At 70.7% G+C, this 57,671-nt stretch carries 48 protein-coding genes and 1 tRNA gene (1 of these 49 running past the window's edge); 29 read left to right on the forward strand and 20 right to left on the reverse strand.

What is annotated here, in order from left to right:
• Positions 1–113: 113 nt before the first annotated feature.
• Positions 114–983 (reverse strand): esterase/lipase family protein, encoded by an 870-nt coding sequence (locus tag ACWD3C_RS21890; protein ID WP_451146312.1) that lies wholly within the window; start codon positions 981–983, stop codon positions 114–116.
• Positions 984–1,129: 146 nt separating this feature from the next.
• On the opposite strand from ACWD3C_RS21890, the gene ACWD3C_RS21895 reads away from it, so the two are divergent.
• The 6 genes from ACWD3C_RS21895 to ACWD3C_RS21920 all read left to right on the forward strand — a co-directional run bounded on the left by ACWD3C_RS21895 (position 1,130) and on the right by ACWD3C_RS21920 (position 10,226).
• Positions 1,130–3,547 (forward strand): sensor histidine kinase, encoded by a 2,418-nt coding sequence (locus ACWD3C_RS21895; RefSeq protein WP_451146314.1) that lies wholly within the window; start codon positions 1,130–1,132, stop codon positions 3,545–3,547.
• A complete protein-coding gene (locus tag ACWD3C_RS21900; protein ID WP_451146316.1) occupies positions 3,544–4,200 on the forward strand; it encodes a response regulator in 657 nt (218 codons plus the stop codon). Before ACWD3C_RS21895 ends, ACWD3C_RS21900 begins: the two co-directional genes overlap by 4 nt.
• 261 nt (positions 4,201–4,461) lie before the next feature.
• Positions 4,462–4,746 carry a hypothetical protein gene (locus ACWD3C_RS21905; protein ID WP_451146318.1) on the forward strand — a complete coding sequence of 95 codons (285 nt, stop codon included), beginning with the start codon at positions 4,462–4,464 and terminating at the stop codon, positions 4,744–4,746.
• A gap of 563 nt (positions 4,747–5,309) precedes the next feature.
• Positions 5,310–8,822, forward strand: a complete 3,513-nt coding sequence (locus ACWD3C_RS21910; RefSeq protein ID WP_451146320.1) for a CHAT domain-containing protein — start codon at positions 5,310–5,312, stop codon at positions 8,820–8,822.
• The gene (locus tag ACWD3C_RS21915; RefSeq protein WP_451146322.1) at positions 8,809–9,573 is read left to right on the forward strand and encodes a hypothetical protein; all 765 of its coding nucleotides are present in this window, start codon (positions 8,809–8,811) and stop codon (positions 9,571–9,573) included. Before ACWD3C_RS21910 ends, ACWD3C_RS21915 begins: the two co-directional genes overlap by 14 nt.
• Positions 9,570–10,226, forward strand: a complete 657-nt coding sequence (locus ACWD3C_RS21920) for an RES family NAD+ phosphorylase (protein WP_451146324.1) — start codon at positions 9,570–9,572, stop codon at positions 10,224–10,226. Before ACWD3C_RS21915 ends, ACWD3C_RS21920 begins: the two co-directional genes overlap by 4 nt.
• Positions 10,227–10,233: 7 nt before the next feature.
• Here ACWD3C_RS21920 and ACWD3C_RS21925 read toward each other — a convergent pair whose 3' ends face one another.
• Genes ACWD3C_RS21925 through ACWD3C_RS21940 form a run of 4 tightly spaced genes read right to left on the reverse strand, consistent with a single transcriptional unit; the run spans position 10,234 to position 16,973 of the window.
• Complete coding sequence (locus tag ACWD3C_RS21925; RefSeq protein WP_451146326.1) at positions 10,234–10,788, reverse strand: FHA domain-containing protein; 555 nt, start codon at positions 10,786–10,788, stop codon at positions 10,234–10,236.
• Positions 10,785–12,842, reverse strand: coding sequence for an AAA family ATPase (locus ACWD3C_RS21930; protein ID WP_451146328.1), 2,058 nt, complete (start codon positions 12,840–12,842; stop codon positions 10,785–10,787). The genes ACWD3C_RS21925 and ACWD3C_RS21930 overlap by 4 nt, the downstream gene beginning before the upstream one ends.
• A 40-nt stretch (positions 12,843–12,882) precedes the next feature.
• On the reverse strand, positions 12,883–14,559 hold the full coding sequence (locus tag ACWD3C_RS21935) for a hypothetical protein (RefSeq protein WP_451146330.1): 1,677 nt from the start codon (positions 14,557–14,559) through the stop codon (positions 12,883–12,885).
• Entirely contained in the window at positions 14,556–16,973 is a 2,418-nt protein-coding gene (locus ACWD3C_RS21940) for a serine/threonine-protein kinase (RefSeq protein ID WP_451146332.1), read from the reverse strand. Before ACWD3C_RS21940 ends, ACWD3C_RS21935 begins: the two co-directional genes overlap by 4 nt.
• A gap of 383 nt (positions 16,974–17,356) precedes the next feature.
• Here ACWD3C_RS21940 and ACWD3C_RS21945 point away from each other — a divergent pair, with 383 nt between their 5' ends.
• A complete protein-coding gene (locus ACWD3C_RS21945) occupies positions 17,357–18,466 on the forward strand; it encodes a macro domain-containing protein (protein ID WP_451146334.1) in 1,110 nt (369 codons plus the stop codon).
• 29 nt (positions 18,467–18,495) lie between these two features.
• Here ACWD3C_RS21945 and ACWD3C_RS21950 read toward each other — a convergent pair whose 3' ends face one another.
• Positions 18,496–19,194 (reverse strand): 4Fe-4S single cluster domain-containing protein, encoded by a 699-nt coding sequence (locus ACWD3C_RS21950; protein WP_451146336.1) that lies wholly within the window; start codon positions 19,192–19,194, stop codon positions 18,496–18,498.
• A 444-nt stretch (positions 19,195–19,638) separates the two neighbouring features.
• Here ACWD3C_RS21950 and ACWD3C_RS21955 point away from each other — a divergent pair, with 444 nt between their 5' ends.
• The 3 genes from ACWD3C_RS21955 to ACWD3C_RS21965 are packed head-to-tail and all read left to right on the forward strand — an operon-like array spanning position 19,639 to position 22,431.
• On the forward strand, positions 19,639–20,244 hold the full coding sequence (locus ACWD3C_RS21955) for a hypothetical protein (RefSeq protein WP_451146338.1): 606 nt from the start codon (positions 19,639–19,641) through the stop codon (positions 20,242–20,244).
• A gap of 14 nt (positions 20,245–20,258) precedes the next feature.
• Positions 20,259–20,996 carry a hypothetical protein gene (locus tag ACWD3C_RS21960; protein ID WP_451146340.1) on the forward strand — a complete coding sequence of 246 codons (738 nt, stop codon included), beginning with the start codon at positions 20,259–20,261 and terminating at the stop codon, positions 20,994–20,996.
• A complete protein-coding gene (locus ACWD3C_RS21965; protein WP_451146342.1) occupies positions 20,971–22,431 on the forward strand; it encodes a hypothetical protein in 1,461 nt (486 codons plus the stop codon). Before ACWD3C_RS21960 ends, ACWD3C_RS21965 begins: the two co-directional genes overlap by 26 nt.
• Before the next feature lie 205 nt (positions 22,432–22,636).
• On the opposite strand, the gene ACWD3C_RS21970 is transcribed toward ACWD3C_RS21965, so the two are convergent.
• Together ACWD3C_RS21970 and ACWD3C_RS21975 are read right to left on the reverse strand one after the other, a co-directional pair.
• Positions 22,637–23,353, reverse strand: a complete 717-nt coding sequence (locus tag ACWD3C_RS21970) for an NAD(P)-dependent oxidoreductase (RefSeq protein WP_451146344.1) — start codon at positions 23,351–23,353, stop codon at positions 22,637–22,639.
• Positions 23,354–23,577: 224 nt separating this feature from the next.
• Positions 23,578–24,279 carry a DUF5324 family protein gene (locus ACWD3C_RS21975; protein ID WP_451146346.1) on the reverse strand — a complete coding sequence of 234 codons (702 nt, stop codon included), beginning with the start codon at positions 24,277–24,279 and terminating at the stop codon, positions 23,578–23,580.
• 384 nt (positions 24,280–24,663) lie between these two features.
• Between ACWD3C_RS21975 and ACWD3C_RS21980 the strand changes: the two genes are divergently transcribed.
• Together ACWD3C_RS21980 and ACWD3C_RS21985 are read left to right on the forward strand one after the other, a co-directional pair.
• On the forward strand, positions 24,664–25,191 hold the full coding sequence (locus ACWD3C_RS21980; RefSeq protein WP_451146348.1) for a peptidylprolyl isomerase: 528 nt from the start codon (positions 24,664–24,666) through the stop codon (positions 25,189–25,191).
• Between the two features lie 152 nt (positions 25,192–25,343).
• Positions 25,344–26,264 carry a rhomboid family intramembrane serine protease gene (locus ACWD3C_RS21985; protein WP_451146350.1) on the forward strand — a complete coding sequence of 307 codons (921 nt, stop codon included), beginning with the start codon at positions 25,344–25,346 and terminating at the stop codon, positions 26,262–26,264.
• A gap of 290 nt (positions 26,265–26,554) precedes the next feature.
• On the opposite strand, the gene crgA is transcribed toward ACWD3C_RS21985, so the two are convergent.
• Positions 26,555–26,809, reverse strand: a complete 255-nt coding sequence (gene crgA, locus ACWD3C_RS21990; RefSeq protein ID WP_451146352.1) for a cell division protein CrgA — start codon at positions 26,807–26,809, stop codon at positions 26,555–26,557.
• 146 nt (positions 26,810–26,955) lie between these two features.
• Here crgA and ACWD3C_RS21995 point away from each other — a divergent pair, with 146 nt between their 5' ends.
• From ACWD3C_RS21995 to ACWD3C_RS22020, 6 genes are all read left to right on the forward strand, one after another.
• The gene (locus ACWD3C_RS21995; RefSeq protein ID WP_451146354.1) at positions 26,956–27,723 is read left to right on the forward strand and encodes a DUF881 domain-containing protein; all 768 of its coding nucleotides are present in this window, start codon (positions 26,956–26,958) and stop codon (positions 27,721–27,723) included.
• Between the two features lie 24 nt (positions 27,724–27,747).
• A complete protein-coding gene (locus ACWD3C_RS22000) occupies positions 27,748–28,461 on the forward strand; it encodes a class E sortase (RefSeq protein ID WP_451146513.1) in 714 nt (237 codons plus the stop codon).
• A 41-nt stretch (positions 28,462–28,502) separates the two neighbouring features.
• Positions 28,503–28,664: a hypothetical protein gene (locus tag ACWD3C_RS22005; RefSeq protein ID WP_391357551.1), complete on the forward strand. Its 162-nt coding sequence runs from the start codon at positions 28,503–28,505 to the stop codon at positions 28,662–28,664.
• Positions 28,661–29,299 carry an aminodeoxychorismate/anthranilate synthase component II gene (locus tag ACWD3C_RS22010; protein WP_451146356.1) on the forward strand — a complete coding sequence of 213 codons (639 nt, stop codon included), beginning with the start codon at positions 28,661–28,663 and terminating at the stop codon, positions 29,297–29,299. The genes ACWD3C_RS22005 and ACWD3C_RS22010 overlap by 4 nt, the downstream gene beginning before the upstream one ends.
• On the forward strand, positions 29,296–30,744 hold the full coding sequence (locus ACWD3C_RS22015) for a class E sortase (protein WP_451146358.1): 1,449 nt from the start codon (positions 29,296–29,298) through the stop codon (positions 30,742–30,744). The genes ACWD3C_RS22010 and ACWD3C_RS22015 overlap by 4 nt, the downstream gene beginning before the upstream one ends.
• Positions 30,745–30,806: 62 nt before the next feature.
• Positions 30,807–31,610, forward strand: a complete 804-nt coding sequence (locus tag ACWD3C_RS22020; RefSeq protein ID WP_451146360.1) for a class E sortase — start codon at positions 30,807–30,809, stop codon at positions 31,608–31,610.
• Between the two features lie 97 nt (positions 31,611–31,707).
• Here ACWD3C_RS22020 and ACWD3C_RS22025 read toward each other — a convergent pair whose 3' ends face one another.
• The 7 genes from ACWD3C_RS22025 to ACWD3C_RS22055 form a co-directional block, all read right to left on the reverse strand.
• Positions 31,708–32,778, reverse strand: a complete 1,071-nt coding sequence (locus tag ACWD3C_RS22025; RefSeq protein ID WP_451146362.1) for a restriction endonuclease — start codon at positions 32,776–32,778, stop codon at positions 31,708–31,710.
• Positions 32,779–33,152: 374 nt separating this feature from the next.
• Positions 33,153–35,168 carry a Stk1 family PASTA domain-containing Ser/Thr kinase gene (pknB, locus tag ACWD3C_RS22030; protein WP_451146364.1) on the reverse strand — a complete coding sequence of 672 codons (2,016 nt, stop codon included), beginning with the start codon at positions 35,166–35,168 and terminating at the stop codon, positions 33,153–33,155.
• Positions 35,169–35,340: 172 nt separating this feature from the next.
• Positions 35,341–36,807 (reverse strand): peptidoglycan D,D-transpeptidase FtsI family protein, encoded by a 1,467-nt coding sequence (locus ACWD3C_RS22035; protein WP_451146366.1) that lies wholly within the window; start codon positions 36,805–36,807, stop codon positions 35,341–35,343.
• A complete protein-coding gene (locus ACWD3C_RS22040) occupies positions 36,804–38,252 on the reverse strand; it encodes an FtsW/RodA/SpoVE family cell cycle protein (RefSeq protein ID WP_451146368.1) in 1,449 nt (482 codons plus the stop codon). Before ACWD3C_RS22040 ends, ACWD3C_RS22035 begins: the two co-directional genes overlap by 4 nt.
• Positions 38,253–38,279: 27 nt before the next feature.
• Complete coding sequence (locus ACWD3C_RS22045; RefSeq protein WP_451146370.1) at positions 38,280–39,815, reverse strand: Stp1/IreP family PP2C-type Ser/Thr phosphatase; 1,536 nt, start codon at positions 39,813–39,815, stop codon at positions 38,280–38,282.
• 120 nt (positions 39,816–39,935) lie between these two features.
• On the reverse strand, positions 39,936–40,448 hold the full coding sequence (locus ACWD3C_RS22050; RefSeq protein WP_451146372.1) for an FHA domain-containing protein FhaB/FipA: 513 nt from the start codon (positions 40,446–40,448) through the stop codon (positions 39,936–39,938).
• Between the two features lie 10 nt (positions 40,449–40,458).
• On the reverse strand, positions 40,459–41,358 hold the full coding sequence (locus tag ACWD3C_RS22055) for an FhaA domain-containing protein (RefSeq protein WP_451146373.1): 900 nt from the start codon (positions 41,356–41,358) through the stop codon (positions 40,459–40,461).
• A gap of 606 nt (positions 41,359–41,964) precedes the next feature.
• On the opposite strand from ACWD3C_RS22055, the gene ACWD3C_RS22060 reads away from it, so the two are divergent.
• Positions 41,965–42,051: transfer RNA gene (locus ACWD3C_RS22060), tRNA-Leu, on the forward strand.
• Between the two features lie 419 nt (positions 42,052–42,470).
• Here ACWD3C_RS22060 and ACWD3C_RS22065 read toward each other — a convergent pair.
• On the reverse strand, positions 42,471–43,889 hold the full coding sequence (locus tag ACWD3C_RS22065) for a pyridoxal phosphate-dependent decarboxylase family protein (RefSeq protein WP_451146375.1): 1,419 nt from the start codon (positions 43,887–43,889) through the stop codon (positions 42,471–42,473).
• A 155-nt stretch (positions 43,890–44,044) separates the two neighbouring features.
• On the opposite strand from ACWD3C_RS22065, the gene ACWD3C_RS22070 reads away from it, so the two are divergent.
• From ACWD3C_RS22070 to ACWD3C_RS22110, 9 genes are all read left to right on the forward strand, one after another.
• Complete coding sequence (locus ACWD3C_RS22070; RefSeq protein WP_451146377.1) at positions 44,045–44,533, forward strand: MarR family winged helix-turn-helix transcriptional regulator; 489 nt, start codon at positions 44,045–44,047, stop codon at positions 44,531–44,533.
• 142 nt (positions 44,534–44,675) lie between these two features.
• Entirely contained in the window at positions 44,676–45,719 is a 1,044-nt protein-coding gene (locus ACWD3C_RS22075; RefSeq protein ID WP_451146379.1) for an ornithine cyclodeaminase family protein, read from the forward strand.
• A gap of 49 nt (positions 45,720–45,768) precedes the next feature.
• Positions 45,769–46,281 carry a hypothetical protein gene (locus ACWD3C_RS22080; protein ID WP_451146381.1) on the forward strand — a complete coding sequence of 171 codons (513 nt, stop codon included), beginning with the start codon at positions 45,769–45,771 and terminating at the stop codon, positions 46,279–46,281.
• A 523-nt stretch (positions 46,282–46,804) separates the two neighbouring features.
• The gene (locus ACWD3C_RS22085; RefSeq protein WP_451146383.1) at positions 46,805–47,446 is read left to right on the forward strand and encodes a (2Fe-2S)-binding protein; all 642 of its coding nucleotides are present in this window, start codon (positions 46,805–46,807) and stop codon (positions 47,444–47,446) included.
• A 12-nt stretch (positions 47,447–47,458) separates the two neighbouring features.
• Positions 47,459–48,439 carry an FAD binding domain-containing protein gene (locus ACWD3C_RS22090; RefSeq protein WP_451146385.1) on the forward strand — a complete coding sequence of 327 codons (981 nt, stop codon included), beginning with the start codon at positions 47,459–47,461 and terminating at the stop codon, positions 48,437–48,439.
• Positions 48,436–50,640, forward strand: a complete 2,205-nt coding sequence (locus ACWD3C_RS22095) for a xanthine dehydrogenase family protein molybdopterin-binding subunit (protein WP_451146387.1) — start codon at positions 48,436–48,438, stop codon at positions 50,638–50,640. The genes ACWD3C_RS22090 and ACWD3C_RS22095 overlap by 4 nt, the downstream gene beginning before the upstream one ends.
• Before the next feature lie 139 nt (positions 50,641–50,779).
• Complete coding sequence (locus ACWD3C_RS22100) at positions 50,780–51,910, forward strand: XdhC family protein (RefSeq protein ID WP_451146389.1); 1,131 nt, start codon at positions 50,780–50,782, stop codon at positions 51,908–51,910.
• A gap of 97 nt (positions 51,911–52,007) precedes the next feature.
• Entirely contained in the window at positions 52,008–52,997 is a 990-nt protein-coding gene (moaA, locus tag ACWD3C_RS22105; RefSeq protein ID WP_451146391.1) for a GTP 3',8-cyclase MoaA, read from the forward strand.
• 40 nt (positions 52,998–53,037) lie between these two features.
• Complete coding sequence (locus ACWD3C_RS22110; RefSeq protein ID WP_451146393.1) at positions 53,038–53,502, forward strand: molybdenum cofactor biosynthesis protein MoaE; 465 nt, start codon at positions 53,038–53,040, stop codon at positions 53,500–53,502.
• 6 nt (positions 53,503–53,508) lie between these two features.
• On the opposite strand, the gene ACWD3C_RS22115 is transcribed toward ACWD3C_RS22110, so the two are convergent.
• Positions 53,509–54,417: a helix-turn-helix domain-containing protein gene (locus ACWD3C_RS22115; RefSeq protein ID WP_451146395.1), complete on the reverse strand. Its 909-nt coding sequence runs from the start codon at positions 54,415–54,417 to the stop codon at positions 53,509–53,511.
• 138 nt (positions 54,418–54,555) lie between these two features.
• Between ACWD3C_RS22115 and ACWD3C_RS22120 the strand changes: the two genes are divergently transcribed.
• Entirely contained in the window at positions 54,556–55,380 is an 825-nt protein-coding gene (locus ACWD3C_RS22120) for an SDR family oxidoreductase (RefSeq protein WP_451146397.1), read from the forward strand.
• 377 nt (positions 55,381–55,757) lie between these two features.
• Here ACWD3C_RS22120 and ACWD3C_RS22125 read toward each other — a convergent pair whose 3' ends face one another.
• Together ACWD3C_RS22125 and ACWD3C_RS22130 are read right to left on the reverse strand one after the other, a co-directional pair.
• Complete coding sequence (locus tag ACWD3C_RS22125; RefSeq protein WP_451146399.1) at positions 55,758–56,600, reverse strand: AMP-binding protein; 843 nt, start codon at positions 56,598–56,600, stop codon at positions 55,758–55,760.
• Positions 56,601–57,089: 489 nt separating this feature from the next.
• A protein-coding gene (locus ACWD3C_RS22130; RefSeq protein ID WP_451146401.1) for a TetR/AcrR family transcriptional regulator crosses the window boundary here: on the reverse strand, positions 57,090–57,671 show its 3' portion. 54 nt of this gene lie beyond the right edge of the window; 582 of the gene's 636 nt are visible here — the last part of the coding sequence; the start codon falls outside the window, past its right edge; the stop codon is at positions 57,090–57,092.

Genomic DNA, 57,671 nt, shown 5'->3' on the forward strand with positions numbered 1-57,671 from the left:
CCGGGCAGAGCTGATCGACGGCTGCCTCACCGAGACCGGATTACTCATGGGCGCCGGATGATCTACCGGCCCGCCACTGCGAGTTCAACCTCAGCGCGCGGGAAAAGTGGGGATCAGGTCTTGGAGTGGTAGTACACCGCCTTGCGCGCCCTCTCCAGCGGTGAACCTCGCTTGGCATAGCCGCTCCACGTGGTGTGCTTGATGCGGGCCGTGTGCGTACCCTTGTAGACCTCCTTCAGCGGGTTGTGGTCACGGGTGGCGGGACGGTCGACACCAGTACCGTTGGGCAGATTCTTGTACTGGATCTTGTGCTGCGATTTTGCGCCAACACCGGAACCTGCGCCGACGACCCCATCGTCAAACGACGAAACCAGGGTCCAGTCGGTGCCCATCTTTGACCGGTAGAGCTTCTCCTCAAGGCTCTTGATGAAAGAGCTCCCCTTTTCCATCTGGCGGCACTGGCGGTACTTGTCGCAGCCCTCGGCCCAACTTGTTCCGTCGTGGGGGGTGCCAAGTGTCACGACATCCTCGATGTAGAGGTACTTCGGCCAGCCGTCCTTCCCGTCCTTCTTCGCGACGTGGCGGAGCATGGTGCGAACAATCAGGCCGCCCATGGAGTGGGCGACGATGTCGACCTTCTTTTTGTCCTTCGAGAACTTGTTGTGAATTCTCCACGCGAACCGCTTCGCAACTGTGTTGAGCGAGGTGTCGCGGTCGCCGCCGTAGTTGTAAGTGCAGTTCGAGTTGCCCTTGTAATACCCGTACGTGTACAGGTCCCCGTCCCAGTGCCTGTTCTTGAAATGGGTTTGGGCGTCCTTGAAGTACTTGGCGCAGTCGTGATCTCCGAATGGGGCGTAGCCGTGGATGAAGATGACGGTTGACTCGCTGTTGCTTCGCTTCGGGGCGCCGGCGGCGTTGGCCGGAGCGGACGCGGTCAACGTAATCGCCACGGCCACCAGGATGCTGATGAACAGCGTGGCCAATCTTCGGGCTCGTTGCATGAAAATCCCCCGTGTTCGAGTGTTGATTTCTGGTACCGCACCGTAGCCCGGCCCGATCACTGGGTGTGTCGGTCGTTCGCCCCGCAGGTGGTGCTCTGCTCGATCGCCGGTCAACTACCCTCGGCTCCATGTGGCTCGGGGGAGACGAGGGGAACGGGCGGGGAGCCGCTGAGCTGTTGGACGGCCCCAGGTCCAGCGAGCGACTTCTGGTGTCGACTCTCGAACGGTACGGAGTGTGGCTCAGGTCCACCGTGGTCTGCCTGTGCGGGGCGCTGGGCGTCGCCTCGGCGGACGGGGCGGAGATTCCCCTGGCGCTGTCGCTGCTGGGGCCCGCTCTCCTCGCCTGCGGTGTGCACCTCTACGCGCTGCGCCGCCCGCTCCCGTTTGCCCCGCTGTGGATGCTGGACGCGGCCGTGGTGGTGCTGACGGGGCTGTCTCAGCCGGTGCTCGGCGGCGACGGCGCGGATGTGATGGTGGAGGCGATCGTCAGCATCTGCGTCATCACCTTCCAGCACGAGTGGGCGACGCGCCCGGTGGCCGGGGCCGCCCTGGCCGCGTCGGGGACTGTCGCCTGTGCGCTGGGCGACATCCTCTCCTCGCCCGGGCACAGCCCGGAGTTGGCGGACCTGGTGCGCATAGTTGTCCTGGCGGGCCTGTCGAGGGCCGCCTACCTCATCGTCCGAGCACGGGCCAGGGCCGCCGACCGGTCGGCCGCCCTCAGGGCGGTGGCGCGCCGGGAGGCCGAGGTCGCCGCCGCACGGAGGGCGACCGAGCGCGAGTACCTGGCGACCCTGCACGATACGGCGAGCGCGACGCTGCTGATGGTCTCCCAGGGCGACGCCCGGGACTGGTCGTGGCTGCCTCAGCGTGCCAGACAGGATCTGGAGGCACTGTCCGCCGTGCCCGGATTCGAGACGGGGAGCGTCGACCTCGCGGTACTTCTCGGCTGCGTGCCCGGGGGCCCCGGGGGTGAGGGACAGGCCATGGTGCAGCTCAAGACGCGCGTCGACGGCCCGCTCGCCGTCCCGTCCGGCCCTGGGCTCGCGATATTCAACGGGGTCCGGGAGGCCGTCACCAACGTGGCACGTCATGCCGGGGTGCGGGAAGCGGAGCTCAGGGCGTGGGCGGAGGGGGACGGTGCCGTCGTCGTCGAACTGTCCGACGCGGGACGGGGCTTCGACCCGGAGTCCGTTCCGGCGAGGCGCCGGGGCATCTCCGGTTCCGTCATCGGCAGGATGCACGCGGTCGGAGGCTCCGCCACGGTCACCTCACATCCGGGCACCGGGACCCGCGTGCAGTGGCGCTGGCACGACCGGGCCCGGGCGCCACAGGCAGGGCACGAAGCGCAGGCGGCGGACATACCGCGCCCGACCCGCGCCCGGGCACACACGGCCGTCGTCCGCCTCATCCGCAGGCAGCTGCTGCACGGCGCCCAACTGGCCGCGCTGCTGATCAGTCTGCTGTCGCAGTTCACCCTTTCACTGCAGCGGGTCACGGCCTACCAGAGCGTGTACCAGCCCGCGTGGGCACAGACGGCGGCCTTCGTCTGCCTCGCCGTCGTCGCGGTGACCGGGGCTGCCTATCTCCTGCGTGGCAGGCAGATCCCGCCGAGGGTGCGGGCATGGAGCCTGGGCTCGGTGCTGACCGTTTCGGCGGTATGCGCGTTCACGCTCCCGCCGGAGCGGTTGGCCGGTGCGGAGGACTGGGCGTTCGGACTGGTCGGCTGGCATGCGCTGTTCCTGCTGGCCGACCTGCCGGTCAGGGTGTTCGCGACGTTCCTCGGGGCGCACATGGGGCTCAACGCGATCGCTGTGTTCCTGTCGGGGGCGCCAACCGCCGCGGAGTCGGCCGTCATAGGGATCGCCGCGATATCCAACTGCGGCTTGCAGCTCTCCGTCGGTGTACTCCTGACGCGCCTGCTCCACGGTACGGCGCCGGCCGCGGGGACCGAGGCCGCGCTGGAGGAGGAACTGCGTACCCGGGAACGCATCCACGAGGACATGCAGCGTGATCACAAGGAGCGCTACCGCGCGCTGACGGCGACGACAGTGCCGCTGCTCATGGGCCTTGGGCACGGTGTGCTGAGTCCGCACGACGAAGAGGTCAGGCTGCGGTGCGGGGTGGAGGCCGCCCGTATGCGCCGCCTGTTCGCGGAGAGCGACGCCGTCTCCGACCCGCTGCTGAACGAGTTGCGGGCATGTGTCGAGGTGGCCGAACACCAGGGTGTGACGGTGAGCCTGGCTGTACGAGGCCGGCCGCGTGAGGTGCCTGTGGAGGTACGCAGGGAACTGATCGACCCGGTGGCGGTGACTCTGGGCCACACCCGCTCGACCGCGCGGGTGACGGTCGTGTGGACCCCCCGCGCGGTACGCGTGAGCGTGGTCGGCGTGGACTGCGCCGACGACCGCACCATGGGAGAGGCTGCCCCGCCGCACGGCCCTGCCACGGACGCGAACGTGTCCGTGGCGAGAACTATGCGCGGCGGAAGTGTGTGGGTGGAGGCCGGCTGGAGCAAATCGGCGGCCTCGGAAGTTGACCGGACATGAGCAACAGCGCACCCGTCAGCGTGGTCATCATCGACGATCATCCCGCCATCCTCTCGGGCGTGGAGATGTGGTACGCCGCATCGCGGCGGCCCATCACCGTGGTCGCGTCCGGCTGCTCTGTACGGGAAGCCTGGACCGAGCCGGGCAGCACGGCCGATGTCGTCCTCCTGGATCTGCAGCTGGGCGAGGGCGGTCCCGCCTTCGGCAGCCTCCGAAGACTTGTCGACGCCGGGCGGCAGGTGGTCGTCTACTCGATGCGGGATGACGAGAAGACTGTGCTCAGCTGCCTGGACCTGGGAGCCGCGACCTTTCTGACCAAGAGCGAGGGCCAGGACCACTTGGTCGAGGCGACGCTGGCAGCAGCCGATGAGCGGCCCTACATGCCGCCCGCGCTGGCCGGCGCGCTGGGAACAAACGCCCGCGCCGACCGCCCCCAGCTCTCCGCGCGCGAGGAGAACGTGCTGATCGAGTGGTTCCAGTCGGAGTCGAAGGAGCTGGTCGCGCAGCGTCTCGGTATCTCCGTACGGACGGTCAACTCGTACCTGGACCGGGTGCGGATCAAGTACGCGAACGTCGGCCGCCCCGCGCGGACCAAGGCGAGCCTGGTGGCCCGCGCTGTCCAGGACGGGCTGGTCGACGTGGACGACCTCTGAGCGCGGGCAAGGACACACGGATGCCTCGCCTCTCGCAGTTCAATGAGCGGTGTGCATCGTGAACACCCGCCGACGACCAGCGTGAGTTATCCCGTCCCTCCCACCAGACTCGCGACCTGCAAACTTCACGATGCACAGTGCTCATGGAGTGACCCGGTCCGACGATGCCCGTCTTTTGGACGAAGGTGTGGACGCGGGCGACGCTGAGGGGCGCGAAGCCGGCGGTCTCCTGCGGCTTTCGGTCAGAACAAGCCGGGCTCGATGATTCCCTCGTCCTCTGCCGCGGAAGTCGTCGTCCACACTCAGCCCACCGGGACCGGCTGCACTGCGGCGCACACGCACAAGTACGGCACAGGCAAGCTCCCGATCGAGCTGGCCGACGGGCGCGCCTTCGCCCTCGACCTGGACGAGCTGCCCCACCCCGGAACCGGAGACCGGCGCTCGCTGATCGAACCGGTCATCGGCGCGATGCGGACTGCGGCTTGCTGCAAACCACCTCTCGCGCTGGTCCTTGGGTGGCTTGAGCAGAGAACCTCCTGTTGTTGATTTGCATTCTGAAAACTTTGGCGCCTTGTGCTGACATGTCGGCACGGGAGCCGGATCGAGGGGGATCGAGCCGGACGCAGGCGGATGAAAGCGGGGGTTCTGTCCCGGTTCTCCAGTGTTTTCGCAGGTCAAGAAGGTAACGATTTCGGGTTCGACTCCCCTGGGCTCCACGCGATAAGGCCCCTCTGACCTGCGGAAACGCAGTCGGAGGGGGTCCCTTTGCCCCGATTTTCCGTGCTGACGTATCGGCGCGGTTTGCTGGTGAGTGGCGCGGGAGGCCCGAAATTCCGGGCGTCGGCAGGGTTTGCTCTCCCCTGCGGGTCCCGACCGTGGCCCTCGGCCCGGACGGGGGCGACCGCGGGCCCTGGGACTCCCCCGATCCGTAGCCCGGGCGGCCGCGGGCGCCCCCTCTCCGATGGTGACCGCTTCCCGTACTCCTGACCTCCCCGCAGCCCGGTTGTTTCCCGGCCGGGTCGGCCGAAATACGGCCGAACGTGCCTCGCGGCCACCCCGCCGACGCCAGTATGTGGGGGGAGACGGGATCCCGGGAGGGGCGTGTGGCGGTGAGCGGGACGCAGCGGAGTGCCGGAGACGGAGCGGGGGCACGGCGGGAAGTCTGGGACCTCTTCGACAGGGCGGTCGCGCTCGGCCGGGAGTGGGCCGCCGTGGACGACGCAGCCGAAGGGAAGGACGGCTCCGCCGGGGTGCCGGACGGTGTCGTCACCGAGCGGATGCTCCGGGAGCTGGCGGAGGCCGAGCGGACGGCGGGGGAGGCCGAGCGCAGGGCGTTACGGATGGCGCGGGGCTCGCTGCTGGCGGTGCGGTATCTGGCGGGCAGGGGCACGGACCCGACCGGGGAGCGGGCCGAGGCACTCGAACTGCTCAGGGAGGCCCGTGCGGAGGTGCCCGTCACGGAACAGGGGACACGGTCCCGGGAAGCCGTGATCCGGCTGCTGATCCGGCTGCTCATGCCGAAGCTTCCGCAGCTGGAGGGGCAGGGGCGGCAGGACATCACCGAGATCATCAATGTCGGCGCCGCCTACCTGACGCCCGGCGGACCCTCGCTCGACGACTTCGCCGAAGTCGCGTCGCTCCTGGAGGAACTGGCGGAGACGGCCGATCCGGCGGACCGCCCGGACCTGGAACGCTGGGTCACGGTCATGCGGCTGCTCGGCAGCATGACGAACGACCGGAACGCGCTGCTCGAACTCGGCGCCCAGGCCGCTTCGCTGGGCACGATGCCACCCCAGCTCGCCTCGGTCATGAACGCGTCCATGGAACTGCTCAAGGCGATGCCCGACACCCCCGCCGATCCCTCCCGGGAGAGCCCGCACGTTCCCGATCCGCAGAGCCCGGAGGAGGTCGCACGGTTCGCGGACGAATGGCTGCCCGCGATGGAACTGATGGCGCCCGGCATCCTGCGGCCGGAGGAGTTCCGGCAGGCGGTCGAGGCACTGCCGCAGGACACCTGGCAGGAACAGGTGGCCGCAGGCCTGATGCGCATGGGCGCCGCCATGCGCGACGGCGACGCCGAACGGCTGGTCGAGGCGGGGGAGCCGCTGCTTGAGGCGTTCCGGAACCAGGAGGTCCCTCCCGGCCTGTTGTCCGTCCTGCAGGCCGGCCTGCTGTCCGGCGCCTCCATGAACGGCGGCAACCTTGAGGACGCGGCGGTCGCCCAGCGACTGCTCACCGAGAGGTTCGGCCGCGGGGACGTCGTACAGAACATGACGGCGGGGCCCGTCGGGAAGGAGCTGATGGACGCCGGCCGTGCCCTGCTGCTGCAGCAGCGCATCAGCGAGGCGGCCGACGACGACCTCGACGACATCGCCGAGGTCTTGCTGGACATGCGCCGGGAGCTGACCGACGACAACAGCGCGGCGTCCCTCGTCCTGCTCAACCTCAGCGTGCTGCAACTGCGCCGGGCCATGGCCATCGGGCGCGCGGGCCGGGCGGTGGGCCCGCCCCTGCGGCGGGCCCTGATGTACCTGCGGGAGGCGCAGGAGCATCCCGCCGCCCCGGTCGCCCTGCGCGGTGTCATGACCTCGTTCGAGACCATGACCAGCTCGCTGCAGCAGTACGTGGACCCCTCCTCCCACAGCGTCCTGGAGGAGGTCGAACGGGTCCGGGCCTCCCTCGGCGGCACCGTGGTCTTCGCCGACCAGGACATACGGGCCCGGCTCGGCATGGCCATCGCCCTCTCGGTCGAATACGAGCGCCACGGCAATCCGGCCGCCCTGGAAACCGCGCTGCGGGAAGTGGAAGCCGCCCGCGCCGCCATCAACGACCGCACCACGGGCGGGACCGCTCAGGAGGTGTACCGGCATCTGGCCGACCTGTACCGGACCCGCCGCGCCCCCGGCGACCAGGAACGGGCCCTGGAGGCGACCGAACGGCTGCTGGAGAAGGTCGCCGAGGACGTGCTGCTGCAGATCGGCGCCGAGCACGGGCTCGCGGTGGCCCGCGTGGCCGCCGACCGGGGCATCGCGGCGGCCGTGTGGGCGGCGGAGGCGGGCGACGCGGCCACCGCCCTGAGGGTCCTGGAGGCGGGCCGGGCGCTCGTGCTCCGGGCGGTCGCGGCCTCCGCGAGCATGCCGGAACAGCTGGAGGCTTACGGCGAACACGAACTCGCCGCCCAGTGGCGGGAGGCCGCGCGCACGGGCGACGGCGCCAGGACGCCCCGCACCCCCGCGGAAACCCCCGACGCCCTCATCCCCAGCACCCTGCGCCGTCGCGCTCTGGGAGCCCTGCGGGCCCGGGCGGCCGGAGTGCCGGGCGGACCGGAGTGGCAGGAGGTGGCCGACGTGGCTCAGCGGGTCGGGGTGGACGCCGTGGTGCACCTGCTCGCCGGGCCCGGGGACGGGCCGGGATGGGCGCTCGTGGTGCGCCCCGGCACAGCACCGCTTCCGCTGGAACTGACCGGGCTGGCCGGGCCGGAACGCGGCCCCTTGGAGCGATACCTCGATGCGGCCCGCGACCGTTCCCTGCTCACCGCGCCTGGCGTGCCGCTGGACACGCCGGGGCGCGCGGAGGCGGTCTCGGCCTGGGAGGCGGCCCTGGAGGAACTGTGCGACTGGGCCGGACCGGCCGTGATGGGGCCGGTCCTCGACGTCGTACGGCCCGGACGGCCCGCCCGGCCCGGGGACCCGGTGCGGCTCGTGCTGCTGCCCGCCGGGAACCTCGGATCCGTGCCCTGGCACGCAGCCCGGCTCGGTGCGGGCGCGGGGGAACGGCCCGTGTACGCCGTCGACCACGCCGTCGTCAGCCACGCGGCGTCCGAGGCCGAGTTCCTGCGGTCCGCCGCCCGCGCCCGGCTCCCCGTGGCCGCCGATCCCGTGCTCGTCGCCGATCCCCGGGCCACGCTGCCGTACGCGGAGCACGAGATCGACGGGCTGCGGGAGGCCTTTTACCGCAACGCCCGCTGCTACGGCTACTTCGTGCGCAACATGTGGGACGTCGACGGCACCCCCGACGAACTGCTGCCGCTGCTGCCTGGTGGGACGGCCGAGCGGCCCGCCACACTCGTGCAGCTCAGCGTGCACGGCTTCGCCGGAGGCCGGCCGACCGTCTCGGGGCTGCTGCTGTACTCGCCCCGCCGGGGCGAGGGCGACGGGGACGACCTGGGGGTACTCACGGTACGACGGCTGCTCGGGGCGCCCTCGGCGGACGGAGAAGACGGCGGGACCGCAGCCGGGCCGCTGGTGGTGCTCAGCGCCTGCGAGACCGACCTCAGCGCCCGTTACCACGACGAGGCGCTCACCCTCACCACCGCGTTCGTCGCCCGCGGGGCCGCGGACGTGATCGGCTCCAAGTGGGGACTGGACGACGCGAGTTCGGCCGTCCTGATGTACGTCGTCCACCACTTCCTCGCCGAGGGCGCGGATCCCGCGCAGGCGCTGCGCCGCACCCAGCTGTGGGCCCTCGACCCCGACCGTCCCCTCTTCCCCGGCCTCACCGGGCCGCTGGCCGCCCGGATCAAGGGCAAGGCGGCGCTGCCCGTGGCGGCCTGGGCGCCCTTCATCCACCAAGGCAATCCCGCACCGGTCCGACACGAAGGGAACACCGTTGGACAGCGATGAGCTGCTGGCCCTGCTCGTCCGCCACCGCGCGGAACTCAGGCAGTGGCTGGACGACGAGCAGTACCAGCACTTCCTGGCCATGCTGGAGCGGCTGCGGGAGGCCGGCACCGACGCCGAGCGGGCCGCCATGGCCGTGATGGCGGTCGTCCGCTCCCTGTGGCCCGTGCCCGACGAGGCCGGCGAGCTCGCCCGGTTGCTGCACGTCTACGGCCGCGGCGCCGCCGCGACGGCCGCCGTGCCGTCGCGGGACGCGGTGCTCCAGGTGCTGGAGGCGCTGTACGCGGCTCCGGCGGCGGAGGTGGAGGAGCGCGGGGGGCCACCGGTGGAACCGGAGGAACCGGAGGAACCGCCGGGCGCTGTGGGCGTCGATGCCACCGACCCCGTCGCCACCGACCCCGTCGCCGTCATCGCCGCCGCCCGCCGCCGGCTGCTCGCCGAACCCTCACGGGCGGCCGCTCCGGCCGGGAGCCCGTCCGCCGGGACGGGGCCCGCCGATGTCATCGTCCTGGCCGACCCGGAGGCGGGTCCCCGCAGCCCCGACTTCCAGTTCGACCCCGACACCGGACGCCCGCGCGACGTCGTCGTACGCATCAACCGCATCCTCCTCGCCGACCGCGACCCCTGGGGTGCCGCCGACTGGTGGCTGGGCGGCAACTCCTGGCTGGGCGGCAGGCCTGCCGCCCTGCTCGGGCGGGTGCCGGACGACCGACTGGCCGACGCCGCCCTGGCCCTCGTAGAGGAGGGCCGATGACCCGGCAGATCCCCCCGGCGGTCACCATGGCGCCCCGGGTCACCGTGCTCCCGGCCGGTACCCGGCTGTGGCGCTGCCACCGCAGCGAGTACCCGGCGACCGGCTTCAAAGAGGCCGCCGCGCACACCCTGTTCGGCGGCAGCCGCTTCGACTGCACGGCCGAGGACCCGTACCCGTACCTCTACGCCACCCGCGAGCCCACCACCGCGCTGGCCGAGGTGCTGCTGCGGTCCATGGACTTCGACCCGGTCCTGGGCAGCAGGCTTGTGCCGTGGGCGCAGGCCGCCCGGTACACGCTCGCGCAGATCGCCATCACGGCCGAGCTGACCCTCGTCTCACTGAGGGCCGAGGAGGACCTGGCGGCCGTGTGCCAGGACAGCTGGCTGCTCGACTCCGAACCCGACGACTACCCCCGTACCCGGTACTGGGCGCAGGAGCTCAGACGTCAGGCGACCGGGACGCAGGGGCTGGTGTGGCAGTCCCGGCGGCACCGGCCCCGGGAGGCGATCGTGCTGTTCGGGGACCGCTGCGGTGACAAGCCGTTCGAGAGCGCGCCCCTTGTCAGCCACGACCTCGGCACGCTCGACGGTGCCCACGCGGCGAACCGGCTGCTGGCCCCGCTGCGCGCCGCGATCGTGCCACCGACCGCCTGACGACGGGTCATGAGCCGGGCCCGACCAGGAGCACCTTGAAGGCACAGGTCTGGCCGAGCCTGACGACATCCCCGTCGTTCAGCGGGACCCGGGCGCCCCGGCCGATCCGCTCGCCGTTGACGTACGTGCCGTTCATCGTGCCGTCGGCGTGCTCCTCCAGCCACACCGCGCCGTCCAGGGCCATCTCGACGCTCGCGTGGCGGCGCGACACCCCCTTCCCGCGCTCGCCGGAGAGTGCGGCCGCCACGGCGGGCGCCCACACCGGATGACGGCCCAGCCGCAGCGGAGGGCCCGCCCCGTGCCGGAGGTCGATCGACGGCTCGGGGCTGATCAGCCGCACGTGCCGGGTCGGCTCCTGGCACTCCGGGCAGCCCGGCGAACCGGACGGCACGGGGGAGCCGCAGGACCAGCAGGGGCGGGACGAGGGAGGGGGCGGTTCGGTCCAGGGGGGTGGGGCCGGTTGCGTCGAGTCCCCGTCCGTCTCGTCGATCTCCTCCCCGAAGGAGTCGTCGTACGCGAGCCCCTTGTCCACATACCGGCGGGGCACGTTGTCGTCCGTCACCACGCCGGCGCCCTCTTCCGCATGCTCACCGCCCCGTCGGCCGACGCCTCGACCTCCAGGTCGACCCCGCCGTCCGGGAGGACCGTGACCCGCGAGACGGTGACTGCCGTGCCCTCGTCCAGCCTGCCGAGACCGAACACCTTGCGTGCCAGCGGGTTGATGAGGTGGGTCTCCAGTTTCATGCCGATGCCCCGTCCGCCGTTGCGCCGGTCCTCGGTGCACAGGTTGCTCAGGACCTTCTCGGCCTCGGGCAGCACCTTCAGCCGGAGGCCGCTCTGCCGTTCCATGTGGTCGGCGATGTTGCGCAGTTGCCCTGTGAAGATGCGCTGGGCGGTGGGCTCGTCGATGTACTGGAAGACGACGATGTTGCCGCCGAGCCGGTTCAGCAGCTCCGGCCGCTTCAGGGTGTGCTCGATGTGGTGGCGTACGTTGCCCAGGATCTCCCGCTCGAACTCCGCGCGCTCCTCCGGAGACTCGGGCAGGCGGTCCCGGCCGGCCGGCGACGTCAGAGGCCGTCCGTCCGCCCCCGAAGGGCCGTGGACGCCCAGGTTGGAGGTGAAGATGAGGACGCACTCGCTGAAGTACGTCGTCACGCCCTGGCCGTCCGTCAGCCGACCGTCCTCCAGGACCTGGAGGAACTTGTCGAGGACGCCCTTGTCGGCCTTGTCGATCTCGTCGAAGAGCACCACCCGGAACGGGTCCTCGCGCACCGCGCGGGTCAGCTCGCCGCCGGCCTCGTAGCCGACGTATCCGGGCGGGGCGCCCACCAGGCGGTCTGCGGAATGGGGGGCCGAGAACTCGCTCATGTCGAAGCGCAGACAGGCGTCCTCCGAGCCGAACAGGGTGGTGGCCACCGCCTTCGCCAGCTCCGTCTTGCCGGTGCCGGTCGGCCCCGCGAAGAACAGCACCCCCCGGAGCCGGTGCACGGACGCCGAGGCCGCCTGGGCGCCGGACAGGCCGAGCGCGGCCCGCTTCAGGACGTCCAGGGTCTGTGTCACCGCCTTCTCCTGGCCCAGCACCCGCCCGCTGATGTAGGCCTCGCCGTCCCGGATGCTGTCGGCCACCGCACCTCCGGTCCACGGGTTGCGGCTGACGCCCAGCTCGTAGACCCGTACGGCCTGTTCCATCCGATCGAACGTGATCTTCGAGGCGCGGGCCAGCCGCATGCTCTCCCGCATGGCACGCAGGGTGAGCCCGCTGGCCGCCCGGGCGAACCGCTCGACCTCCTCGTCCGTCGGGTCCTCCCGGACGTCCCGGTTCACCAGCGGTCCCACGTCCAGCTTGGTGGCGGTGCCGGGCACGCCGGCCTGCTGGGCGAGGAGCGCTGCCATCCGGCGGCGCTGGCCGAGGTCCGGCGTCGGCACGCCGATGCTGCGCACCCGTACGCCGCTCGTCACCAGCCAGGCGGGCAGGTCCCGTTCGCCGTCCGCGAGCCAGATGACCGGGTTGAACAGGGCGCGGCCCGATTTCGGGCGGACGAAGGGCGGCGCCTCTTCGGCGATCTTCAGACAGCGCAGGAAGAACGTCCGTTCCTCGTCGCTGAGCTGGTTGACCTGAGTGGGGATCCGCGAGGCGTAGTCAACGACCAAGGCGGCATGCAGCGGCTGCTGGTAGTCCTCGTAGCGCGGGTTGTCCTGCGACGGGCCGGGCTGCTCGCCGACCCAGCCGCGCGAGAACGACTCCAGGACGCGGGCCACCTCGTCGGTGCCCGAGTCGTCCGAACGGCCCGGCACCCGGTGAGTGTTGCGTCGCAGCAGCGTCTCCATGTCCACCGAGTCGGTGCTGCGGACGACCCGGAAGCCGGCCACCGCGTCGTAGCGCAGCAGGCTCTTGTAGCCGGCCCGCTGCAGCGGCTCCCACAGCAGGTCCTCCAGGGACACGGCCCGGAAGACCCTGCTGCCGTCACTCAGCTCGTCGGCGACCACGTAGTCGTCGCGGATGTTGCCGTGCAGCACGTACTGGGAGTGGACGCTGAGGGTGTGGACCAGCTCGGCCGCGAAGGGCGGCTGGACGGTCCGGGTCACGCGCAGCGACTCGAAGGGGGAGCTGGTCAAGGGTCCTCCACAGATGCGGGAAGGTGCGTCGCCGGGCCGGTCAGCGGCCGTCGTGGTGGCGGTGCTTGAGCCGCTGCCGGGGACGGCGGCGGTTGGTGCGGCCGGTTCCGTCGGCCCTGCCGGTGTCGGTGATGCTGCCGGTCCCGTCGGCCCGGACGTTCCGGAAGGACTCCGTGAGGCCCGGTGCGGGTTCGCCGGTGAGGACCCGGCTCTCCGTCCAGGTGAACTCCGCCCGGACGCCCTCCGCTTCGCTCAGCACGCCGAGGTCTTCGACGTATCCGGCACTCTCGGCACACCGTTCGGCGTCCAGGGCTTCCCAGCGGGCGACGGCCTTCGGGTCCGCGGCCTCCCGCGGGGTCAGCGACCGGCGCATGGTGAGGACGCGGGCGTGGCCGGTGGCGGTGAGGCGGACCCGCAGCCAGTAGTGGCCGCCCCAGGCCGCCGGCGCGAAGTCCCAGTGCTCGGCGTCGGCCCGGGCGTGCACCGACCCGTCCCCCCACTGCTCGGTCGCCCGGCGCAGTGCTGCCACCAGATACGCCCGGTGCAGGGCGGCGGAGCGGGCCGCGAGAGCCTGCTGGACGGTCCGCTGGTCTTCCTGCGACGACGGGACGCCGTCCCGCAGGACGCGCCGCAGCACGTCGAGGGCGGCGGGCGCCTCCGGCAGCGGGTCGAGCCCCTCGGGCGTGGGGATTTCGAGCGCCTGGAGGCGCAGCGCGGCGTCGCGGCGGGCCTGATCGGCGCGCAGGGCCCGTTCGGACTCCTTCCGCGCGATGAGCACGGCCTCGTCGAGGTAGCGCCGCACCGCCGTGGGCCGCCGCTTCACCGCCTGCCGGGCCTCCAGAAGACAGTCGTCGATGAGCTCCCGGCTCTCGGAGGTGAACGCGAGCGGCAGCCGGGCGAGCAGCTCGGCGCCCTCGTGCAGGACGTCCTCCTCCGTGAGCGCGGCGTCCGTCTCCGCGCGGGCAGTTGTCTCCGGCGCGGGCAACTCCCCACCCTGGGCGTACTCCTGCAGGGCCCGGAGGCGTCGCTCGCGCAGCCGGGCGTACCAGTCGGCGTGCTCCGGGTCCTCCGCGTGCTGGAAGGGCAGCCGTGCGGTCGCGCGGGCCGCGCGCTGGGCCTCCACCCGGCGCAGCGCCCGCTCGGTCTCGGCGAGCCGCTTCCACAGCAGGTCGAGTGGGATGCCGACGGGCTGTACCGGAGCGGGGAGCGGCGGGTCGCCCGGTCCGGCGGGGTCCAGCCCCAGCACCGTGATCCGGGCGTTGAGGCCGGCCGCGGCCTCCGCCGCGCGCCGCCAGCACTCGCTGCCGTCCTCCAGGGACATCTGCCGCCGGGTGAGGGCCTCCTGCTCCACGGCCACCTCGTTGTTGAACGCCGCGAGCGCCATGGTGCCGCGCAGCGCCAGCCGGGTGGCGAGCAGTGCTCCGCTGAGGTCGGCGAGCCCGATGAGCGCGGGCACGATCATGTCGTGCAGCTGGTCGGTGACGGCGTCCGCCGCGTGCCCCATGGCGTCGCCGACGTGCGAGGCCGCGTCCGGTGCGTGCCCGGCGACCTCGTCGGTCACGTGGCCGGAGGCCGCGTCGGTCACATGGGAGATGCTGCCGGTGTCCGGCATGGCCAGACTCGCCGCGTCGGGCTGGACCGCCGTCGACCCGTACCCGGACACCGAAACGTCCGGTATCACGGAGAACAGATCGGTGCCGGCGTACGCACTGCTCACGCCACTCCTCCAGTACGGGAACCAGTCGGGGAAAGGGAGGGGGACCCGGGAGGCCTGCGCGCTCCCGGAACGCCGCCGCGCGGATCGGCGGGCGGCGCCAGCGGGCTGCTGCCACCACGGGCCTCCGCCTGGTAGCGATGCCAGGCCCGCACCCGCAGGATCGCCGAGACCAGCAGCGCCAGTACGGTGGCCGTCGGCCAGATCCACACCGCGAGGAAGAACGTGCCCACGACGGTGCCCAGGAGGGCCCCCGCACCCAGCGCCGCCCAGAGCGGGCTCCGTCGGCCCCGCCGGGTGATACGGCTGGTCAGCGGCAGGGCCCGGCGGGTCATGTGGCCCATCACCGAGAACCGGGGGTGGTACCAGGGGCCGATGTACCAGGCGGTCCAGCACTCGACGGCGAGCAGGGCCGCGAGGGACGGCACGCTCAGCAGCCAGGCGACGAGCACGGTGGCCTGCGGCGCGAACGCGTACACGTCGGCCAGACCGACCAGGAAGGCATGCGGGAAGAACAGCAGCAGCGCGCCGCCGGCGGCCCGGCCCAGCACCACCGGCAGCTCCAGCCGGCGCCGTACCAGCCGGGTGTGTTCCGCGCGCACGCCCATGGCCACCAGATGCCGGCGTTCCTCCCGGGCCCGCCGGCTCTCCTGGGCCTGTGCCAGGGCCAGCGGCCGCAGCCGCAGGGTGAGCAGCAGCCGTACGGGGTCGTCGGCGTCCTCGGCCAGCCGGGTGAACCAGGGTACCCGCGCGGGCAGGGTACGCAGGGCTTCCCACAGGTCCGTGCGCAGCCGCCGAGTGACCGGGGCGGGATCGGCGGCGAGTTGCAGCAACTCGGCACTGAGGGCCGGGCCGGTCGCGGTCGCGGCGCGCAGTCCGTCCCGGTCGGCGGCCAGCTCGGGTATCTCCGACAGCCGGGCGGTGGCCGCCCTCCACTGGTCGTGGTGGTCGTGCCAGCGCCGGCCGACGTGGGCCAGCGCATCGCCGCCGCGCCGACGGGCCAGCACGGCCATCAGACGCCGACTGCGCAGCTCTTCCAACACGGACGCGCACTGCCGGTCGCCGTCCGCCGCGCGCCGGGCGAAGGTGAGCAGGTCGCCCATGCCCAGCGGGATGCCGCGGTAGGCCGGCTCCTGCTGGGGGGCCATCCAGCCGATCAGATCGATCAGCGTCGCCGGTTCCGGCTCGCCCCGCTTCCGCCGCAGCCGTTCCAGCAGCTGGTCGAGGGCCTCGGCGCGGCTGGTGTCCCCCTCGGGGCGGAACGCGGCGAGCCAGTCGCACAGCCGCTCCCGGTCCCTGCCGCGGGCCAGTCGGCGGGTCATGGCGGGCCAGTCGGCGTCGAACTCCTCGCCCAGGCGTGCCGGATCGGTGAACGTCCGCCCCGCGTGCTCGAAGGGGGGTTGTCCGGACGTGGTGGACGGATGCCCGCCCGTGCGCGGCCGGGGCCCCTCACGGACCACCTCGGGGGTGCCGCCCTTGAGCCACTGCCCGACCTTTTCCGCGTCCCAGCGGTTCTCGTGACGCCAGGTCAGCAGCCCTTCGCAGAGCAGGCGGACGCTCGGGTCGCGGATGCCGCCGAGGTCGATGTCGCCGCGCTGGACCGCGTCCATGACCGATGCGGCCTCGTGGTGCGGAACCGGATGCCGGCCGAGCGCCGCCTCGGCGACGACGATCCCGAGCGACCACCAGTCGTCCGCCGGCCGCACGATCGGCAGCCGGACCTGAGCCTGCGGCGACGCGTACCCCGGAGTGCCGGCCCAGCCGCCGACCGCCTGGCGCGGGAAGTCGGCGAGGGAGATGCCGAAGTCGATCAGGACCAGGCTCTCGGGCCGTGTGCAGTCGCCGAGGACGAGGTTGGACGGCTTCACGTCCCGGTGAACCACGCCTGCCTCGTGCAGCGCGGTCAGCGCCCCGTGCAGTCGGCGGACAACCCCCTGGATGTCCTCGGCGGGCAGTGGGCCCCGGCCGCGCAGGTAGGCGGCGAGGTCCGTACTGCCGTGCGAGGGCAGCACGTGATACGGCGCCCCGCGGTCCCTCCCCGCCTCCAGGACATACGACAGCCCGTCGTGCAGGGGCCGGGACAGCCGCCGGGTCACCTCGGGATCGGGGGCGGCGTCCGGGTGGAACCACTTCACGATCCGCTCGGCCCCGCCGTCCTCCTGGTCGTCCACGCGTAACACGGCCGCCCGCAGCTCGGCGGACCGCCCCTCCTCAGCAGCCCGGTGCACGGTCTGCTCCCCGCGCCGGGGCAGCCGCTCACGTGGCCGGAAACGGTCGGCCAGCGAAGGCGGCAGCCCGACCGGATCCCCACGAGGGTCGGGCGCGGGCATGCCACCGGCGGCATCCCCCGGTTCGAAGAACGTCGGCGGGACCAGGTCCTCGCCGTCGTCGCCACAAGGATCGACGGGAAAGGTCATGGAATTCACCTGCGCGAGGAAAGGACGCTGGAGACGGCCGGAGCGGACATGCGGAAGGGCGGAAGGACGTGTGGAAGGGCGCACGCCAGGACACCGGGAGGGGGGTGTGAAGGATTCTGTGGAAAGGTGTGCGAAAGCGTGTACCGGAAAAGGAATCCGGATGGACACGAGACAGTCTCCGCGGTGCCGTGCACGGAATTTCGGGATACGCGGACATGCGTTCCGGAGCGGGAAGGAACCCGCGCCGGAAGGTTATCGGCACCTTCGCACCGCGCACCGGGAAACGGGAAAATCCGCCCGCGGTACAGAACCCTCGCCGGGATCCGGCCTGTGCTTCTCGAAGGCCGGGCGGCCGCGGCACCGGCGCGGGTATGTTGACCGGCATGAACCCTGATGGTCTGCCCGATCGCGCCGACCTCGTACGGGAGCTTCGCCACCTGCGCCGCGGGGGCCTGCCCGCGCTCCAGGCGCTGGTGCCGGAGGCGCTGCGCGCGGTCACCCTGCACGCCGGTTACGCCGGTGGCGAGGACGACCTGGCCGACGGGGCGGAACGGCTGATACGCGCGGCGGCCGAGCGGCTCGGCACCGACGACCTGATAGGCCGCGCCGCCCAGTGCACCTTCGGACTGCTGCCCGGCCGCCGCGGCGACCCGGCGGCGGCCCGGCGCCAGACCGCCGCCCTGGTGTACGGGGTGACCAGCGAGCGGTTCCGGCACAGTCAGGAGAAGCAGGTTGTCGAGCAGCTTGCCGGAGCCGTGCTCGCCGAGGCCCGCGAGCCCGTCGGACGGGCGCCGCGCCCTGCCGTGCCGGACGCCCGGACAGAGCGGCCCGCCGTCGTGCCGCGCATCGGGCTGCCCGGCCGGGCCGGAAACAGGCCGGTCACGGTCCACATCTCGCCCATCGAACTGCTGCGGGACATCGACATCCTCGTCTCCTCCGAGAACGTCCACCTGGAGATGTCGAAGTCGTTCCGGCCCACCGTCTCCGGGGCGCTGCGCCGCTCGGCCGCCGTGGGCTGCGCCTCGGAGGGGCCGGTCGCCGATGTCCTCGCGGACGAGCTCGCCGCCTGGGTGCGGGCCCGGCCCGGCGTACTGCCGCTGCACCCGGGCACGGTCGTGCCCACCGGCGCGGGCGCCCTCGCCGAGCGCGGGGTGCGGCGTGTCTACCACGCGGTCGTGGCGGTCCCGGACGGGCTGGCCTACCGCGTCGATCCACAGCACATCGCGAACGCCGTCGCAGCCTGCTTCGCCCGGGCCCGCCAGGAGCGGGCCGACGGCCGGCCCGGCCTGCGCTCCATCTGCTTCCCCCTGCTGGGCGCCGGCCGAGGCGGCCTGGAGCGCAGGACCAGCGCGGAATGGCTGCGCTGGGCCATCGAGGACGCGCTCACCGCGGACCCCGACTGGTCCGTCCACGTGGTGACGCTCTACGCGGAGGCGGCTCGGCTGTTCAGGGCGGAAGTGCCGGAGAGCCGGGGACAGCGGGCGGAGCCGTAACAGGCCGTGCACCCTGGTTCTCGCAGTGGTCACGGGCGCCAACTCGGGTCCGTCAAGCGGATGCCGCTTGCCGCCAGGCCGTGCTCCAGCCGGCGCAGCTCCCCGCGCGCGGGTACGCCGTACATGTGCGTGGCCGTTCCGGTGCCGTCCGCTCTGAGGCTCACGCGTGGCCCCGGCGGATAGGAGCGCACGAGGTGCGGACCGTAGCGGCGGGTGCCGAGGGCGGTGCGCGGCACGAGCCGTTGGTTGGCTGAGCCGCGCCAGACCAGGTCCGTCGGTTCGGCGACCTTGAAGCGGCCCGTCACCACCGCGTCCGCGCCCGCCAGCGCCGCCCACACCTCGTCCGGTACCTCGTCGGGCTCGTGACCGGTGTAGACGAGAAGGTCCGCCTCCCGCCCCGCGCGTGCGCGCAGCAGGCCGGCCCCGCGCAGCAGCGCGGCCAGCGCGGCGGGCTGGGCGAGGGGTTCCCCGCCGCTGACCGTCAGCCCGTGCGCACCCCGCTCCAGCGCCGTCTCCCACAACTGCAGCAGCTCGGCCACTGTGGCCGACCGGCCGCCGGCCGGGTCCCAGGTGTGCCGGGACATGCAGCCCGGGCAGGCCAGCGCACAGCCCTGGAACCACAGGGCCAGCCGACGGCCGGGACCGAGCGTCTCGACGGGGAAGTACCCGTCGGCGATCCGCACCGGCCGCGCCGCGTCGGCTCCGGCCCCGCGCTCCTGTCCGGTCATGAATCCCCCAGTCATATGTCCCGGCCGTACGCCGCCCAGCCATGCACCGCCCTGCCGTACGTCGCGGCATATGCCTGCTGCGATATGCCCAATGTCGTACGCCCCGGCATCCGAACAGCTTCCCCGCCTCCGCGCACACTCCTTCTCAAGCAGAAGGGGAGCTTATTCCGTGGCCCGGCGATCCGGACCCCGTTTTCGGAATTTTTCCAGGAACTCCCCGGTAACAAAGCCGGGACTCCGGTCGTTCGCCGGTCGATCTCCGGCTGATTTCCGGATGAGGTAATCCGGTATCGTAAATCCCTCCCTCTCGCGTTCGCTTATCCCCTAGGCTGCGCGCGAATCTCGGATTCCGGCGGAGTGTCCGCTCCGGCAGGGGCGAGGGCGCTTTGGAAGCGCCCGCGGACGCCCATGGGGTGGTCCGGGGAAGCTGACGAGGGGGATGGAATGAGCGAGGTGAAGTCCGTCCCGACGGACTACGGCCGCAGCCGCATCACCACGCGCACCCGCTGGCGGGCCTCCCGCCGGGGGCGGCGGGACGGCAGGGCCGGCATAGGCAACGAGCACTACGTCCGGCAGCTGGAACGCGGCCTGCGGATGGCGCTGGAGGCGCTGAGGTCCCGCTTCGTGACGGAGCACGCGGACCTCATCGACCGCGTGCACGAGGAGTCCGCGCGGATCGTGACGGCGTACGACCGTCCGCGCGAGGAAGGCCGGCGGCCGGAGGACGTACCTGCGGCCCTGGCCCGCTTCGGCGGCTGGGTGTCGCAGTGGCGCACGGAGGTGACGGTCTGCCAGCAGCGCGGCCTGGCCCTCGCCGCCTGCGCCGACCAGGAACTCGCCCACTACGAGGCCGCGTACGCGCGCGCCGCCCGGGCGGAGGAGCTGCCGCCCGCGGGGAGCCCGGGCGCCGCCGTCCTCGACGGGACGTGGAAGGGCGCGCCGGACTGGATGCTCGACGACGTCGTGGTCCGCGGGGCGCTGCGGATTCTGGAGCAGAGGATCGGGCCGGCGGCCGCAGTCGCCGGCCGGAGAGAGCGGGGGAACCGATGAAGGGAAAGACAGGCGTGCCCCGTCCGGTACGGCTGGCTGCCGTCCTTGGAGCGGCGGGACTGCTCCTGACGGGGTGCCGCGTCCCGGGAGGTGCACCGGAACGGCTGTCCGCGGACTGCGCGGTCGTGGTGGACGGCTCCGGATCAGGCGCCGACAGCGACGACGGCTTCCGGGCGAAGGAGAAGCTGAAGGCAACGCTGCCCCGCTTCCTCGCTGACAAGAAGTGCAAGTACCTGTCCTACGCGCCCATCACCTCGGCCTCCGCCGCCTCCTCCTGCCACGTGCCGCGGATGGACATCGACCCCGATGCCGACAAGCGCTCCGAGCGCGAGGCACTGTGGACGCAGACCCGCGTCCTCGCCGTGGCCGGCGCCGAGAAGATGCTGGAGTGCGCCCGGGACCGTCAGCCGGGCTCGGACGTCCTGGGCGCGCTCGACCGCACGGCCAAGGTGCCGCGCGACGGCGACGGCACCTTCCACGTCCTGGTGATCAGCGACTTCGGTCAGGCCGACCCCACCTTCAGACTGTCCAGGCACCAGCTCGTCACCCAGGCGCAGCGGGACACCGCCGTCGAGGAGCTGGTCGACGGCCGCGGCCTGCCCGACCTCCCGGACACCACCGTGTACCGGGTCGGCTTCGCCATGCGCGGTGGCAAGACCGACCCCGAACGCGTCGAGCAGATGGGCCAGTTCTGGCAGCAGCTCCTGGAGAAGGAGGTGAAGGTCGATGTCGACGACGGATACGGCGCCTGACGAGCCCCGCCGGCTCCGGGACGCCCTGCGGTTGCGGCGTGCCGACGGCCGGGCACCCGGCCTGGGCCGCGGCGCCGCCGCGGCACCCCGCGGCCAGGTCCCGCTGTCCGAGACGCGCGAAGGCAGGCGCCTGCTGGCGCAGGCCGAGTCGGCCGGTCGCCGCGCCGCTGCCGACGGCACCCTCAACCCGTATGTCCTCGGCTCCACTCACCGGCTTCCCCACTTCGGTCGGCTGACCGGCCTGCGCAACCACATCCGCGACCGTGTCGTGGCCCAGCACCACGACCGCGAGGAGCAGGAGCTGCGGGCCTCGGCGGAGCTGTACGCCCAGACGGCGGCGCGGGAGAACGAGGCCCGCCAGGCCCGGGACGCCCAGGAGGAGGAGACGCGCCGCCGACAGGCGGCGTCCGCCCGGCTGGACCGGGCGGCGACCCGGATGGCCGCCCGCGAGGACCGCCGCGACCGCCTGCTGCCCTGGTCGGCCGGCCGGTTCGGGGCGGGCCGCCCGGACGGCACGGACCCCTACGCCGAACCCGAGCGCGAGGAGCACGAGCCGTACGCCGACGACTGGGACGACGACTCCGAGCGGGTCACCGCACCCCGGCCGGCCCCCGCGAACGTGCCCTGGGAGGGCCTGACGGAGACCTCGGCCATGGCCCGCTGGCCCCGCCGGTGCCTCGTCCTGCTGCTGATCCTGGTCGAACTCCCGATCTACCTCGGCGTGTTCCTGGCGATCCACGACGGCACACCGGAGGGCAGGGCGAGCGCGTTCCTGCTCACCGCCGCCGTCGGCGTCGCCATGACGCTCGGCCCCTTCCAGGCCGGACGGCAGTGGCGCCGCCGGGGTGCCACCGCCGCGCTGTGGGTGGTCCTCCCGGTCGCGGCCGCGCTCGCCTCCCTCTGGGCCGGAGCGGCCTGGTACCTGGGCGACCTGCGTGCCCGCATCGTCTTCCGTGACACCGACACCGCGGGCCTGGAGGAGCTCTCCCGGCAGCTGGACGTCGACCTGCCGCCCGCGCCGACCCTGCTCGACCAGCTCCACCTGGACGAGCACACCGTCAGCATCACCTTCATCGCGCTGCTGCTCCTGTCCGGCGGCATCGCCTTCCTGCTGGCCCTGTCCGAGGAGCACCCTTTTGTGGCCGCCTACCGGCACCACCACAGGAGGCTGGAGAAGGCCGAGGTCACCCTGGCCCGGGCGGAGGCGGCGGCCGCGGCGGCCCGGCGGCAGCAGGAGACCCTGGAGGGCCGGCGCACCGAGCGTGCCCAAGCCCTGGCCGCCGAACTGACGGCGGTGGACGGCGTGTTCGAGGCCGCGGCGCACGCCTACCTCGACGGCGTCCAGGCGGCATCGCACGACCCGGCGGTCACCGAGGGCGCGATGCGCCTGTCCGCCCGCTACCCGCTCCTTCCGGAGCTTCCGACAGGGCGGTAGCTCGAAGACGGCGCATCCATCGGCGGCGGCGCAGTCATCCCGGCCTCAACCGCTGATGTGCAGCACCTCTGACCTGTGGAAACGTCGTCAGAGGGGTCTCTTTTGTGCCGATTTCCCGATGCGGTGCCTCAAGCGGCCCGGGCCGCGTACCGGACGTGCGGCGGCAGGCGGAGGCAGGGCGGAGCCTGGGCCGCGGAGTGGGCCGTCACTTCTTCTCCCTCTTCGCCTTCCCGTCGAACCCCTCTTGCCGGAGGAGGTCGAGGAAGCTCGGGGTGCCTTCTGTGGTGCGGACATCGATGAAGGCGCGCACGTGGCGATGGTCCCCGGCGGCCTGGGTCAGCAGGGCGTGCGCGAGGTCGGCGCGTGAGGTGTACCGGCCGGGGAGGCGTGACGTACCGATCCGGTAGTCGCTGACGACGTCCGTGTCGAACAGCCCGCCCGGCCGGACGATCGTCCACTCGTGGTCGCTCTCGCGGACGACGTCCTCCATGCGCCGCATGTCGTCGTACACGGTGCGGCCCATGAACCGCACGATGGACGGCTCCAGCACCTTCCTGAAGAACAGCCCCTCCCCGGGCGCCGCGGTCCCGAACAGCACGGTCGAGGTCACGGCGACCAGCCGTCGGACACCGTGCTTGGTCATGGCCTGTGCGATGTGCGTGATGCCCTCGGAGTACACGGTGACGGGACTGCGGCCGTAGGGGACCCCCAGCGTCGAGATCACCGCCTCCTGCCCGGCCACGGCACGCTCGACCGCGGCGGGGTCCAGTACGTCCGCCCCGGTCACCCGCAGCCGTGCTCCGCTCAGCGGGAAGGCATCGGGGCGGCGGGTGACGGCGGTGACGGTGTGGCCCTGGGCGAGGGCCTGTTCGGTGGCCTGTCGGCCGGTCGGCCCGTTCGCCCCGAATATCACGAGCTTCACTGATTGCCTCTTTCTCCGGTACGTCGTCTGCGACGGTTTTCCAACCAAGAGGGCCGGGCGGCAGTGAGTGTGACATCAAGGGCGTTGAGGGCATCGAGGGTGCCGAAGGCGTCGAAGGCGTGGCGCCGAACGCGGTGTTTCACGTGAAACACCGCTGTGGGGCAGGAGACCCGCAAGTCTCCCGCCCCACAGCACTGTTGAGAGCGGCCACGGCGGCCGCGGACTCAGCCCTGTTCGTCGCGCCGGGCGGCCTCCTCCTCGGCCTCCTTGGCCTGGACCTCGGGATCGAGGACGGACTGGCCGCTGCCGTCGACGGACGCGAGACGGCCGGTGTCGGGCACCTCGGTGGCGGCGGGGGGCTCGACCAGCCAGTCGGGGTTGGCCTGCCTGTCCCACCACTTCCAGGCCGCGAAGGCACCGCCCGCCAGGATCCCCAGTACGGCCAGCCTCTTGGTGAGGCGCCCGGCCCTGGCCCGCCGCTGCTGCCTGCGGACCAGCTTCTGGATCTCCTGCGGCGACACCTGCCCGCGCAGCGCGGCCAGCGCCGCCGCTGACCGGGACGCGGCCTCCTCGCGAGCGGGGCCTGCCGCGGCCACCGCCCGTTCCACACGAGGCGCGGTGAAATCGGCGGCCTGGCGGGCCGCCTTACGGGTGCGGACGGCGGCTTCGTGCGCCGCGTGGTCCACCTTCGGCGGCACATGCGTACGGGCCTGCGCCAGGCGCGGTGCCACATGGGCGGCGTACTGGACGCGGGTCTGCCCCGCGGCCTGCGACACCCTGGGCGCGAGGCGTACGCGCGCCTCATGCGCGTAGTGCGAGGCCCTTCCCTTGGCGGTGTCGGCGTGAGGCGCCACCACTTCCGCGGCGTGCTGCACGCTGTCCTTCGCCGAGCCGGTCGCGGCGCGCACGCTGTCGATGCGGGTCACGGGATCCTCCTCCTCGGTGGCGTACGTATTTCGACTTTCCACCCTTTTACGGATCATGCCTGCCCAACCACCTCCGGGCACGTGCGAGCGGGCATCCGGGTCATGGGGGGATGTGGAGCAGATGTGGAACATGAGTGATGATCAAGCGCAATAGCGGATGAATGCAGGGCAACGGGCGCTTGTCGACGACAATGCCACGGATCGGCCCCGCGCGCTTCCGTCCGGGGCGACCGGACCGGTTTTCTGCGCGCACGACCCTCACACTTCCCTCCGCTCCTCGCACGCCTTTCGCTCGGATTCGGGGTCGGAGGTGGCCGTGGGCGACGGGCGGGAGCCGTCCGTGCGAGGATCGGAAGAGTCACAAAGGACAACGGAAGGCAGATCGTGGCCGAGCAGCTTTACGCCACCCTGAAGACCAACCACGGCGACATCGAGGTACGGCTGCTGCCGAACCACGCGCCCAAGACGGTCCGGAACTTCGTCGAGCTCGCCCAGGGCGAGCGTGAGTGGACCAACCCGGCCACCGGCCAGAAGTCCACGGACAGGCTCTACGACGGCACGGTCTTCCACCGGGTGATCAGCGGATTCATGATCCAGGGCGGTGACCCGCTGGGCAACGGCACCGGCGGCCCCGGCTACCAGTTCGAGGACGAGTTCCACCCGGACCTCGCCTTCGACAAGCCGTACCTGCTGGCCATGGCCAACGCCGGCCCGGGCACCAACGGCTCGCAGTTCTTCATCACCGTCTCCCCGACGGCCTGGCTGACCCGCAAGCACACCATCTTCGGCGAGGTCACGGACGCGGCCAGCCAGAAGGTGGTGGACTCCATCGCGACCACCCAGACCAACCCGCGCACCGACCGCCCGGTCAAGGACGTCGTCATCGAGTCGGTCGTCGTCGAGACCCGCTAGGCCGGCGAGCCCAGCAGGCCGGGCCCTCAGGGGCCACCGCCGCAGGGAACCAAACGCCCCGCTCAACCGTAAGGATGAGCGGGGCGGTGCGTTGCGCGCACGCGTGCCGGTGCGCCCGCCGCGTGCCGTCGTACGGAGAATGAGGGGACCCCATGGACCAGGCGCCAGGCAGCCCGGGCAGCCCGCAGGGCCCGAGCGACCAGGAACCGCAGGACACCCAGAGCCTGCCCACCTGCTACCGCCACCCGGGCCGCGAGACCGGCGTGCGCTGCACCCGATGCGAGCGCCCCATCTGCCCCGAGTGCATGGTCAGCGCCTCCGTGGGCTTCCAGTGCCCCGGATGCGTCCGCAGCGGCTCCGGCACCGGTCACGCACCGGGCGCCTCCCAGCCCCGTACGATCGCCGGCGGCACCGTCGCCGCCGACCCCCGGCTGCTCACCAAGATCCTCGTCGGCATCAACCTGGCGGTCTTCCTGGTCCAGCTCTCCGCCGGGGACCGCTTCACCGACCGCTTCGACCTCATCGGCCTGGCATACGTCCCCCTCCTCGGCTCGGTCGAGGGCGTCGCCGACGGCCAGTGGTACCGGCTGCTGACGGCGATGTTCCTGCACGGCAGCGTCGTCCACATCATGTTCAACATGCTGAGCCTGTGGTGGATCGGCGGCCCCCTCGAAGCCGCCCTCGGCCGCGTCCGCTACCTCGCGCTCTACTTCGTATCCGGCCTCGCGGGCAGCGCGCTCACCTATCTGATCGCCGCCGCCAACCAGCCCTCGCTCGGCGCCTCCGGTGCCGTCTTCGGTCTCTTCGGCGCGACCGCCGTCCTCATGCGGCGCCTCAACTACGACATGCGCCCGATCATCATCCTGCTGGTGATCAACCTGATCTTCACCTTCACCTGGGCCAACATCGCCTGGCAGGCCCACGTCGGCGGCCTCGTCGGCGGTGTCGTGATCGGCTACGCGATGGTGCACGCACCGCGCGAGCGGCGGGCCCTGATCCAGTACGGCGTCTGCGCCCTGGTGCTGGTTGCCGTGGTGGTCACGACGGTGGTCAGGACCGCTCAGCTCACCTGAGAAACCGATGTTGTCCACAGACTGTGGCGGATCTTGTGCATAGGGTGCGGGAACAGCTGTGCCCCCTGTCACTCACCCGAGTTTCCGCAGGTGAGGCAGGGGGCGAACAGGCTTACGGGTCGGGTGGGCCGGTCATACCGGCGTCAACACCGGACTGGGTTATCCACAGATCGTCTTTCTTTTCCCCATGTGGATAACTCCTGTGGATAACTCAGTGGACAGCCCTGGGCAGAGCTGGGTTCACCGCGATGCGGCCGTTACTTCTCCGCACTTCTCAGCGGCCGCGGTCGTCACTTCCACTGCGTGGAGACGCCGAACCCCGCCGCGATGAAGCCGAAGCCGACCACGATGTTCCAGTTGCCCAGCGAGTCGATGGGCAGCGAACCGTCGGTCACATAGAAGACGACGATCCAGGCGAGGCCGATGAGGAACATGGCCAACATGACGGGGGCGACCCAGCCGCGGCTGTTCAGCTTGATGCTCGTCGCCTGCTTCGTCGGCGGCGGCGTGTAGTCGGCCTTCTTGCGGATACGTGACTTCGGCACGAGGGTCTCTCCTGTCGATGCGCTGCGTGGCCGCGCAGGGGAACTACTGGGCGGGCTCCGGGGCAGCGTACAAGGGGACTCTGAAATGCTCCCCCGGGCGTCCGTTAGCGTAGTGCTTCCGCGGCGCCGAAGGAGATAAGGGTACGTTGAGCAATTCCGCCGACTCCACCCGGACCGGGGCCTGGCGCCGTTTCCGGCCCGTCCGTGTGCTCACCGTGGGCGTCTTCGCGCTCGCCGGGCTGATTTTCTTCACGAGCTTCAACACGGCCAAGGGCACCAACATCCGCACCGACGCCTCCCTGCTGAAGCTCTCCGACCTCATCCAGGAGCGCAGCCACGAGAACGGCCGGCTCGACGAGTCGAACGCGGCCCTGCGCGACGACGTCGAGAACCTCGCCGAGCGCGACAACGGCCGCTCGAAGGCCGAGGACAAGAAGCTGGCCGCGCTGGAGAAGGCCGCGGGTACCCAGGAGCTCCAGGGCGAGGCGATCACGGTCACCCTCGACGACGCCCCGCCGAACGCCACGGCCAAGCTCCCCGGCTACCCCGAGCCGCAGCCCGACTACCTGGTCATCCACCAGCAGGACCTGCAGGCCGTGGTGAACGCGCTGTGGCAGGGCGGCGCCAAGGGCATCAAGGTCATGGACCAGCGGCTGATCTCCACCAGCGCCGTGCGCTGCGTCGGCAACACCCTGATCCTCCAGGGCCGGGTCTACTCACCGCCGTACACGATCCAGGCGGTCGGTGACCCGGAGGAGCTCCAGCGGGCCCTCACCGCCTCCACGGCGATCCAGAACTACATGGTGTACGTCAATGTCTACGGCCTCGGCTGGAAAGTCACCGAGGACGGGCCGGTGACTCTTCCCGGCTACTCGGGCACAGTGGATCTGCAGTACGCGAAGCCTGTGGAGTAGCTCCCGACGGGGGGTCGTGTGTCGGTGCGGTTGATCGTCAGGACCGTCAGCGAGCTGTGCATCACCGTCGGCACCGTGATCGTGCTGTTCGTGGCCTATGTGCTGTTCTGGACGGGTGTGAAGGCCGACGACGCGATGGACCGCCAGATCGAGCTGCTTGAGGAGCAGTGGGCGGAGGGGTCGGTGACGGCCCCGGGCGTCTCCGGCGGTTCCGGAAGCGGAAGCTCCGCGAGCCCTGCGGCGAACCCCGGGCCCCCGGTCTCCTACGAGGACGGCAAACCCTTCGCCGTCATGTACATCCCGCGCCTTGGTTTCACGTGGAACAAGCCCGTCCTGGAGGGCACGAAGACGGACACACTCAAGAAAGGCCTCGGGCACTACGCGAACACCGCCCAGCTGGGACAGAAGGGAAACTTCTCGGTCGCCGGCCACCGCCGTACGTACGGGGATCCGTTCAAGGACTTCCCCAAGCTGCGCTCCGGTGACGCGGTGGTGCTGACCGACGGGACGACCTGGTTCACGTACGTCATCGACAAGGGGCCGTACAAGACGCTGCCCACGGATATCCAGGTCATCGACCCTGTGCCGAGGAAATCGGGCTACACGCGCGCGGGCCGCTATCTGACGCTGACGACGTGCGAGCCGGAGTGGGGCCACAGCCATCGGCTCATTGTCTGGGCCCATCTTGATTCCACCCAGCCTGTGGAGGCCGGGAAACCGGAGGCTCTCCGCCGTTAGTCTGGTGGCGTACGACGTTGGAAGGGACGGTAAGAGACGGCATGTACGGCTGGATCTGGCGGCATCTGCCGGGGAACGCGTGGGTGAGGGCGCTGATTTCACTCGTGTTGGCCCTGGCCGTGGTCTATGTCCTTTTCCAGTACGTCTTTCCCTGGGCCGAGCCCCTGCTGCCCTTCAACGATGTGACGGTGGATGACCAGTGAGCGCCCGGATTCTCGTCGTCGACAACTACGACAGCTTCGTCTTCAACCTGGTCCAGTACCTGTATCAGCTGGGCGCCGAGTGCGAGGTGCTGCGCAACGACGAGGTGGCGACCTCGCACGCCCAGGACGGCTTCGACGGCGTGCTCCTCTCACCCGGCCCGGGCGCCCCCGAGCAGGCGGGCGTCTGTATCGACATGGTCCGCCACTGCGCGTCGACCGGGGTGCCCGTCTTCGGCGTGTGCCTGGGGATGCAGTCGATGCAGGTGGCGTACGGCGGTGTCGTGGACCGGGCGCCCGAGCTGCTGCACGGCAAGACCTCGCTGGTCGAGCACGAGGGCAAGGGCGTCTTCGCGGGCCTCCCCTCGCCGTTCACGGCCACCCGCTACCACTCGCTGGCCGCCGAGCCGCCGACCGTGCCGGCCGAGCTGGAGGTCACGGCCCGCACGCACGACGGCATCATCATGGGCCTCAGACACCGTGAACTTCCCGTCGAGGGCGTGCAGTTCCACCCCGAGTCGGTGCTCACCGAGCACGGGCACCGGATGCTCGCCAACTGGCTGGTGGAGTGCGGTGACGTGGGTGCGGTGGACAGATCGACCGGGCTCGCGCCGGTCGTGGGCAGGGCCTCGGCGTGACGGCCCTGCGCCCCGAGCGCGAGAGTGCCCCCTACGGCGGCGAGGCCGCGTACGGGGGCGCCGACGCGTTCGAGGCGGAGGCCTTCCGAGCGGAGGCCTCGCAGGCGGAGGCACTCCAGGCAGAAGCCTTCCAGTCGGCGGTCCAGGGGCTGTCCGACCCGCTGACGGACCCTCTGCCGAGCCCCAGCCCGCCGAAGATCCCCAGCCCTTCGCCGGGCTCCGTGCCGAACGCGCGGCCGAGACAGGAGCCGTACGAGCCTCGGGGCACGCAGGTCCCGCGGGACACGGCGGACACGCGGAGCGCCCAGGGCCACGTCCAGGACTGGAACGCGCCGCGGCCCCAGCCGTCGAACGCGCCGCCGCCGAGCACGCCGCCTCCGAACGCTGCGCCTCCGAACGCCTCGCCGTCCCGGCCGTCGTACGACGCGACCGCGTACGGCGGCGAGGCCTACTCGGAGCCGGTGAGGGCGCACGAGCATCCGCCGATCGACGAGGAGACCATCGCGCTGCGCGTGGAGGAGGCGCGGCGCACGGCCGCGGCGGCGGGCGTGGCGATACCGACGGGCTCGACGCCCCTCGCACCCGCCCCCGGAGGCCGCGCGGCCCGCCGCAAGGCCGCGAAGCGGCGCGGGAAGCCCGGAGGCGGCCACGGGGCCCATGGAGCCTACGGCGGCGCCCACGGGCCGGAGGAGCCCACTGAGGGCGCGGAGAGCCCCGCAGAGGCGGCGCCCCTGTCCCGTGTGGAGGCGCGGCGGGCGGCGCGGGCGCGGAAACCCAGCGCGGGGGTCATCGCGAGCCGGCTCATCGGTGAGGTGTTCATCACCACCGGCGTGCTGATGCTGCTGTTCGTGACGTACCAGCTGTGGTGGTCGAACATCCGGGCGCAGCAGCAGGCGGGCAAGGAGACGACCAGCCTCCAGCAGGAGTGGGCGAGCGGAAAGCGCGCGCCGGGGGCGTTCGAGCCCGGCCAGGGCTTCGCCATCCTCCACATCCCGAAGCTGGACGTGGTCACGCCGATCGCCCAGGGGATCAGCAAGTCGAAGGTGCTGGACCGGGGGATGGTCGGGCACTACGACGAGGACAGCATTCCGACGGCGATGCCCGAGGACAAGACGGGCAACTTCGGTATCGCGGGGCACCGCAACACGCACGGCGAGCCGTTCCGTTACATCAACCGTCTCCAGCCCGGCGATCCGATCGTGGTCGAGACGCAGGACGCGTACTACGTCTACGAGATGGCCTCGATCCTGCCGGTGACGTCGCCGTCGAACGTCAGTGTGCTCGACCCGGTCCCCAAGGACTCGGGTTTCACCGAGGAGGGCCGGTACATCACGCTGACCACCTGTACGCCGGAGTTCACCAGCAAGTACCGGATGATCGTGTGGGGCAAGATGGTCCAGGAACAGCCGCGTAGCGAGGGCAAACCGGACGCGCTCGTTCGATAGCGGCGTGGGAGAGGCGCACGCGGCACCTGGGACAGCCGGCTGGAACAGACAGGGCAGATGCAGTGGCAGCGACCACCGAACACGGGGAACAGCAGCACGGGGAGCAGGGCGACGGGCCCTCGTCGTCGTCCACGTCGTCATCCACGCCGTCGTCACCCGCACCGCGCCGCCGTGGCACCGGCCGGATCGCGATGGCGGTCAGCGTCTTCGGTGAACTCCTCATCACCGCGGGCCTGGTGCTCGGCCTGTTCGTCGTCTACTCGCTGTGGTGGACGAACGTCATCGCCGACCGTGAGGCGGACAAGCAGGGCGACAAGATCCGCGACACATGGGCCCAGGAGGACAACGACGAGGGCACCGGCCCGGGCGCCCTGGACACCCGGAACGGCATCGGCTTCCTGCACGTCCCCGCCATGACGAAGGACGAGATCCTGATCCGCAAGGGCACCTCGACCGAGCTGCTCAACGACGGCGTCGCCGGCTACTACACCGACCCCGTCAAGGCGACCCTCCCCACCAGCGACAAGAACGGCAACTTCTCCCTCGCCGCCCACCGCGACGGCCACGGCGCCAGGTTCCACAACATCGACAAGATCGCCGAGGGCGACCCGATCGTCTTCGAGACCAAGGACAAGTGGTACGTCTACAAGGTCTACGCCGTCCTTCCCGAGACCTCGAAGTACAACGTTCAGGTCCTCGCCCCCGTCCCCGAGGAGTCCGGCCGCAAGAAGGCCGGCAAGTACATCACCCTGACCACCTGCACGCCGGTCTTCACGTCGACGTACCGGTACATCGTGTGGGGTGAGCTGGAGCGGGTGGAGCCGGTGGACTCCGACCGGACGCCGCCGGAGGAGCTGCGCAGCTGACAGAGGTTCTTCAAGGACCTCTGTCCCCTAACATGACGGAGGCCCGAAGCCGCAACTTCCTCTTGCGGCTTCGGGCCCTTTCAGCGCTACGTCGTCGTCATTCCAGGATCTTCGGAACGGGCCCGGCGCTCCACTCCTCCAGCAGTCCACGGTGCACGGCGGTGATGCCGCTCTCGGCGGCGATCTTCAGGGCGTCAGGGGTGAACGGGCACGTCGCGACGAAGAGCGCCACTTCCGAGGTGTACAGGACCTTGGCCGCCCCAAGGAACTTCTGAACCTCGGGGCTGGTGATGGAGAGGTAGGGCGCGAACCTCTTGCACTGGGCGACGAGGCGCCGTCCGTCGGCCGTGCGCGCGATGATGTCGATGCCCCGGTCTCCGTGTCCGCCTTGTACGACGACGTTGGTGCAGCCGTCGCGGCGGAGCAGTGCGGCGACGTGTTCCTCGAACTCACGGCCGTTCATGGCGTCGATGGATGCCATGACTCCGGCGAGGGGCCGGTCCTTTCGGGGGCTTTCCAGCCGCTGCAGCCGGGCGTGGTGCTGGAGTAGCCTCCGCTCGATGCGCTGGACTCCTGCTCGCAGACCGATGAGTTCTTGGCGGTGCTCGCCCGAGGTCTCGATCAGGGCGTTGAACATGGGCACGACGGTTCGACCGAGGACGTGGGCGATGCGTTGATCGATGCGGTCGTCGAGGGACGGCACGCTGTCGGCTGTGTGGGCGTCCGTTTCACGGACGGGGTTGTCCACAGGGCGGGCGCGCACCAAGTACTCCACATCGAGGAGGTACGTGCGGACCTGGCGGGCGACCTCGCTGTCGCGGAGGAGCATGGCGACGTTGAGGACGGCCCGGCGGGGCCAAAGCGCCAGGCCGGACCGGGGCTGTGGATAACTTCCGGAATAGGAACTCAAGTTGAGTTCCTTAAATTCTCGCAGCTCAGGGCCGCGAAGCACCTGCAGTCCGTTGACCTCCAGTTCCTGCCTGTGGCGGTTGAGCAGGTTGTTGATCACGGTCTCGGCGACCTCGAAGTAGGTCGCGACCATCGCCGTTGTCACATGCATGCCGTCCGGAAGCAGCGACAGCGCCTTGACTCTGTCGAGTACGTCTGTGCGTTCCACCACGCTGTCGCGCAGGGCCTTCGACTCCAGTAGAGCCGCTTCGTTGATCACGCTCTGTCCTTTCTCTACGGCCACGCGTGTTGCGGGCGTTTGGCTCGGGGCGGAGTTTTGATTCGCCACCCCACCTCTTCAACGAGCCGAGAAGTATGAAGATGCTGTCGAATCTCGTACGGAAGATGGGATCAAGAGGATTGAGTACCGGAAGGACGGGAGCTGTAAGGCCAAGCTGTCATGCGGAGTATGAGTGGGACCGATGCCGCAACCACAGCGGGGCTGTGGATAACCTCCGGAAGGCAAACTCATGTTGAGTTTCTGAGTTGCTCTGACGAGGCGGGGGTGCTGACTGCAGTCGTCCATCACGACGGAGCCCCGGCACCCTCCTGGTGAGGGTGCCGGGGCTCCGTCGTCGTATGTACGAGGTGGTGTCAGCCCTCGTTCCGAAGGGCCGTGCCGCTGACGTCCCCGAAGCCGAAGAAGCCGCCTCCGCCCCCGTTTCCGTTGCCTCCGTCGTCGCTCTGGCCCACGGTGGTCATGTTGACCGGTGTGCCCTCCGCGACCTGGCTGCCGGCGTCCGGGTCCTGGTCGAACACCAGGGCGTTCTCGTCGTCGGAGTTGACGTTGCCGACGGCCAGACCCGCGTCCTCAAGGATCTTCTTGGCGTTCTTGAAGGTCTGGCCGACCACGTTCGGAACCGTGACCGCCTCCTGCTCGGCCTGCTTGCCGATCCGGATCTGAACCTGGGAGTTCTTCTCGACCTCGGCGCCCGGCGCCGGGTCCGTCGTGATGACCGTGCCGACGAGGTTCTCGTCCTCGGTCTCGACCTCGACGCAGGTGCCGACGAGGTCGTTTTCCTGCATCAGCCGGACGGCGACGTCACAGGTCTGGCCCGTCACGTTCGGGACGTTGGAGGTTGCCTCCTCCTTGGCGACGGTGAGGGTGATGGTGGAACCCTTCTCCACCTCCTCGCCCGCGACGGGGTCGGTCTTCAGGACGGTGCCCGGCTCCTCGGGGGACTCCTGCTCCTTCGTCTCGACGTTGAGCTCGTACTGGTCGCCCTCGAGCTCCTCCGTGGCGTCGTCGACGTTGTCATTGATGACGTTCGGCACCGCCACCTTCGGCGCCCCCGTCGACACCACCAGGTTGATGGTGTCGCCCTTGTTGACCTCGGTCTTGGGCTCCGGGTCCTGGGAGCAGACGTTGCCCTTCTGCTGGTCCTCGCAGGGCTTGTTGCTGATGGAGACGTTCAACTCGACGTTGGCCGCCCTGCTTTCGGCCTCGGTCTGGGTGGCGCCGACGAAGTTGGGGGTGGCGACGGTGTCGCTGGTGCCGGCGCCGCCGGCGAAGGCCCACCTGCCGATCATGATCGCGCCGATCAGGACCAGGACACCGGCCACGACCAGCAGGACCGTCGACGTGCTGTTCTTCTTCTGCTGACGGCGGCGGCCCTGGCGGTCGTCGTAGCCGAAGCCGCCGTCGTCCGGGTTCATGGGCGGCAGCATCGACGTGGCCTGGGCGTCGGCGGTGCGCAGGGCCGTGGTCGGGCGGTCGTCCGGGTAGGAGCCGTAGCCGACGGAGCCCATGGCCGCGGTGGCCCCGACGGGCTGGCCGTCGAGGCAGGCCTCGATGTCGGCGCGCATCTCGTCGGCGGACTGGTAGCGGTAGTTCGGGTCCTTGACGAGCGCCCGCAGCACGATCGCGTCCATCTCGGGCGTGATCTCGGGATCGAAGACGCTCGGCGGCTGCGGTTCCTCCCGTACGTGCTGGTAGGCGACGGCCACCGGGGAGTCGCCCACGAACGGCGGGCGGACCGTGAGGAGTTCGTACAGCAGGCAGCCCGTGGAGTACAGGTCCGAGCGGGCGTCGACCTGCTCGCCCTTCGCCTGCTCCGGCGACAGGTACTGGGCCGTGCCGATGACCGCCGCCGTCTGTGTCATCGTCATGCCTGCGTCACCCATGGCGCGGGCGATGCCGAAGTCCATCACCTTGACCTGGCCGTTGCGCGTCAGCATGACGTTGGCCGGCTTGATGTCGCGGTGGACGATCCCGTTGCGGTGCGAGTACTCCAGGGCCTGGAGGATGCCGATGGTCATCTCCATGGACCGCTCGGGCAGCAGCTTGCGGCCGGAGTGGAGCAGCTCACGGAGCGTCGAGCCATCGACGTACTCCATGACGATGTACGGGATCGAGACCCCGTCGATGTAATCCTCGCCCGTGTCGTAGACCGCCACGATCGCGGGATGGTTGAGCGAGGCGGCCGACTGGGCCTCCCGGCGGAACCGGGCCTGGAACGACGGGTCACGCGCGAGGTCCGCCCGCAGCGTCTTCACCGCCACCTGGCGCCCGAGCCGGGTGTCATGCGCAAGGTAGACCTCCGCCATGCCACCACGGCCGAGCACCTGGCCCAGCTCGTACCGGCCGCCGAGGCGACGCGGCTCTTCCATAGCTTGCTACCAGCCCTCTCCGTCGGTCCCGACCGCACCCGATGTGTGGTCCGGCGGTGTGCTGCTCCGGGCATACGGTACCCGGCTCGCCTTGCGTGACCTGGCCAACCGCTTCACCTGATACAGGACCGGTATCGCAACGTGCACCGATGTGGAGGTGACGTGATGGGGGTCACTGCCTGCTGTCGACGACTGCCTTCATCACGTCCCTTGCGATGGGGGCGGCGAGACCGCCTCCGGAGATGTCGTCACGGACCGCGCTGCCGTCCTCGACGACCACGGCGACGGCGACCGGCGAGCTGCCGTCACCGAGCTTGGCGTACGAGATGAACCAGGCGTACGGCTTCTCGCTGTTGTCGACGCCGTGCTGGGCGGTACCGGTCTTGCCGCCCACGGTGACGCCGTCGATCTTCGCGTTGCCGCCGGTGCCCTGGGGGTCGTTGACGACCGTCTCCATCATTTCCTGGACCGCCTGGGCGGTCTCCGGCGAGACGGCCTGTGAGAACTCCTCGGTCTCGTGCCTCTCGATGACGTCGAGGTTCGAGGCGCGCAGCTGGTCGACCATGTACGGCTTCATCAGCTTGCCGTCGTTGGCGATCGCCGCGGTGACCATGGCCATCTGCAGCGGGGTGGCGCGGTTGGAGGCCTGGCCGATGCCGTCCATGGCGTTCTGCGGGCGGTTGTCCTCGGGGTAGACGCTCTCGGCGGCGCGGACGGGGGTGTCGAGCTTGGGCTCGTTGAAGCCGAACTTCTCGGACTGCTCGATCATCCCCTCGTTGCCGATGCGGTCGCTGAGCTGGGCGAAGACGGTGTTGCAGGAGACCATCAGCGCGTAGCGCAGCGTCGCGTTCTCGCATTCGCCGTGCTGGTTGGTGAGGTCCGTGGTCGTCTGTGGCAGCGTGTACGGGTCCTCGGTGTCCGTGGCCTTGTCGATGCCGTCGACGAGGCCGTTCTCCAGCGCCGCCGCCGCGGTGACCACCTTGAACGTCGAACCGGGCGGGTACGCCTCGCGCAGCGCCCGGTTGAGCATCGGCTTGTCCGGGTCCTTGTCCAGCTTCTGGAAGGTCTCGCTGTCCTTGCTGCTGATCCCGGCGAACGTGGACGGGTCGTACGAGGGGGTCGAGGCCAGCGCGAGGATGGCGCCCGTGGACGGGTCGATCGCGGCGACGGCGCCCTTCTTGTTGCCCAGTCCCTCGAACGCGGCCTGCTGCGCGGCCGCGTTGAGGGTGGTGACGACGCTGCCGCCCTCCTTCTGCTTGCCCGTGATCATGTCGAGTGTGTTCCGGAAGAAGAGCCGGTCGTCGTTGCCGGTCAGGATGCCGTCTTCCAGCGCCTCCAGCTGCGAGGCGCCCACGATCTGCGAGGAGTACCCGGTGACGGGCGCCCACATCTCGCCGTTCTTCCAGGTGCGCTTGTACTTGTAGTCGGTGCCGGTGGTGGCGACGGAGCCGGTGATCGCGTCGCCGTCGACGATGATGTCGCCGCGCGGGCTGGCGTACCGCTCGATGGCGACCCGGCGGTTCTTGGTGTCCGTCCGCAGGCTGTCGGCCTGGACGTACTGGATCCAGTTGTCGCGGATGAGCAGGGCCAGGACAAGGATTCCGCAGAAGATCGCGATCCGGCGCAGGGGCTTGTTCACGGGCGGACCACCTGTGTCATCTCGGCGTCGGGGTTCGGGGCGGGGGCGGGGGCCGGGCGGCGTGCGGTGTCGCTGATGCGGAGCAGGATGCCGATCAGTGCCCAGTTGGCGATGACGGAGGAACCTCCGTACGCCAGGAACGGCATCGTCATACCGGTCAGCGGGATCAGGCCCATGACGCCGCCGGCGACGACGAAGACCTGGAGGGCGAAGGCGCCGGAGAGCCCGATGGCCAGCAGCTTGCCGAAGGGGTCGCGGGCGGCGAGGGCGGTGCGCACGCCGCGCTCCACGATCAGGCCGTACAGCAGCAGGATCGCCATCACTCCGGCCAGGCCCAGCTCCTCGCCGAAGGTGGCGAGGATGAAGTCGGAGTTGGCGGCGAAGCCGATGAGGTCGGAGTTGCCCTGGCCGAGGCCGGTGCCCAGGGTGCCGCCGGAGCCGAACGCCCACAGCGCCTGCATGGCCTGCTCGGAGTGGACGACGCCGTCCTGCACCCCGGCCTGGCTGAGCTCGTACTCGCGCATCGGGTCGAGCCAGGCCTGCACACGGGTCTGGATGTGCGACTCGAAGCTCGCCACACCGACGGCGCCGACGGCGGACATCAGCAGGCCGAAGACGATCCAGCTGGTGCGCTCGGTGGCGACGTACAGCATGATCACGAACATGCCGAAGAACAGCAGCGACGTACCGAGGTCGGTCTCGAAGACCAGGATCAGGATGGACATCGCCCAGACGACCAGGATGGGCCCGAGGTCGCGGCCGCGTGGCAGGTACAGGCCCAAAAAGCGGCGGCTGGCCAGGGCGAGGGCGTCGCGTTTGACCATGAGGTAGCCCGCGAAGAAGACCGCGAGGACGATCTTCGCGAACTCGCCGGGCTGGATGGTGCCCAGACCGGGAATCTTGATCCAGATCTTCGCGCCGAAGACGTTGTGGCCGAGTCCCGGGACCAGCGGAAGGAGCAGCAGGATCAGCGCGCCGACCATGGAGATGTAGGTGTAGCGCTGCAGGACACGGTGATCCTTGAGGAAGATCAGTACGGCCACGAACAGGGCGACACCCAGCGCGGAGTACAGCAGCTGGCGGGGGGCCGCCTCGATGTACGTGCTGCTCTGCTGCAGTCGCTCCGACTGGTCCAGGCGCCAGATGACGACCAGGCCGACGCCGTTGAGGAGTGTGGCCAGCGGCAGCAGCAGCGGATCCGCGTAGGGCGCGAACTTCCGTACGGCGAGATGGCCGATGCCCGCGAGCAGACCGAGGCCGAGGCCGTAGCTCAACAGGCCCGGCGGCACGGAGTCGTTGATGGCCAGCCCGACGTTGGCGTACGCGAACACGGGGATGACCACCGCGAACACCAGCAGTGCCAGCTCGGTGTTGCGGCGGCTCGGTGCGCCGATCGCGCCGATCGTGGACGTGTGCTGCGTCGACGTGTTGGTAGTGCTGCTCATCGTATGACTGGGCCCCTCACGGCGTGCTTACTGCTTACCGCACAGCGAGACCAGCTTCTGCTCTTCCTCGGAGAGGCTGGGGCCGGGTGTGGGTGTGGGTGCGGTGGTGGACGGGGACGTTGACGGCTGCGACGCCGATGGGTTCGGCGTCGGTGACGCTGTGGCCTTGGACGCGCCAGAGGTGTTGGTGGTTCCCGTGGCGCCGCCGGCCTCGCCCTCGCCGGTACCGGCGTTGTTCTCGCTCTCGCGGCGCTGGGCGTTCTTCTCGCACGCGGACGCCTGGGTGGCAAGCTCGTCGATCTTCTTCTGGGCGTTGCTCAGGCTGCCCTCGGCGATGGTCGCCTCGACCTGCTTCTGCTGGTACGGCGGCAGGTACTTGAGTTCGATCTCGGGGTGGTCCTTCTCGACCTCGGAGAGGGAGACCCAGGCCAGGTCCTGGCTGATGCCCCGGTAGAGCGCGATGTGATCGTCGTTGGCGCCGACGTAGTACTGCGTCTGCGTCCAGCGGTAGCCGCCGTAGAGTCCGCCGCCGATCACGCCGAGGGCGAGGAGGAGGAAGAAGGACGTCTTCAGCCAGGTGCGGCCCTTACGCGGTTTGACGAAGTCCTCGTCCGAGTAGTCGCCGAAGCCGCCCGCGGGGACGTAGCCGGTGGTGTCGCCGGAGCCGGGCGGCCCGAACTCGCCGCCTCCGCCCTGTCCGGGTACCGGGCGGCCGAGGCCGGCGGCACGGCCGGCCGGGGTCTGCATGGCGCCGTTGTCGTGCAGCTGGTGCTGGTTCTCGGCGACCGCACCCACCACGACGGGGGTGTCGGAGAGCTGGCCTGCGAGGGTGTCGCCGGTGTCGAGGTCGAGGACGTCGGCGACGATGACGGTGATGTTGTCGGGGCCGCCGCCGCGCAGCGCGAGCTGGATGAGCTCCTGCACGGTCTCCTGCGGGCCCTGGTAGCTGGCGAGGGTGTCCTCCATCGTCTGGTGGGACACGACCCCGCTCAGGCCGTCGGAGCAGATCAAGTAGCGGTCACCGGCGCGGACTTCACGGATCGACAGGTCCGGTTCGACATGGTCGCCGCTGCCCAGCGCGCGCATCAGGAGGGAGCGCTGCGGGTGGGTGGTGGCCTCTTCCTCGGTGATGCGGCCCTCGTCGACCAGCCGCTGCACCCAGGTGTGGTCCTGGGTGATCTGCGTCAGTACGCCGTCCCGCAGGAGGTACGCGCGCGAGTCGCCGACATGGACGAGCCCGAGCCGCTGCCCGGTCCACAGCAGGGCCGTGAGCGTGGTGCCCATGCCCTCCAGCTGCGGGTCCTCCTCGACCATCGCGCGCAGCTGGTCGTTGGCGCGCTGCACGGCGGTGCCGAGCGAGGTGAGGATGTCGGAGCCGGGGACGTCGTCGTCGAGCGCGACGATCGTGGAGATCACCTCGGAGGAGGCCACCTCACCGGCGGCCTGGCCGCCCATGCCGTCGGCGATCGCGAGCAGACGAGGACCCGCGTAACCCGAGTCCTCGTTGCCCTCGCGGATCATGCCTTTGTGCGATCCGGCGGCGAAACGCAGTGACAGACTCATGCGCACCTCGCCCGTCGGCTCCGGGTACATCCGCACGGTGCCCACCCTCCGGTCGGGAGCGCGCCGGGGCCCGGGGTGTGGACCGCCACTGCGTGCTCGCTCCGCTCGCTCATTGTCGTACTACTTCCGCAGCTCGATGACGGTCTTGCCGATGCGGATCGACGCGCCCAGCGGAATCGGTGTGGGGGTCGTCAGCCGGCTCCGGTCGAGATACGTGCCGTTCGTGGACCCGAGGTCCTCGACGATCCACTGGCCGTCACGGTCGGGGTAGATCCTGGCATGCCGGCTGGAGGCGTAGTCGTCGTCCAGCACGATCGTGCTGTCGTGCGCGCGCCCCAGAGTGATCGTCTGCCCCGAGAGCGCGACCGTCGTACCCGTGAGGGTGCCCTCGGAGACGACCAGCTTGGTGGGGGCGCCGCGGCGCTGGCGGCCGCCGCCGGACTGCTGGCGCTGCTGCGGAGGCGCCTGCCTCGCGGCGGCCTGCTGGGTCCGGTTGGCCTCCCGTCGCGAGCCGCGCTGGGTGACGCGCGTACCGAACAGGTCGCTGCGGATGACCTGCACGGCCACGATCACGAACAGCCACAGTACGGCCAGGAAACCCAGCCGCATGACCGTGAGGGTCAGCTCTGACATTGCCCCCGCTTCACCCTTCGGCTTGCCGGTAAATGATGGTGGTACTGCCCACGACGATCCGCGAGCCGTCGCGGAGCGTAGCGCGGGTGGTGTGCTGCCCGTCCACCACGATGCCGTTGGTGGACCCGAGATCCTGGATCGTCGAGGGCGTTCCGGTCCGGATCTCACAGTGCCGGCGTGAGACGCCGGGGTCGTCGATCCGCACGTCGGCTTCGGTGCTGCGGCCCAGCACCAGCGTCGGGCGGGAGATCTGATGGCGGGTGCCGTTGATCTCGATCCAGTGGCGGGTGCGTCCGCCGGCCGTCGGTGCGGGCGCTGCTGCGGGCCGCTGACCGCCGACGGGCTGAGGGTAGCCGTAGCCGCCGGGGCGCGCGCCGGGCGGCGGCGCGGACGGCATGGGCGGGGCGCCGCCCGGCGAGGGTGCGGCGGTCGGCGGGTAGCCGTAGCCACCGGCGCCGGGGGCTCCCGGCCGTCCCGGGGCTCCGGGCCTGCCGGCCGGGCCCGCCGGGGCGGACGTGGGCGACTGCTGGTCGGTGGAGCCGGCGAGGGTGCGGCTGCGCACCCGGTACAGGCCGGTGTCGAGGTCCTCCGCCTTCTCCAGGTTCACCTTGATCGGGCCCATGAAGGTGTAGCGCTGCTGCTTGGCGTAGTCGCGCACCATGCCGGCGAGCTCGTCGCCGAGCTGGCCCGAGTAGGGGCTCAGGCGCTCGAAGTCGGGCGCGCTCAGCTCCACGATGAAGTCATTGGGTACGACGGTCCGGTCGCGGTTCCAGATGGTCGCGTTGTTGTCGCACTCCCGCTGGAGCGCTCCCGCGATCTCCACGGGCTGGACCTCGGACTTGAACACCTTGGCGAAGGTGCCGTTGACCAGACCTTCGAGACGTTGCTCGAAACGCTTCAGGACTCCCATGGGGCACCTCCTCCTACGTTGCCGTCCTGTGTCCTGCTGGATGCTGCTCGGTACTGCTCTCGTGCGTCCTGATACTGCTTACTGATCGTATCCACGCGCCGGGAATTCGGCTGGTTCCCCCTGTCGGCCCGGTCGAACCGGTGTCGACGCCCACTGAAGTTCCCCTCAGTTCCCCTCCCGGATTCCCTCAGGAGCTCCCCTTCGAACTCCTCGCGGCCCACCTCCTGGCGCTCCTTATGCCATGGATCGTAGAGGCGACGCCAGACCAGTGTCCCGCACCTGACGGTGGACCCCGTCCCGCTCCTGTGTAGATGGCCGGGACCGGTACGAGGTTGATACGTGAACAAGTACACGTTGATACGTGGGTGAGCGGCTGGGGCCGCGCAGGCGGGCCGGGGGGCTGGTGAGGGTGGTGAGGGTGGTGAGTGAGGCTGCTGAAGGGGGTGAACGGGGGTGAGTGCGGGGCAAAGTGCCCGGGAGCTGCGGTGGCGCACCCCCGGCCGCCCCCGGGAAAGGGATGTGAACCCACCCTCTCCAGCGTGCTAATCTTTTGGACGTCGGAGGGCCCCAGCATCGCAGGGGCAAGGGCCTGAGGACACACCCAATGCGCGGGTGGCGGAATAGGCAGACGCGCTGGATTCAGGTTCCAGTGCCCGCAAGGGCGTGGGGGTTCAACTCCCCCCTCGCGCACCAGGGAGCACCGACGAAGGTGCTCTGGTTGCAGTGACGGAATGGGTGGCATCGCGATGGCGATGCCACCCATTCCTGTCTCTCGGGGTGTGATGGATGTCTCTGGGCATGACAGCGCGGACCGCCACGGCTGGGAGGCCGTCGGCGGTCCGCGCTGCGTCGTGGATCTTCGGTTGATCAGCTCTTGAGGCGTGTCCTTTGTGAGGAAGCTCTCAGGGCTGGGTGATGTGGCCCTTGGGGTCCAAGTGCCCAGGGGCTTGGTCTTGCGGCGGCGGATGACCCGCTCGACTCCTCAGCGCGGGGGTGACGCCGCCTGCGTGCGCTGCGAGTCGTCAGGGGATGGGCAGACCGCTGTTCGGCGGCCGGAGCGGCGCTCTCCGCCAGGTCCGGTTGGAGCCGGGGGAGCGTGGACGTATCGGTGGTCAGTGCGAGCGGGTGATCTGTTCGACCAGAGTGTGGATGCGTTTCACGTGCTGCTCGGATTCCGGTTTCATCAGCACGCTGCGGAGGACGCGGGCGCCGGCGGCGTCCGTGGTGATCTTCGGGTGGCGTGCGGTGAACGCCTCGTGGTCGGCCTTGAGGGTGCTCAGGAACACCGGATCGGGACTCGTCATGCCGTCGGTAAGGATGCGCGAGGATGCCGTGTCGACGGCGGTCAGCGTGAGGGGTTCGACAGCGGGAAAGTAGGTGACGATGTCCAGCTCCGGCCGCTGGTACAGCTCCAGGACCTCGGATGCGCTGATCAGGTCGGCCCACTTCAGGGCAGCCCGGCGGCCCGCCGCCAGCACCCGGCCCAGGCCGTCGGCGGTGGGCGGGATGAGCTGGAAGGTGAGCCACAGGGCGGCGGCCGAGGCGCCGGCGCGTGAGCATTCCAGGCTGATCTCGCCGAGGTGGAGCTCGGTGGAGGTGAAGTAGGTGTAGGGCGAGTCGTGGAGGTAGAAGCGCCCCACCTCGGGGTCGCGGAAGAGCACGGCACCGCAGCCGTAGGGCTGGAGCCCGTGTTTGTGCGGGTCGACGACGACCGAGTCGCACCGGGCGATCGCCCGCCAGGGCTCGGGCGCGAGTCCCTCGGGCCCGTCGGCGCCTGCCAGCAGGGTGAAGAAGCCGCCGTAGGCGGCGTCGACGTGGAGACGGACGCCGTAACGCTCTTTGAGGAGCAGTGCCTCGTGGATCGGGTCGACGGCCCCCAGCCCGGTGGTTCCGGCGGTCAGCACGACCGTGCCCACCCGGCCGCTGCGCAGCAGGTCCTCCAGCGCGTCGAGGTCCATGCGTCCCCGGTTGTCCGTGGGCACCGCGTGTCCCTCCATCCCCAGCACACGGCACATGCGGCCGTGGGTGTAGTGGGCCTCCGCGCTGTAGGCGACACCTCGACCGGGGTGCAGTTCGCGGGCGACGAAGAGGGCTTCGAGGTTGGCGATCGTGCCGCTGGTGGTGAGGTGGCCGAGCGGAGCGTAGTCGGAGCGAATGGGGGCACCGCCCGTGCCCGAAGGGCTACGGGGGAGGGTGTCGTAGCCGAACATCGCGGCGAGTTGCCCGATGACCTCGCGCTCCATCGCTGCGGTGGCCGGTCCGCCGTCCAGGGCGTGGTTGTTGGGGTTGATCAGCATGGCGGTGAGGTAGCCGACCACTGCGGCGGGGTGCGGGGGTTTGAGCATCTGCCCCGCGTAATGCGGGTGGAAGAAGGGGTAGTTGTCCCTCAGTCTCCCGGTGAACTCCTCGAAGGCTGTGGCGAAGCGGTCGTCGTCGACCTGGAGTGACGGGTGCGGCTGGTAGGGGCCGAAGGTGTCGGCCCAGTCCTGTATTGCGTGGGTGGCTCCGTCGAGCCAGTGCTGCAGGTCCATGGATGTCCCTCTCTCCGATGTGGCCGACGGGGTGGCGTCCACCATAGAATTTTGTTGAGCAGTCAGCAATTGACTGCTCAGCAATTGAGATGGCAGTAGGTGAGGTGGCAGTAAACTCGCGGGCCAGGACCGTCAGGATGGGAGGACCTGGGCAGGTGAATGCCGCGACCAGGCGGGGCGACCAGGCCGCCCGTGCCGCCAACAGTCAGCTGGTTCACGACTTCGGGCTGCTGATCAAAGCCGCGACCCGCCTGGAGCAGCGGATCGACACGGCCCTGCGACGGGAGTGCGGGATCAGTCATACGATGCTGGAGGTCCTCATCAGGCTGTGCCGCGAGCCGGGAGAGGAGGTCTCCCAGCGCCGACTCGCCGAGGACCTCACCCTCACCAGCAGTGGCACCACTCGGCTGATCGACCGCATGGAAGAAGCCGGCCTGGTCCGCCGCGTTCCGTCACCGGAGGACCGCAGAAGCGTGCTGGTGGAACCGACTGATCACGGCCGTACCGTGTTCCTTCAGGCGGCGACCGTTCACGCACATGTCGTCGAGCGGTACTTCGTCACGCCCGTGGCCCGCGACGACTACACACGGCTGACCGGCGCGCTGAGCGACATCAACGAGGCGCTGAGCGACGCCGCCGGCTGACTTCACCGGCGCGTGGCGATTTTCGCCGGGGGTGGTGCGTCGACACCGCTGCGCCACTGCGGAACCCGGTGACCGGGCGCGCCGCGGGGGCGGCCTTCCGGCCGGGCAGACCATGGTGACCGGCCTTCCGCCGGGGTGCGTCGTGCTAGGCGTTGCCGAGCGCCCGGACGTCGCCGCGGCCTGGATCGCCCGCTCGAAAGCCCGAGATCTCCTGGAGCGCATAGGCCGCGACGAGCGGCCCGTCACCCACGAGGTCCTCGACCCTCTCGCCCTGGAAGCGGCCCGGGCCGCCTTCCTCGACTCGGTCACCGGCGCGGCACCGGACAGCCTGGTCACTCACGGTTCCGCCCCCCGCAACCGGTACACGGTCGAGCCGGCCGCCTCGACGACCCGGGCCGGGGTCAAGATCGGAACCTACTGGCCGGGCAACGACCAGTACGGGCTGCCGCGGCACCACTCGACACTGCTGCTGCTCGACCAGCGGATCGGCCGGATCGCTGCGGTGCTGGAGGTCGGAGCTGCCAACGCCTACCGCACCGCTGCTGCCGACGCCCTTGCCGTCCAGACCCTGGCCCGCGCCGATTCGCAGGTCCTCGCCGTCTTCGGCACAGGGCACCAGGCACTCCACGACGCCCGCGCGGTCAGCCGTGTTCGCCCGATCCGCCAGGTGCTGGTGGTGGGGCGCAGCGAACAGCGTGCCGCAGCCATGGCCGGCACTCTGCGCGGGATCGGTCTCGACGCAGCACCGGCCGAGGCCCGAGACGCCTGCGCGGCCGCCGATGCCGTGGTCACCGCGACCACCAGCACCGTCGACGACGCACCGCTCTTCGAAGCCGAATGGATCCGCCCGGGCGCCCACGTCTCCTGCATGGGCGCCGACGCCCCCGGCAAGCGGGAACCGCCCCCGCCGCTGCTGGCACGGGCCACGTTGTTCTGCGACCTTCCTCAGCAGTCCCGCCGGCTGGGCGAGTTGCAGCACGCCCCCGCCGACGCACCGGTCCTGGCACTGGCCCGAACCGGCCTGTACACCGAACCCACCAGCGCCCAAGTCGTCCCGGCACTGGCCCAGTTCACGGCTGCAGGACACCTCCGTCCGGACGATGACGTGGTCGCGATCCTCACCGGATCGGGACACAAAGCCGCAGCGGCAATGGCCGGGCTGCTCGACCTCCCCGGCTCGCAGTGAGCCGATCCACCCCGCTTCCGGTGCGGGTCCCGGTGGGTACCGGCGTGGCGTGGAGCGCCCCACCGTTCCCCTCGCCATGACCCCGCAAGGCGTGGCCCAGGCAGGCCTGGGCGGACTCCGCCCGGGCGAGACGGTCCGCGTGCCGGGCCCGGAGGACCGGGCTGCCGCGCTCGACGCGCTCCTGGCCGCCGAAACCGCCCTGCTGACGGGAGGCACCGCCCGACCTCCGCCGGCCGCTACTACCAACCGCCCACTCGCTGAGGACGGCTTCCGTGGCAGGACATGCGTATCGTCGCCTTCGAGGAGCATTACGCGATCCCTGAAGTCCGAGGGCGCCACGAGCCGGACGTACACGCTTCACACCCGGCTGATCGGCCCGGGCACCGGGCCGGACAACCCGGCCACCGCCACCCCGGCCGAACAGCGGGTGACCGTGGGCGGCACCGCCGGGATCACGGTGTCCTGGCGCGACCTACCGACCGGCCACACCTGTCTCGGCCTGATCGGCTACGACGACGGCACCGACACCGTCGGCACCACCGGCCTGACCGTCACTCCGTAGTCTCCCGTTCCGCCACTCGATTCCGGACCGCGGCGGCACCCTCCCCCGCGCATGACGGCGTGAGGACCACCGCCGACGGGTGGACGGCTCTGGCTGCTACTGCCAGGCGTACCAACGGCAGTGGTACCGACCCGAGTCGTCCCAAAACTCTCTGCTCGTTGGATCGCGCCGCGTGCTGCACAGTGGATGCCGTGCCGCACCGCAGGCCTGGTGAGGCGGCTGCCGATCGTGTTCAGCCCCGGCCGCAGCACTCCTCCTGGGCCGAGGGCCCGCCTCGTCCGCCGCGGCGTGAACCGTGTCCCGGCGGCGTCGGCCCGATGGCTCCGCCGGGACACGGCGGAACACGACGCCGCCTGGTGGGACTGCTCACCTGCAGCAGTCGTCCACGCGCTCGATCAAGGAGATCCCCCATTGTCCCGTCGGCCCGAGTCCGGCACGGAATCCGCCGCATAACCGCTTGCGGCGTCACCACGCCGCCACCCATCTCCCCGCCACCCGTCCTCCGTCGACCGAGAGAGTGGGCATGTCCATCGAACCCCCCGAGTCAACTGTTTCTCCCCCCGAGGGATCTGCGTCCGGCACGTCCCGGCGTACGTTCATCGCGACCACCACCGTCGTCGGCGGTGCGGTCGTGGCGGGCGGCCTGATAACCGGGCCGTCCGTGTTCGGCGCCGAGACCGCGGACGCCGCCGAGACGTCGTCCAGCAGCCGCGTCTCCCTGACCGTCAACGGTGAGCAGCACACCGTCACCGTCGACAACCGGACCTCGCTGCTGGACCTGCTGCGCGAACACCTGGACCTGACCGGCTCGAAGAAGGGCTGCAACGCCGGTGCCTGCGGCGCCTGCACCGTCCTGGTCGACGGCCAGCGGGTCAACTCCTGCCTGACGCTGGCGGTCCGGCTGGAAGGCGCCGAGGTCACCACCATCGAGGGCCTGTCGAGGGGCGACCGGCTGCACCCGCTGCAGCAGGCGTTCATCGACCAGGACGCCTTCCAGTGCGGCTACTGCACCTCCGGCCAGATCATGTCCGGCGTCGGCTGCATCAAGGAGGGCCACACCGGCTCACCGGAGGAGATCCGGGAGTTCATGAGCGGCAACCTGTGCCGCTGCGGCTGCTACGTGAAGATCGTGCGGGCGGTCGAGCAGACCGCGCACGGGAAATGAGGCACGGTCCCCATGCATCCCTTCTCCTTCACCCGGGTCTCCGACACCCGTGAGGCCCTTGACGCGGGCCGCGACGGCGGTCGTTACATCGCCGGCGGCACCACGCTGGTCGACCTGATGCGCGAGACCGTCGAACGCCCCGAGACGCTGGTCGACATCTCCGGTCTGCCGTTGCGCGAGGTCACCGTGACCCGGCGTGGTGGCCTGCGGATCGGCGCGCTGGTGCGGATGGCCGAGGCCGCCGCCCACAAGGGCGTGCGCTCCCTGTATCCGGTGATCTCGGAGGCGCTGGAGCTGAGCGCGTCGGCGCAGCTGCGGAACATGGCCACCATCGGCGGCAACATCATGCAGCGCACCCGGTGCACGTACTTCCGTGACGTGAGCGCCGCCTGCAACAAGCGGGAGCCGGGCTCGGGCTGCGCGGCCCGTGGCGGCGTCAACCGGACCCACGCGATCCTGGGCACGTCCGAGGACTGCGTGGCCACGCACCCCTCCGACCTCGCCGTGGCCCTCGCGGCGCTGGAGGCGACGGTCCATCTGCTCGGCCCGGACGGCGAGCGCACCGTGCCCTTCGCCGACTTCCTGCTCAGGCCGGGAAGCACACCGAACCGTGAACAGGACCTGCGACCGGGCGAGTTGATCACCGCGGTCGAGGTTCCGGCCCATCCGCGCCCGCTGAAGTCGGGCTACCTGAAGGTGCGCGACCGGCAGTCCTACGAGTTCGCGCTCACCTCGGCCGCAGTCGCGCTGCACATCCGCCGCGGGGTGATCCGCGAGGCGAAGGTCGCCGCCGGAGGCGTGGGCACCGTGCCCTGGAAGCTGCCCGCCGTCGAGCGGCAGCTCATCGGGAAGCGGCCGTCGAACGCCCTGTGGGCCCAGGCCGCCGAACACGCCGCCGACGGGGCCCGGCCCCTCCAGCACAACCGCTTCAAGGTCGAGTTGCTTCAGCGGACCGTCGAACGCCAGCTGCGCATCGTAGGAGGTACCAAGTGAGCCCGCAGCCGCAGGCAGCCGTCGGAGCCCCGCTGTCCCGGGTGGACGGGCGGCTGAAGGTGACCGGCCAGGCCAAGTACGCCGCCGAGCACGACATCGACGGGGTGGTGCACGCCGTCGTCGTCGACAGCAGTATCAGCCGCGGCCGTATCACCGGTATGGACACCCGCGACGCCGAAGCCCAGCGCGGCGTGCTGAAGGTCATCAGCCACCGCAACGCGCCCGAGCTGGCCTACCGCGAGTTCCCCTTCATCCCCTTCCCGGGCGAGCGGCTGCACATCTTCCAGGACGACCGTGTCCGGTTCTTCGGCCAGCCGGTCGCGGTCGTGGTGGCCACCACGCTGGAGGCCGCAGAGCACGCCGCGAGCCTGGTGAAAGTCACCTACGACGCCGAGGAGGCCTCGACCGACCTGACCGACGTCCCGGCCGAAGACGGACCTCAGCCCTTCGCGCAGCCCTACTCGCGGGGTGACGCCGAGGAAGCGCTGGGCTCCGCGGACGTCCGGATGGAGATGACCTACCATCTCTCCCGCAACCACCACAATCCGATGGAGCTGCACGCCACCATCGCCCGCTGGGAGGGCGACAAGCTCACCCTGTGGGACAAGACCCAGCACGTGATCGGCGTACAGAACGAGCTCGCGTCCGTGTTCGGCATTCCACCGGAGGACGTGCGTGTCCTAACGCCGTTCATCGGCGGCGCCTTCGGCAACGGACTGCGGCGGTGGCCGAACACCACCATCGCCGCGCTCGCCGCACGTGAGGTGAAACGCCCGGTCAAACTCGTCCTGACCCGCAGGCAGATGTACTTCAGCGTGGGGTTCCGGCCCGCGTACGAGTACAAGCTGCGGCTGGGCAGCAGCCGGCGCGGGCGGCTGACCGCGATGACCCACGACTTCAAGTACGAGACCTCCAGCTACGAGCAGTTCTGGGAGGCCAACCTGGCGCTGGGGCAGATGCTCTACGCCGTGCCGAACGTCAGCCAGACGCCCCAGATCGTGCCGCTGGATGTCGTCACCCCGATTTGGATGCGCGGCCCCGGCTACTCCACTGCCAGCTTCGTCATCGAGTCGGCGATGGACGAACTCGCCTACAAGCTCGGCATCGACCCGATCGAGCTGCGGCTGCGTAACGAACCCGGCGAAGACCCGTCCACGCAGCAGCCCTTCTCCACACGGCGACTGCGCGAGTGCTTCCGCGTCGGCACCCGCGAGTTCGGCTGGCACCGGCGCAACCCCAGGCCGCGCTCCACGCGTGACGGCGACTGGCTCATCGGCACCGGCGTGGCCACCGGCTGCTACGACCTCTTCCAGAGCGAGGCCCAGGCCCACGCCAGGCTCGATGCCGACGGCACCGTGGTGGTCCAGTCCGCGACCCATGACGTGGGCACGGGCACGTACACCTCCATGAGCCAGGTCGCCGCCGACGCCCTCGGCCTGGCGGTGCGCCACGTCACCTTCCAGCTCGGCGACTCCAGGATGCCGCCGGCCCCGCCACAGGGCGCCTCGCAGACCATGGCCAGCGTGGGCTCCGCCGTCCAGGACACCTGCGACAAGCTGCGGCAGCAGGCGATCAAGCTCGCGGTCGAGGACGAGCGCTCACCGCTGCACGGCGTCGACGCCGATGATGTCCAGGTCCGCGGCGGCCGGATGCATGTGAAGGGCAGCCCCGCGCGGGGGGAGACCTACCGGCAGCTCCTCGCCCGCAACAACCGCACCCACCTGGAGGCACGCGGGTCGTACACCCCGGAGGAGGAGAGCCGGTTCTCGATGTACAGCTACGGCTCGGTGTTCGCCGAGGTCGCCGTCGACGCCCGCCTGGGTCTTGTCCGGGTGCGGCGGATGCTCGGCGTCTACGACGCGGGCCGGATCGTCAGCCCCAAGCTCGCCGACAGCCAGGCCTTGGGCGGGATGATCGGCGGCATGGGCCAGGCCCTGCTGGAGCACACGATCACCGACCACCGCGACGGCCGGATCACCAACGCCAACTTCGCCGACTACCTCGTGCCGACCCATGCCGACATCCCCGACCTGAAGGCCATCTACCTCGACGGGGAGGACTACAAGGCCGACCCCATCGGCGTGAAGAGCCTGGGCGAGCTCGTGATGGTCGGCGTGGCGCCCGCCATCGCCAACGCGGTCTTCCACGCCACCGGCCGCCGCGTCCGCGAACTGCCCATCACTCCCGAAGCCCTGCTCTGAACCCCGGGCAGCAAGGGGCCTCTCCCACCACCCGGCCGGGGTCCTGAGAACCGTTCCACTGATCGGCCCGCCACCGCGCCCCATCCCCCCATGCCGGCGCGGTGGCGGGCTTCCCCACCACCCCAGAAGGACACCTCTCATGCTGAACATCGCGGACACGCTGTACCGCTGGTGCCGCGAGGACCGCCCCTTCGCCCTCGCCACCGTCATCCAGGTCAGCGGCAGCGCACCCCTGCCGGTCGGCACCGCACTGGCCGTGGACACCGACGGCACCGTGGTCGGCAGCATCTCCGGCGGATGCGTGGAGGGAGCCGTCTACGAGCTGTGCAGGCAGGTGCTGGAGCCGGGCGAACCCCCGCAGCGGGCCTGGTTCGGCTACTCCGACGACGACGCCTTCGCCGTCGGCCTGACCTGCGGCGGCGAGCTGGAGGTCCTGGTACAGCGGATCGACCCCGCCCACCAGTCCCACCTCACCACCGCCCTGGAACAACTGCTGGCCGGTCTGCCCGTCGCCGTGGCACAGGTCGTGGACGGACCGGAAGACCTCCTCGGCCGCACCCTGTCCGTCTTCGGGGACGGCAGCGCGTACGACGGCACACTGGGCGGTACCCGCGAGGACCGGACGGTAGTGGCCCAGGTCCATGCGCTGCTGCGGGCGGGACGGACCGCCCGCGTCGAGGTCGGCGGAGACGCCGACACCTGCCCCGAGAAGCTGACGCTCCTGGTCCACACCCACACAGCGCCGCCCCGCATGCTGATCTTCGGCGCCATCGACTTCGCCGCCGCCCTCAGCCAGGCCGGACGCTTCCTCGGCTACCACGTCACCGTCTGCGACGCCCGCCCCGTCTTCGCCACCCACGCCCGCTTCCCACACGCCGACAAGGTCGTCGTCGACTGGCCCCACCGCTACCTGGAGCACGCCGAGACCGACGCCCGCACCGCGATCTGCGTCCTGACCCACGACGCCAAGTTCGACATCCCCCTGCTGCGCGCGGCTCTCGACCTCCCGGTCGGCTATATCGGCGCGATGGGCTCCCGCCGCACCCACGAACACCGACTGGACCGGCTGCGGGAGGCCGGCGTGCCCGCTGAGCACCTCGCGCGCCTGCACTCACCGATCGGCCTCGACCTCGGCGCCCACACACCCGAAGAGACAGCGATCTCCATCACCGCCGAGATCATCGCCCACACCAACAACGGCACCGGCCTGCCCTTGTCCCACGTCCCCGGTCCCATCCACAGTCCCGTCCCTGTGGCCCAGATGTCATGACCAGCCGCGCTCCTGACCGCATGACAGCGCGCGCCGAGTCGTCCCGCGCTCGCTGACGAGTCACAAGCAACCGACACGCGTTGAGGAGAGGCCCCACGTGCTCATCGACACCCACGGCCGGGTGGCCACCGACCTGAGGGTCTCACTGACCGACCGCTGCAATCTGCGCTGCACGTACTGCATGCCCGAGGAGGGCCTGCAGTGGCTGGCCAAGCCCGACCTGCTCACCGACGACGAGATCGTCCGCCTTATCGACATCGCGGTCACCTCCCTCGGCATCACAGAGGTCCGTTTCACCGGCGGCGAGCCACTGCTGCGCCCCGGCCTGGTCGGCATAGTCGAGCGAGTCGCCGCCCTCGACCCCCGCCCCCAGATGTCCCTCACCACCAACGGCATCGGCCTCAAACGCACCGCCGAGGCACTGAAGGCCGCGGGCCTGGACCGGGTCAACGTCTCCCTCGACACCCTCCGCCCGGACGTCTTCAAGACGCTCACCCGCCGGGACCGCCACAGGGACGTCCTCGACGGCCTCGAAGCCGCCCGCGCAGCGGACCTGACGCCGGTGAAGGTCAACTCGGTCCTGATGCCCGGGCTCAATGAAGACGAGGCCCCCGACCTCCTCGCCTGGGCCGTGCAGCACGACTACGAGCTGCGCTTCATCGAGCAGATGCCCCTGGACGCCCAGCACGGCTGGAAGCGCGAGGCCATGGTGACCGCGGGCGACATTCTCACCTCGCTGCGCACCCGCTTCGACCTCACCCCCGAAGCCGGCGAAAAGCGCGGCTCCGCCCCGGCCGAACGCTGGCTCGTGAACGGCGGCCCGCACCGCGTCGGCGTCATCGCCTCGGTCACCCGACCGTTCTGCGCGGCCTGCGACCGCACCCGCCTGACCGCTGACGGCCAGGTGCGCACCTGCCTCTTCGCCCGCGAGGAGACCGACCTGCGCACCGCGCTCCGCTCAGGAGTCCCCGACGAAGAAATCGCCCGGATCTGGCATGCGGCGATGTGGGGCAAGAAGGCGGGCGCGGGCCTGGACGATCCCTCGTTCCTGCAGCCGGACCGCCCCATGTCGGCCATCGGCGGCTGACCCGGAACCACCTTTGCCACAGGTATGGAGACACGAAGGCATGGCAGCCCACGAAACGCACGAGCACCCCGGTGAACAGGCGCACCCCCAGCCGATCAGGCTGATCGCGATACGACAGACACCGCTCTCCCTCGACGAGGTCTTCCGGGCCGTCGGCGACGAGGCGGCGGGCGGGATCGCGCTGTTCGTCGGCACGGTGCGGAACCATGACGCAGGCGCGGACGTGGACGGCCTGGGGTATTCGTGCCACCCGACGGCCGAGGCCGAGATGCGGCGGGTCGCGGAGAAGGTCGTGGCGAACCATCCGGTGCGTGCCCTCGCCGCGGTGCACCGGGTCGGGGAACTCGCGGTGGGAGAGACGGCGGTCGTGGTCGCCGTGGCGTGTCCGCACCGGGGAGATGCCTTCGAGGCCTGCAGGAAACTGATCGACGACCTCAAGCACGAGGTGCCCATCTGGAAGCACCAGAAGTTCTCGGACGGAAACGATGAATGGGTCGGCGCGTAGAGGCCGTCACCAGTTGGTCCCGCTGTCTTGGCGCAGCGGCTCCATCTCCCAACTGGCCAGCATCCGCAGGGCTTCCTCCGACCGGGAGCCCGGCTCGGCGTGATAGGTGTTCAGCCGCATGGGGGCGTCCCCGGGCAGCGCCATGGGCTCGTGGGCGAGGTCGAACTCTCCCACCAGCGGGTGCCGCATCCGCACGGAGTCGCCGACGGTCCCGCAGCTCACCTCGTGCCGTGCCCACAACTGCCGGAACTCCTCGCTCTTCTGCGACAACTCCTGGATCAGGGAAGAGAGGTATGAATCCCCGGGGCTTTTGCCGGCGTTCATGCGCAGAACGCCGACGACTCTCAGCGCGGTGCGGCCCGGGTCGGCGAACCGGTCGCGCGCCGCGGGCGAGAGGAAGGTCAGGCGGGCCACGTTGCGCTCCTCGGGCGACAGCGGGGCCCAGTCCCCGAAGACGGCGGCGGCGAGCCGGTTCCACCCCAGGATGTCCATGCGCCGACTGACGACGTAGGCGGGTACGCCGAGCGTGTCGAGCAGGTGCTGGATGGTGGGCCGCAGTCGCTGCGGCGGGGGAGCGGCCTGCGTCGTGCTCTGCCGGTCGGGCTGGGCCAGCCGGATCAGATGGTCCCGCTCCTCCTCGTTCAGGCGCAGGGCGTGGGCGACGGCGTCCAGCACCTCGGCCGACATGGTTTCGCCGTATCCCTGCTCCAGGCGCGCGTAGTACGCGTACGACACGCCGGCCAGCGGCGCCAGTTCCTCGCGCCGCAGTCCGGGAACCCGGCGCCGCCCGTGCGAGGACAGGCCCACGTCCTCGGGCCTGAGCCGGGCCCTGCGAGAACGCAGGAACTCCTTCAGCTCGGTACGCCGGTCGAGTCCGGACGTCACTTGGTCACCGGGCGCCACATGTGAAGACATTTTTGTCCTCCAGTTGTCAAACGTGCCTCGCTGATGCGGAGCAGCGTACAGCATCGGCTCTCCGACTCGTATTGATACTTAGTATCAGATCGATGTAGAGTCTCCTCATAAGACTTCACCTCGAACGGGAGTGTTCTCGTGAGCAAGATCTGGTTCATCACCGGCTCCTCGCGCGGCTTCGGCCGCCAGTTCGTCCAGGCGGCCCTGGAGCGCGGCGACAAGGTCGCGGCCACCGCCCGCAACACCGACTCCCTCGCGGACCTGGTGGCCGCCCACGGCGAGGCGATCCTTCCCCTGATCCTGGACGTCACCGACAAGGCCGCCGCCACCGAGGCCGTCAAGCAGGCGCACGACCACTTCGGCCGCCTCGACGTCGTCGTCAACAACGCCGGCTACGGCCTGTTCGGCGCGGTCGAGGAGCTGACGGAGCAGCAGGTCCGCGACCAGATGGAGACCAACTTCTTCGGTGCCCTGTGGGTCACCCAGGCCGCCCTGCCCCTCCTGCGGGCCCAGGGCGGCGGCCACATCGTGCAGATCTCCACCGTCGGCGGCGTCGTCTCCTTCCCGAACCTGGGCGGTTACAACGCGTCCAAGTGGGCTCTGGAGGGCCTGACCGAGGCCCTCGCCCGGGAGGTCGCCGACTTCGGCATCAAGGTCACCCTGGTCGAGCCCGGCGGCTTCGAAACCGACTGGGCCGGCTCCTCCGCCACCTTCGCCGCGCAGCTGCCCGCCTACGACGACCTGCGCGCGGCCGTTGCCGCCCAGTGGGGCAACATCGAGCCCGGTGACCCGACCGCCACCGGCGCGGCCCTGCTGAAGATCGTGGACGCCGGCAACCCGCCCCTGCGGGTCTTCTTCGGCACCGCCCCGCTCCACCTCGTCCCGCAGGTCTACGCCGAGCGACTGAAGACCTGGGAGGAATGGGCCGACGTCTCCACGCAGGCCCAGGGTGCCGTCGCCTGACCGTACGCCGGCAGCCCCGGTCGGGGCCGGCGCACGTCGCCGCTGCCGCAGCCACGGCAGCGGTCGGCGGGTGTGCGCAGTTCCGCAGCGGGCGACGGCGCGCTCGCCGACCGAGGCGTTGAAGTGGACAGACCTGTCCGTTGGCTTCGCAGCTCTCAACCGATGGTCGGGCGAGGAACAGGTGCGACGTTCTGCGCCCGGCAGATCTCGACGCGCTCCTGAACCCGGCGCCGGATGAGCCCGAGCAGAGGCCCTCCCCTCAAGGACGAGAACCGTCCCCGTAGACACCCCGCACGGCCCGTCCGACGCCGACGAACACCCGCGCCGCGACACCGGCTCGGAGAACCGGGCCGCGCCGCGGCCCGGTGGCCGGTTGCTCACGGGAGCGGCTTCAGGTTGCCGTCACTGATCTGCCGTCGCAGGAGGAACTTCTGCATCTTTCCCATGGCGTTGGCCGGGATGGCGTCGGCCAGGTACCAGTGGCGCGGTGTCTTGTGCGGGGCCAGGGCGGCACGCAGGTGGTCGTGGAGTTCGGCGGCGGTGGGCGGGTCGGCGGGGTCGTTGGCGTTGATCACGGCGGCGACCTGCTCGCCCCAGGGCGGGTCGGAGAGGCCGGGCACGGCGGCCTGCCGTACCCGGCCGACGATTTTGACCTCGACCTGCCACAGGGGCCGGCCGGTGGTGTGCGGCTTGTCGTGGGCGCTGTCGTCGGGGCCGGTGCCGAGCACGGTCAGGTCGCAGCCGGCGGTGTGGAACAGCGGCAGCGCGCTGCCCCAGACTCCGTCCCGGGGGAATCCGGCGCGGGCGGCGACGAAGGTGGCGTTGGTGACGAGGCCGCGGTGGTGCAGGACGGCGCCCTTGGGGGTGCCGGTCGTCCCGGAGGTGTACTGGATCTGTGCCGCGGTACCGGGGTCGACCCGCGGGAGCGGTTCGGGGGCGGTGCCGCGGACCTCGGCGAGCCAGCCGGTGAAGGAGGCCCGCTCGCGCAGTCGGGGAAGACCCAGCAGGGAGCCGATGTTGGCGTCCGCCGTGCTGGTCAGTACGCCTTCGGCGACGCAGCGTGCCGCCGCGACGGCCTCGACGAACAGCAGCCGCTCGGTGAGTTCGCGCAGGTCGACCCCGGCGGGGTCGCCGTGTGCGGGAAACACCGTGGCGAGTCCTGGCCACAGGCCGGTCCGCGCGCCCGACGCGTCGTAGTCGTACAAGCCGGCGCCGCGCACGCGGCCGGGGCCTGCCCAGCCCGGCCATCGCTCCGGGCGCGTGGGGGTGAGGCCGAGGTCGCGGCCGGCCCGCTCGGTGCCGACGACCGTCAGCGCGGCGCCGTCGGCGATCGCCGACGAGTTGCCGGCGCAGTGAGCCGTCGGCCTTGCCGCGCCCGCGCGGGGTGCGCAGCGCGTCGTAGACGAACGCTTCTGTCGGACTGCCCATGGCGGCCGCCTTCCCGTCGGAACGTTTGCCGGCGAGTGGTCCGCATGTGTGCGCTGCGCCGGCACATCGCAGACGTCGTGCTTGCCGGCAAGCCCACAGAGTCGCTGCCGGTGCTCATCGGCGGTATGGCCGCGGGCGTCCGGGGAGCCGGGGAGTACAGGAGGAGATGGCGGAATCGGAGGAGATGACGAGCGCTCAGCTCGTCCGGAGCGGTCGATGCCCCGGCCGCAGGGCGGCTCCACCTCGTAACCCGTGAGCCGTCCCCGTCGGCCCGCCTCCTTTCATCCGTCCGCTCCCTCCGGACCGTCGGCAGCGGCGGAGCCCGAGGATCCGTTGAGCAGCGGCCGCACGATCCGGCCCCACCGCTCCAGCAGCACGTCGCGGTCCGTGTCCTCCCGGTAGAGCACATCGGAGATCGCCATGCCACGCAGCAACTGCACGGTCAGCTCGGCAACCGCCGGGTACGCGGTCGAGGCGGTGAGCTCGGGGCCCATCACCTCGTCGACCACCCGGTACAGGTCCCGACGGGCCGCCCCTTCGGCACGGCGCAGCCCGTCCCGCAGCCGTGGGTTGGTGCGCGCCACCGCCCACAGCTCCATCTCCGCACCGAACGAGGGCCCGCACATGACGGACCGGAGCACGCGCAATGAGCGTGCCAGCGGGTCACCGTCCGGCGATGCCGCCGCCAGTTCCTCGCGCACCACCCGCTCGTTCCGCGCGACGAGCAGACCGATCGCCGCCCCGAACAGGTCCTCACGGGTCGGAAAGTGATGCAGCAGCGCACCCCGGCTGACACCGGCCCGCCGCTGCACCTCCAGGGTCGTCGTCGCCGCGACACCCACCTCGATCAGCGAGTCCACGGC

The sequence above is a fragment of the Streptomyces sp. NPDC002845 genome, assembly GCF_053591955.1.

Bases quoted from the DNA above. Each gene is read 5' to 3' on its own strand.
- ACWD3C_RS21945 (WP_451146334.1), top strand. From the start codon at position 17,357: ATGAACCCTGATGGTCTGCCCGATCGCGCCGACCTCGTACGGGAGCTT.
- ACWD3C_RS21900 (WP_451146316.1), top strand. From the start codon at position 3,544: ATGAGCAACAGCGCACCCGTCAGCGTGGTCATCATCGACGATCATCCC.
- ACWD3C_RS22065 (WP_451146375.1), bottom strand. From the start codon at position 43,889: ATGGACCTGCAGCACTGGCTCGACGGAGCCACCCACGCAATACAGGAC.
- ACWD3C_RS21920 (WP_451146324.1), top strand. From the start codon at position 9,570: ATGACCCGGCAGATCCCCCCGGCGGTCACCATGGCGCCCCGGGTCACC.
- ACWD3C_RS22055 (WP_451146373.1), bottom strand. From the start codon at position 41,358: ATGGGAGTCCTGAAGCGTTTCGAGCAACGTCTCGAAGGTCTGGTCAAC.
- ACWD3C_RS21955 (WP_451146338.1), top strand. From the start codon at position 19,639: ATGAGCGAGGTGAAGTCCGTCCCGACGGACTACGGCCGCAGCCGCATC.
- ACWD3C_RS21985 (WP_451146350.1), top strand. From the start codon at position 25,344: ATGGACCAGGCGCCAGGCAGCCCGGGCAGCCCGCAGGGCCCGAGCGAC.
- ACWD3C_RS22045 (WP_451146370.1), bottom strand. From the start codon at position 39,815: ATGAGTCTGTCACTGCGTTTCGCCGCCGGATCGCACAAAGGCATGATC.
- pknB (WP_451146364.1), bottom strand. From the start codon at position 35,168: ATGGAAGAGCCGCGTCGCCTCGGCGGCCGGTACGAGCTGGGCCAGGTG.
- ACWD3C_RS22005 (WP_391357551.1), top strand. From the start codon at position 28,503: ATGTACGGCTGGATCTGGCGGCATCTGCCGGGGAACGCGTGGGTGAGG.
- ACWD3C_RS22090 (WP_451146385.1), top strand. From the start codon at position 47,459: ATGCATCCCTTCTCCTTCACCCGGGTCTCCGACACCCGTGAGGCCCTT.
- ACWD3C_RS21940 (WP_451146332.1), bottom strand. From the start codon at position 16,973: ATGACCTTTCCCGTCGATCCTTGTGGCGACGACGGCGAGGACCTGGTC.
- ACWD3C_RS22085 (WP_451146383.1), top strand. From the start codon at position 46,805: ATGTCCATCGAACCCCCCGAGTCAACTGTTTCTCCCCCCGAGGGATCT.
- ACWD3C_RS22115 (WP_451146395.1), bottom strand. From the start codon at position 54,417: ATGTCTTCACATGTGGCGCCCGGTGACCAAGTGACGTCCGGACTCGAC.
- ACWD3C_RS22100 (WP_451146389.1), top strand. From the start codon at position 50,780: ATGCTGAACATCGCGGACACGCTGTACCGCTGGTGCCGCGAGGACCGC.
- ACWD3C_RS21965 (WP_451146342.1), top strand. From the start codon at position 20,971: ATGTCGACGACGGATACGGCGCCTGACGAGCCCCGCCGGCTCCGGGAC.
- ACWD3C_RS22050 (WP_451146372.1), bottom strand. From the start codon at position 40,448: ATGTCAGAGCTGACCCTCACGGTCATGCGGCTGGGTTTCCTGGCCGTA.
- ACWD3C_RS22040 (WP_451146368.1), bottom strand. From the start codon at position 38,252: ATGAGCAGCACTACCAACACGTCGACGCAGCACACGTCCACGATCGGC.
- ACWD3C_RS21895 (WP_451146314.1), top strand. From the start codon at position 1,130: ATGTGGCTCGGGGGAGACGAGGGGAACGGGCGGGGAGCCGCTGAGCTG.
- ACWD3C_RS21905 (WP_451146318.1), top strand. From the start codon at position 4,462: ATGATTCCCTCGTCCTCTGCCGCGGAAGTCGTCGTCCACACTCAGCCC.
- ACWD3C_RS22110 (WP_451146393.1), top strand. From the start codon at position 53,038: ATGGCAGCCCACGAAACGCACGAGCACCCCGGTGAACAGGCGCACCCC.
- ACWD3C_RS21950 (WP_451146336.1), bottom strand. From the start codon at position 19,194: ATGACCGGACAGGAGCGCGGGGCCGGAGCCGACGCGGCGCGGCCGGTG.